The 56,677-nt window shown below is 54.4% G+C and carries 53 protein-coding genes and 1 riboswitch (2 of these 54 running past the window's edge); of the genes, 25 read left to right on the plus strand and 28 right to left on the minus strand.

Annotated features, from left to right (window positions below; translation table 11 throughout):
• Both LQK91_RS13825 and LQK91_RS13830 read right to left on the minus strand, forming a co-directional pair.
• Window positions 1-161, minus strand: partial view of a carbohydrate ABC transporter permease gene (locus tag LQK91_RS13825; protein ID WP_105099741.1) — the beginning only. The gene continues 748 nt to the left of window position 1, outside the view; 161 of the gene's 909 nt are visible here — the first part of the coding sequence; the start codon lies at window positions 159-161; the stop codon falls past the left edge of the window.
• Between the two features lie 9 nt (window positions 162-170).
• The gene (locus tag LQK91_RS13830) at window positions 171-1,418 is read right to left on the minus strand and encodes an extracellular solute-binding protein (protein ID WP_105099740.1); all 1,248 of its coding nucleotides are present in this window, start codon (window positions 1,416-1,418) and stop codon (window positions 171-173) included.
• Window positions 1,419-1,714: 296 nt separating this feature from the next.
• On the opposite strand from LQK91_RS13830, the gene LQK91_RS13835 reads away from it, so the two are divergent.
• On the plus strand, window positions 1,715-2,884 hold the full coding sequence (locus tag LQK91_RS13835) for an ROK family transcriptional regulator (protein ID WP_033763325.1): 1,170 nt from the start codon (window positions 1,715-1,717) through the stop codon (window positions 2,882-2,884).
• A 42-nt stretch (window positions 2,885-2,926) separates the two neighbouring features.
• Here LQK91_RS13835 and LQK91_RS13840 read toward each other — a convergent pair whose 3' ends face one another.
• From LQK91_RS13840 to LQK91_RS13850, 3 genes are all read right to left on the minus strand, one after another.
• Complete coding sequence (locus LQK91_RS13840; protein ID WP_003855119.1) at window positions 2,927-4,201, minus strand: Glu/Leu/Phe/Val family dehydrogenase; 1,275 nt, start codon at window positions 4,199-4,201, stop codon at window positions 2,927-2,929.
• Window positions 4,202-4,667: 466 nt separating this feature from the next.
• A complete protein-coding gene (locus LQK91_RS13845; protein WP_105099739.1) occupies window positions 4,668-5,057 on the minus strand; it encodes a DUF1090 domain-containing protein in 390 nt (129 codons plus the stop codon).
• A 121-nt stretch (window positions 5,058-5,178) separates the two neighbouring features.
• Entirely contained in the window at window positions 5,179-5,949 is a 771-nt protein-coding gene (locus LQK91_RS13850; RefSeq protein WP_105099738.1) for a transcriptional regulator, read from the minus strand.
• A 44-nt stretch (window positions 5,950-5,993) separates the two neighbouring features.
• Between LQK91_RS13850 and LQK91_RS13855 the strand changes: the two genes are divergently transcribed.
• Both LQK91_RS13855 and LQK91_RS13860 read left to right on the plus strand, forming a co-directional pair.
• A complete protein-coding gene (locus LQK91_RS13855; RefSeq protein ID WP_146257622.1) occupies window positions 5,994-6,221 on the plus strand; it encodes a hypothetical protein in 228 nt (75 codons plus the stop codon).
• Between the two features lie 85 nt (window positions 6,222-6,306).
• Window positions 6,307-6,702: a hypothetical protein gene (locus tag LQK91_RS13860; protein WP_105099737.1), complete on the plus strand. Its 396-nt coding sequence runs from the start codon at window positions 6,307-6,309 to the stop codon at window positions 6,700-6,702.
• A 44-nt stretch (window positions 6,703-6,746) separates the two neighbouring features.
• Here the strand turns inward: LQK91_RS13860 and LQK91_RS13865 are convergent, their stop codons facing one another.
• Both LQK91_RS13865 and LQK91_RS13870 read right to left on the minus strand, forming a co-directional pair.
• Window positions 6,747-7,220, minus strand: a complete 474-nt coding sequence (locus LQK91_RS13865; protein WP_105099736.1) for a DUF1348 family protein — start codon at window positions 7,218-7,220, stop codon at window positions 6,747-6,749.
• A 51-nt stretch (window positions 7,221-7,271) separates the two neighbouring features.
• The gene (locus LQK91_RS13870) at window positions 7,272-7,706 is read right to left on the minus strand and encodes a 6,7-dimethyl-8-ribityllumazine synthase (RefSeq protein WP_008924667.1); all 435 of its coding nucleotides are present in this window, start codon (window positions 7,704-7,706) and stop codon (window positions 7,272-7,274) included.
• Between the two features lie 388 nt (window positions 7,707-8,094).
• Here LQK91_RS13870 and LQK91_RS13875 point away from each other — a divergent pair, with 388 nt between their 5' ends.
• Window positions 8,095-8,802 carry a phage antirepressor KilAC domain-containing protein gene (locus LQK91_RS13875; RefSeq protein WP_008924668.1) on the plus strand — a complete coding sequence of 236 codons (708 nt, stop codon included), beginning with the start codon at window positions 8,095-8,097 and terminating at the stop codon, window positions 8,800-8,802.
• A gap of 140 nt (window positions 8,803-8,942) precedes the next feature.
• Here the strand turns inward: LQK91_RS13875 and LQK91_RS13880 are convergent, their stop codons facing one another.
• Window positions 8,943-9,740: a MetQ/NlpA family ABC transporter substrate-binding protein gene (locus LQK91_RS13880; RefSeq protein ID WP_003855132.1), complete on the minus strand. Its 798-nt coding sequence runs from the start codon at window positions 9,738-9,740 to the stop codon at window positions 8,943-8,945.
• A 271-nt stretch (window positions 9,741-10,011) separates the two neighbouring features.
• Here LQK91_RS13880 and LQK91_RS13885 point away from each other — a divergent pair, with 271 nt between their 5' ends.
• On the plus strand, window positions 10,012-10,395 hold the full coding sequence (locus tag LQK91_RS13885; RefSeq protein ID WP_003855134.1) for a cupin domain-containing protein: 384 nt from the start codon (window positions 10,012-10,014) through the stop codon (window positions 10,393-10,395).
• A 134-nt stretch (window positions 10,396-10,529) separates the two neighbouring features.
• On the opposite strand, the gene LQK91_RS13890 is transcribed toward LQK91_RS13885, so the two are convergent.
• Window positions 10,530-11,216 (minus strand): molybdate ABC transporter substrate-binding protein, encoded by a 687-nt coding sequence (locus LQK91_RS13890; RefSeq protein ID WP_105099735.1) that lies wholly within the window; start codon window positions 11,214-11,216, stop codon window positions 10,530-10,532.
• A complete protein-coding gene (locus LQK91_RS13895) occupies window positions 11,216-12,265 on the minus strand; it encodes an ABC transporter substrate-binding protein (protein ID WP_105099734.1) in 1,050 nt (349 codons plus the stop codon). Before LQK91_RS13895 ends, LQK91_RS13890 begins: the two co-directional genes overlap by 1 nt.
• Window positions 12,266-12,551: 286 nt before the next feature.
• Window positions 12,552-12,650: riboswitch (guanidine-I (ykkC/yxkD leader) on the plus strand.
• Window positions 12,651-12,710: 60 nt separating this feature from the next.
• Here LQK91_RS13895 and LQK91_RS13900 point away from each other — a divergent pair.
• The 6 genes from LQK91_RS13900 to uca all read left to right on the plus strand — a co-directional run bounded on the left by LQK91_RS13900 (window position 12,711) and on the right by uca (window position 20,477).
• The gene (locus tag LQK91_RS13900) at window positions 12,711-13,766 is read left to right on the plus strand and encodes a putative urea ABC transporter substrate-binding protein (protein WP_105099733.1); all 1,056 of its coding nucleotides are present in this window, start codon (window positions 12,711-12,713) and stop codon (window positions 13,764-13,766) included.
• Window positions 13,767-13,790: 24 nt separating this feature from the next.
• Window positions 13,791-14,606, plus strand: a complete 816-nt coding sequence (locus tag LQK91_RS13905) for an ABC transporter permease (RefSeq protein WP_003855145.1) — start codon at window positions 13,791-13,793, stop codon at window positions 14,604-14,606.
• On the plus strand, window positions 14,603-15,388 hold the full coding sequence (locus LQK91_RS13910) for an ABC transporter ATP-binding protein (RefSeq protein WP_105099732.1): 786 nt from the start codon (window positions 14,603-14,605) through the stop codon (window positions 15,386-15,388). Before LQK91_RS13905 ends, LQK91_RS13910 begins: the two co-directional genes overlap by 4 nt.
• Complete coding sequence (locus LQK91_RS13915) at window positions 15,385-16,113, plus strand: urea amidolyase associated protein UAAP1 (RefSeq protein WP_105099731.1); 729 nt, start codon at window positions 15,385-15,387, stop codon at window positions 16,111-16,113. The genes LQK91_RS13910 and LQK91_RS13915 overlap by 4 nt, the downstream gene beginning before the upstream one ends.
• A gap of 10 nt (window positions 16,114-16,123) precedes the next feature.
• Window positions 16,124-16,759, plus strand: coding sequence for an urea amidolyase associated protein UAAP2 (locus LQK91_RS13920; RefSeq protein WP_105099730.1), 636 nt, complete (start codon window positions 16,124-16,126; stop codon window positions 16,757-16,759).
• 112 nt (window positions 16,760-16,871) lie between these two features.
• Window positions 16,872-20,477 (plus strand): urea carboxylase, encoded by a 3,606-nt coding sequence (gene uca / locus LQK91_RS13925; RefSeq protein ID WP_105099729.1) that lies wholly within the window; start codon window positions 16,872-16,874, stop codon window positions 20,475-20,477.
• A gap of 98 nt (window positions 20,478-20,575) precedes the next feature.
• On the opposite strand, the gene LQK91_RS13930 is transcribed toward uca, so the two are convergent.
• A complete protein-coding gene (locus LQK91_RS13930; RefSeq protein ID WP_105099728.1) occupies window positions 20,576-21,481 on the minus strand; it encodes a LysR substrate-binding domain-containing protein in 906 nt (301 codons plus the stop codon).
• Window positions 21,482-21,580: 99 nt separating this feature from the next.
• Between LQK91_RS13930 and LQK91_RS13935 the strand changes: the two genes are divergently transcribed.
• Window positions 21,581-22,354: a HalD/BesD family halogenase gene (locus LQK91_RS13935; RefSeq protein ID WP_105099727.1), complete on the plus strand. Its 774-nt coding sequence runs from the start codon at window positions 21,581-21,583 to the stop codon at window positions 22,352-22,354.
• Here the strand turns inward: LQK91_RS13935 and LQK91_RS13940 are convergent.
• A complete protein-coding gene (locus LQK91_RS13940; RefSeq protein ID WP_105099726.1) occupies window positions 22,339-23,424 on the minus strand; it encodes a DUF2817 domain-containing protein in 1,086 nt (361 codons plus the stop codon). The two genes, LQK91_RS13935 and LQK91_RS13940, sit on opposite strands and share 16 nt — an antisense overlap.
• Before the next feature lie 36 nt (window positions 23,425-23,460).
• On the minus strand, window positions 23,461-24,231 hold the full coding sequence (locus tag LQK91_RS13945; RefSeq protein WP_003855153.1) for an ABC transporter substrate-binding protein: 771 nt from the start codon (window positions 24,229-24,231) through the stop codon (window positions 23,461-23,463).
• A 604-nt stretch (window positions 24,232-24,835) separates the two neighbouring features.
• Here LQK91_RS13945 and LQK91_RS13950 point away from each other — a divergent pair.
• Window positions 24,836-25,909 (plus strand): helix-turn-helix domain-containing protein, encoded by a 1,074-nt coding sequence (locus LQK91_RS13950; RefSeq protein ID WP_080601082.1) that lies wholly within the window; start codon window positions 24,836-24,838, stop codon window positions 25,907-25,909.
• Here the strand turns inward: LQK91_RS13950 and LQK91_RS13955 are convergent.
• Both LQK91_RS13955 and LQK91_RS13960 read right to left on the minus strand, forming a co-directional pair.
• Entirely contained in the window at window positions 25,815-26,909 is a 1,095-nt protein-coding gene (locus LQK91_RS13955) for an alpha/beta hydrolase family protein (RefSeq protein WP_105099725.1), read from the minus strand. The two genes, LQK91_RS13950 and LQK91_RS13955, sit on opposite strands and share 95 nt — an antisense overlap.
• Window positions 26,910-27,160: 251 nt before the next feature.
• Window positions 27,161-28,369 (minus strand): aldose 1-epimerase family protein, encoded by a 1,209-nt coding sequence (locus LQK91_RS13960; RefSeq protein WP_039661422.1) that lies wholly within the window; start codon window positions 28,367-28,369, stop codon window positions 27,161-27,163.
• Between the two features lie 360 nt (window positions 28,370-28,729).
• On the opposite strand from LQK91_RS13960, the gene LQK91_RS13965 reads away from it, so the two are divergent.
• The 5 genes from LQK91_RS13965 (at window position 28,730) to LQK91_RS13985 (ending at window position 32,026) form a co-directional block, all read left to right on the plus strand.
• On the plus strand, window positions 28,730-29,293 hold the full coding sequence (locus LQK91_RS13965; RefSeq protein ID WP_003855159.1) for a peroxiredoxin: 564 nt from the start codon (window positions 28,730-28,732) through the stop codon (window positions 29,291-29,293).
• A gap of 24 nt (window positions 29,294-29,317) precedes the next feature.
• Entirely contained in the window at window positions 29,318-30,559 is a 1,242-nt protein-coding gene (locus tag LQK91_RS13970) for a protein-disulfide reductase DsbD family protein (RefSeq protein ID WP_008924683.1), read from the plus strand.
• Window positions 30,560-30,630: 71 nt separating this feature from the next.
• Window positions 30,631-31,185, plus strand: a complete 555-nt coding sequence (locus LQK91_RS13975; RefSeq protein WP_008924684.1) for a sigma-70 family RNA polymerase sigma factor — start codon at window positions 30,631-30,633, stop codon at window positions 31,183-31,185.
• The gene (locus tag LQK91_RS13980; RefSeq protein WP_003855164.1) at window positions 31,172-31,813 is read left to right on the plus strand and encodes a DUF1109 domain-containing protein; all 642 of its coding nucleotides are present in this window, start codon (window positions 31,172-31,174) and stop codon (window positions 31,811-31,813) included. The genes LQK91_RS13975 and LQK91_RS13980 overlap by 14 nt, the downstream gene beginning before the upstream one ends.
• Before the next feature lie 87 nt (window positions 31,814-31,900).
• On the plus strand, window positions 31,901-32,026 hold the full coding sequence (locus LQK91_RS13985) for a DeoR family transcriptional regulator (RefSeq protein WP_223296432.1): 126 nt from the start codon (window positions 31,901-31,903) through the stop codon (window positions 32,024-32,026).
• Between the two features lie 177 nt (window positions 32,027-32,203).
• Here LQK91_RS13985 and uilS read toward each other — a convergent pair whose 3' ends face one another.
• Entirely contained in the window at window positions 32,204-33,064 is an 861-nt protein-coding gene (uilS, locus tag LQK91_RS13990; RefSeq protein ID WP_105099724.1) for a UilS family quorum-quenching N-acyl-homoserine lactonase, read from the minus strand.
• 201 nt (window positions 33,065-33,265) lie between these two features.
• On the opposite strand from uilS, the gene LQK91_RS13995 reads away from it, so the two are divergent.
• Entirely contained in the window at window positions 33,266-33,676 is a 411-nt protein-coding gene (locus LQK91_RS13995) for a GFA family protein (RefSeq protein ID WP_039661420.1), read from the plus strand.
• Between the two features lie 16 nt (window positions 33,677-33,692).
• Here the strand turns inward: LQK91_RS13995 and LQK91_RS14000 are convergent, their stop codons facing one another.
• Window positions 33,693-34,178, minus strand: a complete 486-nt coding sequence (locus tag LQK91_RS14000; RefSeq protein WP_003855172.1) for a DUF1641 domain-containing protein — start codon at window positions 34,176-34,178, stop codon at window positions 33,693-33,695.
• A complete protein-coding gene (fdhF, locus tag LQK91_RS14005) occupies window positions 34,178-37,150 on the minus strand; it encodes a formate dehydrogenase subunit alpha (RefSeq protein ID WP_039661418.1) in 2,973 nt (990 codons plus the stop codon). The genes LQK91_RS14000 and fdhF overlap by 1 nt, the downstream gene beginning before the upstream one ends.
• Window positions 37,151-37,983: 833 nt before the next feature.
• On the opposite strand from fdhF, the gene LQK91_RS14010 reads away from it, so the two are divergent.
• A complete protein-coding gene (locus LQK91_RS14010) occupies window positions 37,984-38,604 on the plus strand; it encodes a response regulator transcription factor (RefSeq protein WP_003855175.1) in 621 nt (206 codons plus the stop codon).
• A gap of 28 nt (window positions 38,605-38,632) precedes the next feature.
• On the opposite strand, the gene LQK91_RS14015 is transcribed toward LQK91_RS14010, so the two are convergent.
• Genes LQK91_RS14015 through LQK91_RS14035 form a run of 5 tightly spaced genes read right to left on the minus strand, consistent with a single transcriptional unit; the run spans window position 38,633 to window position 45,834 of the window.
• Entirely contained in the window at window positions 38,633-44,173 is a 5,541-nt protein-coding gene (locus LQK91_RS14015) for a trifunctional serine/threonine-protein kinase/ATP-binding protein/sensor histidine kinase (protein WP_105099723.1), read from the minus strand.
• Window positions 44,173-44,556, minus strand: a complete 384-nt coding sequence (locus tag LQK91_RS14020; RefSeq protein ID WP_003855179.1) for a response regulator transcription factor — start codon at window positions 44,554-44,556, stop codon at window positions 44,173-44,175. The genes LQK91_RS14015 and LQK91_RS14020 overlap by 1 nt, the downstream gene beginning before the upstream one ends.
• 43 nt (window positions 44,557-44,599) lie before the next feature.
• Complete coding sequence (locus LQK91_RS14025) at window positions 44,600-44,854, minus strand: XapX domain-containing protein (protein WP_105099722.1); 255 nt, start codon at window positions 44,852-44,854, stop codon at window positions 44,600-44,602.
• Between the two features lie 2 nt (window positions 44,855-44,856).
• On the minus strand, window positions 44,857-45,081 hold the full coding sequence (locus LQK91_RS14030; RefSeq protein ID WP_105099721.1) for a XapX domain-containing protein: 225 nt from the start codon (window positions 45,079-45,081) through the stop codon (window positions 44,857-44,859).
• A gap of 60 nt (window positions 45,082-45,141) precedes the next feature.
• Window positions 45,142-45,834 (minus strand): hydrolase, encoded by a 693-nt coding sequence (locus LQK91_RS14035; RefSeq protein ID WP_033742913.1) that lies wholly within the window; start codon window positions 45,832-45,834, stop codon window positions 45,142-45,144.
• 286 nt (window positions 45,835-46,120) lie between these two features.
• Between LQK91_RS14035 and LQK91_RS14040 the strand changes: the two genes are divergently transcribed.
• Genes LQK91_RS14040 through LQK91_RS14055 form a run of 4 tightly spaced genes read left to right on the plus strand, consistent with a single transcriptional unit; the run spans window position 46,121 to window position 50,908 of the window.
• On the plus strand, window positions 46,121-47,998 hold the full coding sequence (locus LQK91_RS14040; protein ID WP_105099720.1) for an amidohydrolase: 1,878 nt from the start codon (window positions 46,121-46,123) through the stop codon (window positions 47,996-47,998).
• Between the two features lie 2 nt (window positions 47,999-48,000).
• Window positions 48,001-48,423: a DoxX family protein gene (locus tag LQK91_RS14045; protein WP_105099719.1), complete on the plus strand. Its 423-nt coding sequence runs from the start codon at window positions 48,001-48,003 to the stop codon at window positions 48,421-48,423.
• The gene (locus LQK91_RS14050) at window positions 48,410-50,038 is read left to right on the plus strand and encodes an MFS transporter (RefSeq protein ID WP_105099718.1); all 1,629 of its coding nucleotides are present in this window, start codon (window positions 48,410-48,412) and stop codon (window positions 50,036-50,038) included. The genes LQK91_RS14045 and LQK91_RS14050 overlap by 14 nt, the downstream gene beginning before the upstream one ends.
• A gap of 48 nt (window positions 50,039-50,086) precedes the next feature.
• Window positions 50,087-50,908 carry an alpha/beta fold hydrolase gene (locus tag LQK91_RS14055; RefSeq protein WP_003855192.1) on the plus strand — a complete coding sequence of 274 codons (822 nt, stop codon included), beginning with the start codon at window positions 50,087-50,089 and terminating at the stop codon, window positions 50,906-50,908.
• 39 nt (window positions 50,909-50,947) lie between these two features.
• Here the strand turns inward: LQK91_RS14055 and LQK91_RS14060 are convergent, their stop codons facing one another.
• The 5 genes from LQK91_RS14060 to LQK91_RS14080 form a co-directional block, all read right to left on the minus strand.
• Window positions 50,948-51,673 (minus strand): pirin family protein, encoded by a 726-nt coding sequence (locus LQK91_RS14060; RefSeq protein WP_003855194.1) that lies wholly within the window; start codon window positions 51,671-51,673, stop codon window positions 50,948-50,950.
• Between the two features lie 163 nt (window positions 51,674-51,836).
• Entirely contained in the window at window positions 51,837-52,817 is a 981-nt protein-coding gene (locus tag LQK91_RS14065) for a LacI family DNA-binding transcriptional regulator (RefSeq protein ID WP_105099717.1), read from the minus strand.
• A gap of 68 nt (window positions 52,818-52,885) precedes the next feature.
• Window positions 52,886-53,947 carry a sugar phosphate isomerase/epimerase family protein gene (locus LQK91_RS14070; RefSeq protein ID WP_003855197.1) on the minus strand — a complete coding sequence of 354 codons (1,062 nt, stop codon included), beginning with the start codon at window positions 53,945-53,947 and terminating at the stop codon, window positions 52,886-52,888.
• A 26-nt stretch (window positions 53,948-53,973) separates the two neighbouring features.
• Window positions 53,974-55,203 (minus strand): MFS transporter, encoded by a 1,230-nt coding sequence (locus LQK91_RS14075; protein WP_105099716.1) that lies wholly within the window; start codon window positions 55,201-55,203, stop codon window positions 53,974-53,976.
• 146 nt (window positions 55,204-55,349) lie between these two features.
• Window positions 55,350-56,261 carry a DMT family transporter gene (locus LQK91_RS14080; RefSeq protein ID WP_105099830.1) on the minus strand — a complete coding sequence of 304 codons (912 nt, stop codon included), beginning with the start codon at window positions 56,259-56,261 and terminating at the stop codon, window positions 55,350-55,352.
• Between the two features lie 231 nt (window positions 56,262-56,492).
• On the opposite strand from LQK91_RS14080, the gene LQK91_RS14085 reads away from it, so the two are divergent.
• Window positions 56,493-56,677: the beginning of a lipoate--protein ligase A gene (locus LQK91_RS14085; protein ID WP_003855204.1), read on the plus strand. It continues 832 nt past the right edge of the window; only the first 185 of its 1,017 coding nucleotides appear in the window; it begins with the start codon at window positions 56,493-56,495; its stop codon lies off the right edge, out of view.

A 56,677-nucleotide genomic window follows, 5' to 3' on the forward strand; every position in this document is an offset into this window, starting at 1 on the left:
ATCCAGGCGGGTGACTCACCGCTGCCAATCAGCGCAGCATCAGTAAAGCTCAGCCAGATAGTGCGCAGCAGAGGCCAGGCGGTTAACAACAGCATCACCAGCAGCATGGGTGCAAGCAGCACCCATGCCTGACGCTGTTCGCGTTGACGCAAACTCAGCATCATGACTCCTTAACGCAGCCGGGCAGCGCTTTTATCAATCGTTGCCATCGCGTCCTGCGCCGGGGTTTTTCCCAGCAAGACCTGTTGTAACTGCTGCTGCAGCTGATTGGACAGACGAGAATAATCAGCAGTCTCAGGACGTGACAGCATCACGTTTAATGATTTATCCGCTGCGGCAATCAGGCTCTCCTGATCCTTTTTCACCGCCTCATCCTGATAAGAAGATTTCCAGATCGGCAGGCTGAGCTTGGCATACTGATTCTGGACAGGCTGTGAGGTCATGTACTGAATGTACTGCCACGCCTCATTGGCATGCGTACTGCCTTTGGTGATACCCAGTCCCATTGAGCCGTTCACTGCGCCCACTTTTCCAGGCGCATCGCCCGGCGCTGGCATAATGCCAACATCGCCCGCCACTTTGCTCTGCTTAGGATCGTTCGCCATGTTGTACATGTAGGTCCAGTTCAGCGCGAAAGCCGCATCGCCATTAGAGAACGATTTACGCACATCTTCTTCCAGATATTCACGGGATGCTGGATTACTCAGCCCATCATCGAGCGAACTTTTCATCAGGTTCAGCGCCTTAAGCGAGGCAGGACTGGAGAAGTCGAGCTTGCCGTTCTGATAGAACTTTCCACCAAAGCCTGACACCAGCGTGGTGTAGTCACACACCAGTGCTTCAGCCTGAGACCAGCTCCAGACCAGCGGATAGTTGACGATCTTCTTATCTTTGATGATCTTCGCGTCATCCAGCACCTGCTGCCAGGTCTGCGGCGGGGTGGTGATGCCCGCTTTAGCCAGCATCGCTTTGTTGTAGTAAAGGTATTTGGTATCCAGAATCCACGGCATACCCAGCGTCTTACCCTTGTAAACCACCGTGTTCATCGCGCCCGGAAAGACCTTCTCTTTTTCCTCTGTCGTAATGCGTGCGCTGACATCCTGCAGCAGGTCAAATCGGGCGAACTCTGCTGGCCAGATGGCATCAAAGAGCACCACATCATAGCCATTACCGCCTGCACCGCGCGCTGCCACGATTTTATCGTGCAGCGCTTCGTAAGGAACAAACTCCAGATTGACAGTGACATCCGGATGCTGCTTCTGAAAATTTTGCGTCATGGCACGGATATCGTTTTCGCTGTAAGCCGCCTGAGTCATAAACAGGGCATTGATCTGGCTGGCCGCCGCCGCGCTGCCTGCGCTTAACATCAGTAAGGCAGCAAAACCGGCTTTCAGTTTGGGGGTATAATGCTGTGACATGGTCTTCTCCACTATGCAGCAACAGGCTGTTGGTTAATTAAATCAATTTGATTGATTTAATCGGGGGCGTAATTTGGTCAGCATATAAACTGACCTGTCAGGAGTTAAGCAAACGGCATGCCACAGTGGTGAAGATCTGTGCAACAAAGCCGTAACAACGCTAACACTCAGACTGCGCTTTTATGGCAAAATTGCCTATTCTGATGTGCAGAAATTGCGTGCAGCATCAAAGATATTGTTTGCCCGAATGACACTGGGGACCAATACTGTCAGGCCCCGCTGTAATGGAAAACAACATGAAAACCTCGGGTACCAACCTTGAACATGCGCGGGCGCACAACCGACGTGTGGTGATTGAAGCCATTCGACTTCACGGTGAGCTGACCCGCGCAGAACTGGCTCGCATGACAGCGCTGACGCCGCAGACTGTCTCGAATATCGTAGCGGAGCTTGAGCAGGCCGAGCTGCTGACCAGCCGACAGCCGCGCCGCAGCGGCCGTGGTCAGCCTTCGATTCCGGTCACGCTCAATCCCACCAGTGCGTGGTCGATCGGTATTCATCTTGATCATCAGACACTATTACTGGTGCTGGTCGATCTTAGCGGCGAAGTGCATTTCCGCCGCCTCCTTATGGTGCAAAAGCCACAGCCTGCTGCCACTCTGGCGTGCATTGCCAGCGTGCTGGAAGAGATGCGCGCTTTCCTTGGCACACAATGGCAAAAAGTGCTGGGTATTGGCGTGGTGATGCCGGGGCCTTTTGGCGTGGAGGGGATTTCATCAACAGGCCCCACGACACTGAACGGCTGGGAGCAGGTCGATATCGAGGCGGAGCTCGCCACTATCAGCGGATTACCGGTCACGCTGGAAAATGACGCCACGGTGGCCGCTATCGGCGAGCGCTTTCACGGCACGGCGCGGCATCTTAATTCCTTTATCTATCTCTACATCGGCACCGGTCTGGGTGCAGGCATCTTCACCGATGGCCATATCTATACCGGCCACGCTCAAAATGCGGGCGAGATCGGACACATCGTGGTGGAGCCGGGCGGTCGGGACTGTTACTGCGGCAATCAGGGCTGTCTGGAGCGGTATGTCTCATTGCAGGCAGCGTATGAATTCTGCGGCCTCGATCCGATGCGAGCGTTACCAGAAGATTTGTTGCAGATTGAACCCGCGCGCTTTACTGCCTGGATTGAGAGTGTAATGACGCCGTTGCGTCAGGCGATCAATATTCTGGAGTCGGTGTTTGATGCTGAAGCGGTAATAATTGGTGGGATGATGCCTGCGCCCTTGCTGGAGCAGATGATAAAACGATTGCCACCGCTTTATCAGTCGGTGCGAGGTCGTTATCTGTTTGATATGCGGCTAAAGATTGGTATGACCGGCAGCGATACCGCTGCGCTGGGTGCTGCAGCCTTGCCGATTTTCGATGAATTTAACCCGCAGTTTCAGGTGCTGATGAAGTAGGCAAGGAAAAAGGCGCTGTTGCTGGCAACAGCGCCTTTCGTATCAACCTGGATAGATACCGCGATCTTTACGCGCCATCAGAATGCGCTCACACGCCACGATATAGGCTGCGGTGCGGAGCGAGCAATCTTTCTCCTTCGACTTCTCCCAGACGTGAACCATCGCTTCCGTCATGATTTTATCTGAGCGACGATTGATCTCATCTTCGCTCCAGAAGAAGCTCGCCATGTCCTGCACCCATTCAAAGTAGCTGACCGTTACGCCACCCGCGTTACAGACCACATCCGGTACCACGATAATGCCGCGCGTTGCCAGCATGTCATCGGCATCCGGATAAGTTGGTCCGTTTGCCCCTTCCAGCACGATTTTGCAACTCAGGACTTCAGCACGCTCGCGGGTAATCTGTCCTTCCAGTGCGGCCGGAATCAGGATATCCATCCCGGTGGTCCAGAACGCCTCTTTATCAATGTTCTGAGCGCCAGGGAAGCCGGCAATCTGCTTATTGGCGATCTGCCATTCAGTCAGTGCGGCCATATTGATACCATCGGCGTTAAACAGCGTGGCGGTATGATCCTGAATCACGACCACGCGTGCGCCGGCCTCTTCAAACAGGCGTGCTGCTTCGCTACCCACGTTACCAAAGCCCTGAACCGCAACGCGCGCGCCTTCAATTTCGATACCGGCACGACGCGCCACTTCGCGTCCGGTAATGAATACGCCGCGACCGGTAGCTTTTTCACGTCCCAGTGAACCGCCCAGATGAATAGGTTTACCCGTGACGACGCCGGTGATCGTTGTGCCATGGTTCATGGAGTAGGTATCCATCATCCATGCCATCACTTTGCTGTTGGTGCCAACATCTGGTGCCGGAATATCTTTCTGCGGGCCGATGATAATGCCGATCTCGCTGGTATAACGGCGGGTCAGTCGTTCAAGTTCGCCATCGGACAGTTTGAAAGGATCAACGCGAATACCCCCTTTGGCACCACCATAGGGCAGGTTAACTGCCGCACACTTGATGGTCATCCAGGCGGAAAGGGCCATGACTTCATTAAGGTCGACGTCCGGATGGTAGCGAATACCGCCTTTACCTGGCCCGCGCGACAGGTTGTGCTGAACGCGATAGCCTTCGAAGTGGCGAATTGAGCCATCATCCATCTGGAGAGGAATATCAACAATCAACGCACGTTTTGGATGACGCAAAGTATCTATCCAACGTGAAAGATCGCCCAGATAAGGCGCAACCCGGTCGATTTGTTGCAGATAGGTGGACCAGGCAGATGTGCTACTTTCAGACGCATAAGATAACTTATCCATAAAAAACCTTTCTTAATGAAGTTATTTATTGTGTGGAGCCGTGGACGTTAAACGCAGTGTATTGCGCGGACATAATCTAACACTCCTGAAACAAATAAGATGCGGTGCCAGGCATGCTGACGTGCAGCGACGCCCTGTTTTGGGGCAACCCGAGTGCATAGATTAGTTATAGTTAATGGCTTAATGCGAATAATGATGCGGCTTAAGTGCGTATTCAATGCATAGGGCGGGAAATATCGCTATCTTTCAATTCTTTGAGGGTGCTCAAAAAGTTAAATAATTGATCGCATCTGTGTTGACTTTGTTGCACCAATTAAGTGCATGAGAATAAGTAATCAAAGGATTACATAAAGTAATGAGTCATGCGCTAATAGCGCTGGCTAATCAGTGATTTAGAAAAGAGGGAGGGAGTCGTGCAGAAAAGACAAAAATAGCGGGCCAGTAAAAGGCCTGACCCAAAAGATGGTTAACGGCTCAGGGCCTGTTCAGCTTCATTCAGTTCCTGACGCGCTTCGGCCAGTTTATCTTCACGCTTCTGGATCTTGCTGGCGCTGCGTCCTTCTGCTTTTGCTTTTGCCAGTTCCTGTTCCCGTTCCAGTACTTCGCGCTTTTTCTCTATCACTTTTTCGTGGCGTTCCTTTGACAGGCTGCTTTCGCTACAGTGCTGATCGACTTCGCGCAGGGCTTTTTCAAGGCCAGCAACCTGATGAGTATTATTGTGCTGGCGTGCAATCGAGAGCTGAGTTTCGATCGTCTGCTTTTTGGCGGCACACCCTGTCAGGGCCGTGGCCGCATGAGCCACAGTCAAACTAAGTGGTAACAGATAGAGGCAGAAGGTCAGTAAGGTCTTTTTCATTATCGTCTCGTCAATGAGTCAGAATCGTGGCACCAGTATACAGAGCCAGCTTATGAGATTCTTAACGAAAAAAAATTTACCGGCGGTGGAAGAAAAAAAGGGAAATGGAGGGCTGCCTGCTTCAGGCAGCTGATGATGCAGAAGAGTGGAAGTAATGCAGATTACGATCCGGGCCGCTGAGCATTACCGGGTGACCATTCTGATGTTGCTGTTCAAAGTAATCCTGCATTTCCTGAGAAATCCCGGCACCACACCACATGACATGATGCTGGTAAAGCTCGGACTTAAGTGCAGGTTCTCCACTTGCATGTGAATCCACCTCGACATTAAAGCCCATGGCAGTAAGACGAATCGCTTCGAGCCAGATTTCAGTCTTATCCAGAACACTCACCGCTTCAAGAAATAAAGGGACTGATGATTTATTTCGCGATGAGAGGCGCATCACTTTATCCGCCTGCTGCTGCACAGATTGCTCAAAACGCGCCAGGCGTCGCGATGCACCCTGACGCTGATCGGCATGAAGCCAGACGCTCAGAGGTCGCAAAAGATTGATGATAAAATCATCACCACTGTAGTTGCTGGACATGTTGTGCATCTGACGGGCAAGCGACAAGGGTGTGCCAAATTCAAGCTGCCAGAGCATGTCGCCTTTACGCGCTGCCCAGCCATAGGTCGTGACCGTTGATGCGGCCAGCTGTCCCTCTCTGATCTCTTCAGGCGTCGCGCCAGTAGCGGTTAATCCCACTAAGGCATAGATTTCGCTGAGATGATCATCGTTCCAGATGTCGGGATTCTGCTGCGCCGTCAGTAAACCCTGTTTAATCCAGCGCTTAAGATTAGCCGGATGCGTACCCGTTAATGCGCAAATAGTATCGGTCGTAAAAGAATGCATATCGTGCCCTCTGTTGAGGGAAAGGCCGCCGTATTGAACCGGGGATGAGTAGCTACTATGAACCTTATAACAGCGAATTAACAGGGAAAAGCCGTGTAAAATCGGCGAGAAAGCCGCGTGACGCTTCGCTTATTCGTAATTATTCTGACGGTAAATTCATGATGATCAGAGAGTTAAAAGTGTCCATGACCGGTAAAAAAGAACTGTGTATTTATTCAGTAAAGATTCTTTACGCAAATATACCGGGAACGGATCTCCTGTTACCTTTTTAAGAGCATGCTGACTGCTTAACCCCTTACATCCACCCGGCAAATCGTTAAAATAGCGGGTTCTGATGATCAGGAGAAAGAGTGTCCCATGCGTTATCGTTTTACTCTCGCCGTGGTAACGGTTGCGGCTGTACTGACTGGTTGTGCGAAACATGCCGCCAGCGATGCGCCAGATGAATTTGCGGCTGGTCCGACGCAGATTGATGTCTCACACATCAAGACCCGTGCAGATGATGGCTCCAGTGTGTTCCTGACCGTAGATGGCAAAGACGCCGGCAGATTACCTAATGGCGAAAGCATGCTGCTGCACGTTCCTGCCGGAAAACACCAGATTGGCGGCTATGTGCCAACCCTGTTTGGTATGGGTCGAGTGACAATCGCACCTGTAGAAGTGACCACGTCACCTGAGGATGTCAAAAAAGTGGCCTACACGGTCACAAACAGCAAAGCCACCTTTGTCGAAAATAAGGGTGAGCAGGGCTGATTTGATGACGGCGGAGAGCCGCGCTCTCCGCTGGTACGTTCACCCTATAAACCGAGCTCACTCAACGAAGGGTGAGCGTCCGGACGCCGCCCCTGTGGCCAGTGAAACAGCCGCTGTTTTTCATCGATTTTAAGATCGTTGATGCTCGCAAAGCGCTGCATCATTAATCCCTGCTCGTTAAAGGCCCAGTTCTCGTTGCCATAGGAGCGATACCACTGACGCTGCTCGTCATGCCATTCATAAGCAAACCGAACCGCAATCCGGTTCTGGTCAAAACTCCACAGCTCCTTAATCAGCCGATATTCCTGCTCCCGCTGCCATTTTTGCTGAAGGAAAGCGACGATTTCTGCCCGGCCGGTCAGGAAGGTATCGCGATTACGCCATTGGCTATCCGCTGAATAGGCCAGAGAGACCCGCTCAGCATCACGGCTGTTCCAGCCATCCTCGGCCAGACGGACTTTTTCAATTGCCTGTTCAGGCCGGGTAAAGGGCGGTAGAGGCGGACGTGAATTTTCCAATGTCGTTTCCTTTTATCGCGCAGGCAGCAGCCCCATCATTATTCGGGATGATCAGAGTTCGAGAGCGTGAATCTGGCAGACAGCACGTGCCGCTTCCTGACCTTTTTTCACGAAGTGCTGTGTATAGAAGTCGATAAACTCGGCAGAAGGCTGGAAATTGTGTGGCGTCAGGGAAACGGAGAAAACCGGCACATTGGTGGCCAGCTGCGCCTGCATCAGACCACTGACCACCGCCTGGGCGACAAAATCATGACGATAGATGCCACCATCTACCACCAGTGCTGCACAGACAATGGCATCAAAATTGCCGGTCTGCGCAAGGCGTTGCGCCAGTAACGGCATTTCAAAAGCCCCTGGCACATCCCAGGTTTTCATTTCGTATGAGGTCCCACGGCTCTCCAGTTCCTGTTCAAATCCTGTCAGAACCTGCGAAACGATTTCGCTGTGCCAGTTGGCTTTAATAAAGGCGACTTTCAACGGCTGCATGACTTTCTCCATTTATAGGTAACATCCAGTGGTAACGAGCCAGCTTGCGCCCCTGCACCCCGAATCAAAATAGTGAGTCTGGCAGGCAACTAACCTGCTGACAATCATCACTATACTGTAATGTAAAGATTCTGTGTCCACCATTGTGATTATATGTAAATAACCAAAGGGAAAATTACCCTCATATGCTGCAGCAAAGGCGGATAACGCGCTGACAATCTCAACGCCATCGCACTTATTCGTTCAACACCCGCCTCTTATTGCCTGATCTGCGTAACCGCTTCCAGTTACGGAATTGCTTAAATAAAATACTGGATATCCGAACAGGTATTTGTATAATAAATGGACTGCCCGCCGGGTATTGGAAGCGATAGTGAGGGGTGAATCCATGATGATATCGACTGAAAGCCTCAGGTCTCTGGAACAATCGGTCACAATGAGCAGTCGTGAGCTGGCTCAGATGACCGGTATCACACATGGAGAAGTGAAGCGTTTAATCAAAAGTCTGGAGACGGCCGCGCGTCTCTCCCAGCCACTTAGCGTGAATGAATATGAGCGGGAAGGGGAAGTGCGTCAGGAGTACCGTCTCAACAAGCGAGACTCGCTGCTGGCCGTGGCACGCCTGTCGCCAGGCTTCACAGCTGAGGTGCTGGATCGCTGGCAGGATCGCGAAAAAACCTCACATCTGCCTGACTTCACTAACCCGGCTGAAGCGGCTCGCGCCTGGGCCGAGCAATTCGAACAGCGTCAGGCGGCTGAGCAGCAACTGGCTCTCTCAGCACCCAAGGCAGCGTTCTTCGATAATTTCGTTGAGGTTGATGAGAGTCTTGGCTTTCGTCAGCTCTGCAAAATGTTAAAAGTGAAAGAACCCGCGTTCCGCCAGTTCCTGCTGGAGCGAAACATCATGTATCGTGCCAGGGGAACACTTACCCCGCAGCACTACCATCTTCAGGCGGGCTATTTTACGCTGCACTCCGGCACGGGCGAAAACCAGCACGCGTTCTCTCAGGCTCGCTTTACGTCGAAAGGGGTGAAATGGGTCGCCAGCCTTTGGGCAGGTCATCTTTCTGCTCAACTTAAAGGCGCAGCCGCATAACCGCGCCTTTGATTTAGCAGGCGGAGCAGAGGGACAAATATATAAAATGTACCGATAACTGAAGCCTGGCTTGAAATACAGAGACAAAAAAGGCCGCGACAGAGTGCGGCCTTTTTCGACGTTATGGATTGCAGGATGAATTACCAGCCTTTAATCGCATCACCTTTATAAACTTCTTCTGCTTTTGCCGCGACTTCAGGTGACTGCAGCGCAGCCTTTAACTTCTGAATTTTATCGCTGTCTTTATTATCTTCACGAGATACCAGTGCATTCACGTAAGGCGATGAGGCACTCTCCATGAATAAGCCATCGCGGTGTGCTGATAATCCAGCCTGAGCCGAGAAGTTAGTATTGATAATCGACAGGCTTACATTGGGATCATCTAACGTGCGGGTCAGCTGGGGCGTGTCCACCTCAACCAGCTTCAGATTTTTTGGGTTTTCGACGATATCCAGCGAAGTCGGTAAATATCCCACTCCGTCTTTCAGTTTAATCAGGCCCTGCGCCTGCAGAAGCAGCAGGCTGCGTCCCAGCGTAGTGGCTTCATTAGAAATGGTGATCGTGGCGCCATTCTGTAGTTCACTGATGTTTTTGATTTTGTGCGAATAAGCCGCAATCGGGAAAACGAATGTCTTGCCGACTACAGCAAATTTATAGCCGCGCTCTTTAGACTGAGACTCAAGATACGGCAGGCTCTGGAACGCATTGGCATCGACTTCTTTGTTATTCAGCGCTTCATTTGGCAGCACATAATCATTGAAGTTAAGCACTTCAACATCAAGTTTGTATTTATCTTTAGCAACCTGCTGTACCACCTGCCAGATCGCTTCGTCCGGGCCGGTATTGATCGCGACTTTAACTTTGTTATCGTCATCTTTTGAGCAGGCGGACAATAATAAAACAGAACTGGCAAGTAATGCCGTAAACAGACCTTTCATTATCAGAAATCCCTCAGGTAGTAGATGGAATCAAAGATAATACAGAAATCACAGGTTGCGTACTGACGCCGGAATATATCTTATAACCACAACGCGTAATTCGAACATAAATTAACCAGCTTCTTGCCTTTCAATAATGGGTTGCCAGGATTACTGATTTTGCTGGATGAAATCTTCTGTGTACCCGCGTATTACGCAGCCATGTGATTTTCTTCTACGCTTAGGCATGGGTCGTAACTGGCATTTTATTGATTATTAACAGGGATTAACCATGTCAAAGCAAGATAGCGGGATTAACGCAGTTGAAGTGATGCGCAGCAGTCAGGCGTGGAACGGTGAAGTTATCGAAGCCTATCCTGCTGGCGAACCAGAACTGACCGTCATGCGGCTGTCACTGCCTGCCCACACGTCATTGCCCTGGCACACCCATCCCATGCCAAATGCGGCGTTTATTCTTTCCGGCACACTGATCGTGGAAGATAAAGAGAGCGGTGAGCAACGGACTTTCCATGCAGGTGAAGCCCTCAATGAGACGGTTAATAGTGCGCATCGGGGCTATACCCTGAATGAGCCAGCTGAACTGGTGATTACCTATGCGGGTGTAAAAGGGCAGGAGTTAACCGAGCCATTGCCGGGTGAGCCAGCGGAATTTTAAATCCTGAAGCAGCACGGCAACGTAAAACACTGCCGTGCTGCCACTCTGCAGACCGAATCCATTTCGCCTTCGCGATTGCTTACACGTCTGAAGTGAAAGTGACAAGGCTCCAGGTTGCGAACAATAGGGGTCTTTCAATCACAACCAAACCCCGCTTCCCGAAGTACTGCTTTTGCCGGTTCCGATCTTAAAAATGCAGCCAGTTGTCCTGCCTCAGACGTGATTACGGCACAGGCATAACGCGCAACAGGATTAAAAGCCTCGGGGATATCAATTACCCGCAGGCCGGCAATCTGGCTCAGGGCTTTTCGATAGCTGGCGTAGCCGATAAACAGATCCGCCTGATCACTCTGGATAATCCACTCCGCCGGCAGCTTGCCTGCGGGAATGGCTGCTGAGTCACGTCCGCCCACCACCGTTTGTGCGCGCTGGCGCACGGCCTCTCCAACCGGGCCCATCCGGGCAAAAAGAACCTGAGCATAATCGCCTGAAGGATCGGCTAATGGCGTAGAGGTTGCGATTCGCAGCGAGTCACGGGTGAGCAGCTGATACCAGTCATCCCCCGCCTGAATGCAATCACTGCGCACAGTGAGGCAGAGCTTATTGGTCGCAAACGACATCAGCGCCAGTGCTCGTCCGGCAGCCAGAAGTCTCTGTGGATGCTCCTCACTGGCTGAAGCAAAGAGGTCACAGCGCTCACCCGCCTCGATCCGTTCGCGGAGCAAGCCGGCGGGACCAAAGTGGGTTTCGACAGGATGAGGGAAGTACGCCATCATTGCAGGCCAGACCGTTTTCAGGCTACCCGCCGCCAGTACGCGCATCACTCTGGTCCCTGATAAGTGGTGCGATAGAAGCGTTGATACCACCTGTTAGCCAGCTTATTCATGTTTACATCTGTAAACTTCTGCGGATAGAGTTTTTTTGCCATCCACAATTCGCCGAGCCCCATCGCTTCAGGCATTGGATAGCCCCAGGCTTTGGCGTAATCCGGCATTAAATAAACGCGATGATGTTTGACTGCGTCAATCGCCTGCCATTGCGGTGAACTGTTGATTTCATTAACGACGGAAGGATAACGATCCTGCACAAAAATCACCTGTGGATTCCAGGCGATCACCTGCTCCATAGACACGGTTTTAAAACCTTTTACGGTCGCCGCAGCGACGTTGACCGCACCAGCATGCAGCATCATCAGCCCGGTATACTTGCCGGAGCCGTAGGTGGTGAGATCCGGATTAGCCATATAAGCGCGAATACGTTTATCCACCGGAATATCCCGGAGGCGATCGCTGACGATTTTGCGGCCCTGATCGGTAGCCTCAATCAGTGCTTTCGCTTCTTCAGGTTTATTGATGATCTCGCCGATCAGCGTAATACCTTCCCGCAGCCCTTTGTCATAGGCTATTTCCTCATCGCTGAGGGTCGGATTCATTTTGGCCTTTTCACCAGGCTGGTCATGACGCAGCGAGATAGCAACCACCGGAATGCCCAGTGCAGTAATGCTGTCGATCATCTCATGTGGCGCATAGTTGGTGACAAAAACCACCTGCGGATGCAGCGCCACCAGTTTTTCGGGATCGACATGCGTCAGATCGCCCAGCGTGGTTTTCTGGTTTAACCCGGGTGCCAGACGGGCATAGCTATCGCCAAGCTGCTGCTTCCAGTTCGCCATTACACCCACAATTTTATCCGTGGCGTTCATCTGCACCAGCAGATTCAGCGTCTGATGCTGAAGCACCACGACGCGATCAACATGGTCTGGAATCGTGACCTGACGGCCAGTCTGATCGATTATCTGGCGTGACGCATGGGAAGAGAGTGGAAGGAGTATAAGTAAACTCAGTGTGCATGCCTGCCAGAAGCGCTTCATTAACTATCCTCGAAAATCGTTATACAGAGAATTATATAGCGATACGTAGCAGACGTCACCGTCTGTGTTACACCTCATCTTTTGCAGGAATAATCAAAAGGGCGTACGTCAAAATTTTATTGTGCCTTTCACCTCAGCACTGATTATGTGCAACGCCCGTTACTGGCTCACCATCCCGGTGCCTCATGGATTTTTTCTCGTCTATTTTGCTGATATTTCAGTATTTAATTTCTGGCACGCCATTTGCCTGACTCTTAGCAGTAAGCAGCGTCAGACACAATTGATTGAAATAGCTGGCTAGGGTTCCGGTTCACGCAGGTGAATGGCTGGTCCGAGAGCTGGCGACCTCTGCGAGGTTACACGGCGGGACAAAAGCCCGGGAGACAGCGGCACCATCTGGTGTCTTGCGCTGCTCCCGTTTTTTTGTGCCAACCAGAGGTCAACCATGAAGAAATCACCACTCCTGACGCTTGTTATGTCTGTGGCGCTGCTGGTCAGCGCGCCGTCTTCCGCCGCAGTCAAAAAAGAGTTCAACATCTGCTGGACCATTTACGCAGGCTGGATGCCGTGGGGCACCATCAGCAATGAGAAGATCATTGATAAATGGGCCAGCAAATATGGCATTAAAATTCATATCACCCAGCTCAACGATTATATCGAGTCAATTAACCAGTACACCGCAGGACAGTTTGATGGTTGCACCATGACGAACATGGATGCGCTGACCATTCCTGCGGCAGGTGGCGTTGACTCGACGGCGCTGATCACCGGCAGCTATTCCGATGGCAACGACGGTGTGGTGCTGAAAGGGGAAAATAAGAAACTCAGCGATCTGAAAGGAATGTCAGTCTATCTTCCTGCGCTGTCGGTGTCGCATTACCTGCTGGTTCGCGGGCTGGAAAAAGCCGGACTGCAGGAGAAAGATGTCAAAGTTGTGAACACCTCTGATGCGGATATCGTCTCAGCTTTCGGCACCAGCAACGTCAAAGCCGCCGTGGCCTGGAACCCGCAGCTCTCGGTGATTAAGAAAACCCCGCAAACCACTGAAGTGTTCAGCTCCTCGGCCGTAGCAGGCGAACTGATTGACATGATGGTGGTCAATACCGACACCCTGAAAGACAACCCCGCGCTAGGCAAGGCGCTGACCGGCGCCTGGTTTGAGATGATGGCGAAAATGCAGTCTGGAGATACGCAGGCGCTGAGTGCAATGGCCGCCGATTCCGGTACTGACCTCGCCGGATACAAGGCGCAGCTGAAAACCACCCATCTGTTCTGGACGCCTGCCGAAACCGAGACATTTGTCTCATCTCCCGATCTGGCGAAAACCATGCAGCGCGTCGCCGCATTCTCCTTTGATAAGGGATTACTGGGCGAGGGCGCACAAAGTGCCGACTTCATCGGCATGAGCTTCCCCGGCAGCATCACCGTCGGTGATACAGCAAACATCAAACTGCGCTTCGACGACAGCTATCTGAAGATGGCCGCCGCAGGCAAGCTGTAATCATCGATATCAGGAGTTTTTGCCATGCGCCACATCAACCGCTATCCCCGGCAGGGAATGCGCCTGACGCTGATGCTGTTACCTTTTGTATTGCTAATCGCCGTCTGGTTTATCAGTTCGGCGGTGCGTCTGGAAGCGAATCCTCAGGACAAACTGCTGCCCGGCCTGTCGCAGATGATTGCGGCCATAGACCGGATGGCGTTTACCCCGGACAAGCGCAGCGGGGAGTATCTGCTGTGGGTGGATACATGGATTAGTTTAAGTCGTTTACTGACAGGCCTGGCGATCTCGTCGCTCATTGGTCTCTGCATCGGGATTGCGGCGGGCGTTTTCCCGATGACCCGCGCGGCGCTGTCACCGTTCATGACCGTCGTGTCGATGATCCCGCCGCTGGCGCTGCTGCCGATGTTGTTTATCGTCTTCGGGCTGGATGAGCTGTCAAAAGTAATGCTGATCGTTATCGGCATTACACCCATGCTGGCGCGCGATCTGGAACACCGGGCCAGGGAAATCCCCGCGGAGCTGTTTATTAAAGCACAAACCCTGGGGGCGAACAGCTGGACGGTGGTGCTGCGGGTCGTGCTGCCGCAACTCTTATCACGACTGATCACCTCACTGCGTCTGCTGCTGGGATCCGCGTGGCTCTTTTTGATCTCCGCTGAGGCCATTTCCGCGACCGCCGGGCTGGGATACCGCATTTTCCTGGTCCGCCGTTATATGGCGATGGATGTCATTATTCCGTATGTCATCTGGATCACGCTGCTGGCGTGGTTAATGGATCTCGCGCTGCGTCAGCTGCACAAAGCCTGTTTCCCCTGGGCGGAAGGAGGCCGGGAATGAGTTTTATCGATATCAAAAATATCTGGCAGGAGTATGGCGATCACGTGGTGCTGGAACGCATCAATCTGCAGGTGAAAGAGGGTGAGTTCTGCTCGCTGGTGGGCGCGTCCGGCTGCGGTAAGTCGACATTTTTACGCCTGCTGCTTGGTCAGGAAAAACCAACGCGAGGGTCGATCACGCTGGATGGCGAGCAGCTTTCCGCGGAGCCCGATCGCAGCCGTGGCGTGGTGTTTCAACGCTATTCGGTTTTCCCCCATCTCAACGTGCTGGATAACGTCGCCATTGGCCTCGAACTTCCGGCTTCACCTTTTACCGGGCGGCTTTTTGGCGCACGGAAACGTCAGGCCCGTGAACAGGCAAAACAGATGCTGGAGAAAGTCGGTCTGGGCCATTCACTGGATAAATATCCGGCTCAGCTTTCCGGCGGAATGCAGCAGCGACTGGCGATTGCTCAGGCATTTGTGATGCAGCCGCGCGTGCTGCTGCTGGATGAGCCGTTTGGCGCACTGGATCCCGGCATTCGCAAAGATATGCATGCACTGCTGCTGCAGCTCTGGAGCGAAACCCGGATGACGGTGTTTATGGTCACGCACGATCTGGCCGAAGGCTTCAATCTGGGTACCAGGCTGCTGGTGTTCGACAAAGTGCGAATCGATCCACAGGCCCCCAATGCATGGGGCGCGCGTATCACTTATGACATCCCGCTCAATGAAACGCGCCTCTCTCAGTTGGCCACCGGCAGCAAAAACAACATTTATCCCCTTAAGGAGATCGCTCAATGACAGAACTTTTTCATTCAGCCCCGAGCCTGCGCGAAGAGCTGCTGCCAGGCGGAGCGCATACCTCGCTGATTCTGCGTAAAGGGCAGATTCTGCGCCTGACCGACATCGAGGGCGGCGCGAACGTCAGCATGATGATGCTCAATCCGCACGAGAAAAGTGAACGGCTGAATCTGCCCGATACCCTGAAAGGTCAGCACACCGCGCACCTGACCACCGGTCACTGTTTCTATTCAGACATGGGACGTGTGATGGCTGCGATCGTCGCGGATAGCTGCGGCTGGCACGACCCGTTTGGCGGCGTACTCAACGCGGCGGAAACACAGAATAAGTATGGAGCAGGCCGCTACCAGGAATTGCGCAACGGCTTCTATCGCAACGGTACAGATAATCTGCTGGTGGAAATGGGCAAATGGGATCTGGGCCTGGAAGACCTGCTGATGGTCGTTAACTTTTTCAGCAAGGTCACAGTGGATGAAGAGGGCCGCTTTCGGTTCAGCGCACGCAACAGCCAGGCAGGCGACTTCGTCGAACTCTATGCGCCGATGGACGTGCTGATGGTGCTGACTGCGCTGCCACATCCGCAGGATCCCGCCACTGACTATCTTCCGCGCCCGGTCCAGCTGAGCTGGTATCAGGCGGACGATATACAGACTGTGAGCAAAGCAATGGTCACTCGCGGTGAAAACCAGCGCGCATTTCAAAATACCCATTTTTTTGCCCTGTAAGGAGGCTGCGATGACACAAATCCACTCTGATCGTCGTCCTGAAGATGCTGTCTATCGCCACGAGATCCCGTCAGGCGAGCCGTGGTTGTTTGAAGTGAAAAAAGGGCAAACGCTGCGCCTGCTCGATCTCGAAGGCAATCAGGCGATTGATACTCTTTTCTATAACACTGATAACCCGCGGGAACGCTACGATCCTCAGCGCACTCTGCGTCGTCAGGGAAAAGTCTATCTGACTACCGGCAGCGTACTCTATTCAAATCTGGGTAATCCGCTGCTGACGATCGTTGCTGATACCTGTGGTCGCCACGATACCCTCGGCGGTGCCTGCTCGCAGGAGAGCAACACTGTGCGCTATGCCCAGGATAAGCGCTATATGCACAGCTGTCGGGATAATTTCCTTTGCGCCTGCCTGCACGATGGTCGTCTGCATAAGCGCGATATCGGCGCCAACATCAACTTTTTTATGAACGTTCCGGTGACACCCGAAGGCGGCCTGACGTTTGAGGATGGGTTATCTGCGCCCGGCAAATACGTTGAACTGGTGGCGGCGTGTAACGTGATGGTGCTGATCTCTAACTGTCCGCAGCTGAACAACCCCTGCAACGGCTGGAACCCGACACCCGCAGAAGTGCTGGTCTGGAACTAAGCCAGCCTGCTGAGCATGTTGCCGGCCGCACGTTTTGAGCCGGTCAGCCCCGGGGACGGCCCCAGGGAATATCGAATGTTGCGGGACGACCCGCATCCCTGAGAGTTCGCTTATGTTTGATACCTTACTGATTGCCAATCGCGGTGCTATCGCCTGTCGTATTCTGCGCACGCTGCGTGCCATGCAGGTGAAAGGCGTTGCTGTTTACTCCGAAGCTGACCTGAGCAGTTTACATATACGCGAAGCCGATGTGGCGCTGAGCCTGGGCGAGGGGCCTGCCGCACAAACTTATCTGATGACGGATAAAATTATCGCCGCCGCGCAGCAGAGCGGGGCCAAAGCGATTCATCCTGGCTACGGTTTCCTGTCAGAAAACGCCGCCTTTGCCGAAGCGTGTGAAGCTGCGGGACTGATTTTTGTCGGTCCTGCGCCTCAGCAGCTGCGGACGTTTGGCCTGAAGCACACCGCCCGCGCACTGGCGAAAGCAGAAGGCGTGCCGCTGCTGGAAGGCAGTGAATTACTGGCAGATGTCAGCGAAGCGCATCATGCCGCAGAGAGTGTCGGCTATCCGGTGATGCTCAAAAGCACAGCGGGCGGCGGCGGTATTGGTATGCGTGTCTGTCGTGATGCGCAGGCGCTGTCAGATGCGTTTGAAACGGTGCAGCGGCTGGGCCAGAACAACTTCAGCGATGCCGGGGTGTTTCTCGAAAAATATATCGAACGTGCCCGGCATCTTGAAGTGCAGATTTTCGGTGACGGCAAGGGCGAGGTCATCGCGCTGGGCGTCCGCGACTGCTCGATTCAGCGACGTAATCAGAAAATGATTGAAGAGACGCCAGCCCCGAATCTGCCCGCAGGCATGGCTGAGGCCTTGTGTTCAGCGGCCATCGCCCTGGGAAAAGCGGTGAATTACCGCAGCGCCGGCACGGTGGAGTTTGTTTATGACAGCGCGGCGCAGCAGTTCTATTTCCTCGAAGTGAATACGCGCCTGCAGGTTGAACATGGCGTGACAGAGCAGGTCTGGGGCGTTGATCTGGTGAAGTGGATGATTGAACTGGCCGCGGGCGATCTCCCCTCACTGACTGCTTTAGCCGCCACGCTGAATCCACAGGGCCATGCCGTTCAGGCACGAATCTATGCGGAAGATCCGGGCCGCCAGTTCCAGCCATCGCCTGGCCTGTTAACCGAGGTCGCCTTTCCGGCGGCAGACGGTAAAACCCTGCGCATTGACCGCTGGGTGGAGGCGGGGTGCGAAGTTCCGCCATTCTTCGACCCGATGCTGGCAAAAGCCATCGCCTGGCGACCGACACGCGATGAAGCCATCGCGACCCTGGCACAGGCACTCTCGGAAACCCGTCTCTATGGCGTTGAAACCAACCGCCTCTATCTGTTACAGATTTTAGCTTTTTCTCCCTTCACAGCGGGGGAACCCTGGACCCGCTGCCTGGAGCAACTCAGCTATCAGGCGGCAACGGTTGAAGTGCTGAGTGCCGGAACCCAGACCAGTGTTCAGGATTATCCCGGACGTCTGGGATACTGGGCGGTCGGTGTGCCGCCGTCTGGACCGATGGATGATCGTGCTCTGCGTCTCGGCAACCGACTACTGGGCAATGCCGAGGGGGACGCCGCGCTGGAGATCACCCTCAACGGACCCACACTGAAATTTAATACAGAGATTCAGGCGGTGATTTGTGGCGCATCGCTGAGTGTTACGCTGGATGGTGTTGAACAGGCGATGGACTCTGTATTTACTATCCCGGCTGGCTCAACCCTGAAGCTGGGCGCGATGAGAGCCGCGGGCGTCAGAAGCTATCTCTGCCTGCGTGGTGGCATTCAGGTGCCTGACTATCTGGGCAGCAAAAGCACCTTTACTCTGGGCCAGTTTGGCGGACACGCAGGACGTGCGCTGCGTAGCGGCGACGTGCTGCATCTGGCTCCGCAAGCCGCAATCCCAGACGGCGCAGAACTGCCCGCTGCACTGCGCACAGATCTCGCCAAAGTACGCACACTGCGTGTCATTTATGGCCCTCACGGTGCACCGGAGTTCTATGCACCGGATTATATCGCGACCTTCTTTGCCACAGAATGGGAAGTGCACTTTAACTCAAGCCGCACCGGCGTACGTCTGATTGGGCCAAAGCCGATCTGGACCCGCGACAGCGGCGGCGAGGCAGGGCTGCATCCCTCGAATATTCATGACAACCCTTACGCCATCGGCGCAGTCGATTTTACCGGCGATATGCCGGTAATCCTGGGGCCGGATGGCCCGAGTCTCGGCGGGTTTGTCTGTCCGGTGACGGTCATCGAAGCGGATCTGTGGCAACTGGGACAGCTCAAAGCCGGTGACAAAGTGCAGTTTGTAGCCGTGGATATCCCGACAGCACGTCGATTGGCCCAGAGCCGTCTCAGCGAGCTCGCAACGCTTAAGCCACACGAGACAGCGTGGCAGCCTGCGCCGCTGACGTCGCCCATCGTAATGACCTGCGGCGAAGCGGATAAACGTCTGGTGGCGCGTCTCTCTGGCGATACGCATCTGCTGCTGGAGGCCGGCGAGCCTGAGCTGGATCTGGTGCTGCGTTTTCGCATTCATGCATTAATGCAGGCGCTGGAAGCGCAATCCCGTACGGGCATTATTGATATCACGCCAGGGATCCGCTCGTTGCAAATCCACTTCCAGCCGGAAACGCTCACGCTTGACGTACTGCTGACGTGGGTGCGGGGTGAGTGGGAGACGGTCTGCATGAGTGATGACCTGCAGGTGCCCACACGCGTGGTGCATCTGCCGCTCTCCTGGGACGACCCGGCCTGTCAGAAAGCCATCGAAAAATATATGACTACCGTGCGCCCGGACGCGCCATGGTGCCCGAGTAATCTTGAGTTTATCCGCCGGATAAACGATCTGCCGGATGAGCAGGCTGTCTGGAACACGGTGTTTGACGCCAGCTATCTGGTGATGGGACTGGGGGATGTCTATCTGGGTGCGCCAGTCGCCACACCACTGGATCCTCGCCATCGTCTGGTGACGACGAAATATAATCCGGCCCGCACCTGGACGGCGGAAAACTCGGTTGGCATCGGCGGCGCGTACCTGTGTGTGTATGGCATGGAGGGGCCGGGCGGTTATCAGTTTGTGGGGCGCACACTGCAGATGTGGAATCGCTATCATGAAGTCGCCGATTTCGGTGGCAAACCCTGGCTATTGCGCTTCTTTGATCAGATCCATTTTTATCCGGTCTCTGCGGAGGAACTGTTGCAGATTCGCCGCGATTTTCCACTTGGTCGTTATCCGCTGCGTATTGAGCACAGCACGCTGCGGCTGGCGGAGTATCAGGACTTCCTCATGCGTGAAGCGGAGAGTATCGGCGAGTTTCGCGATCATCAGCAAAACGCATTCAATGCTGAACGGGATCGCTGGATAGCCAGCGGCCAGGCGCATTTCGACAGTCAGGAAACGGTGGCGGATGAAGGCGGCGATGCACCGCTGCAGCCGGGTGAGCAGGGGGTTGAAAGCCCGGTATCCGGCAATTTATGGCAGGTACAGGCGACGGCGGGCAGCAGGGTTCGGGAAGGGGATATCCTGGTCGTGCTGGAGTCGATGAAGATGGAGATCCCGCTTCTGGCCCCGTGCGACGGTATTGTTCAGCAGGTCAGCGTACAGCCAGGCAGCGCAGTCCGTGCAGGGCAGCGCGTGGCAGTCATCACTGAGGACAATGCGTAACAATGCTTATAGCGTAGTGACATAAAGGTGTGACAATCCTATCCTGCGCCCGCCGGCGGTTACCTCTGGCGGGCGCAGGCATTTACGTTCACCGGCTATCAGTGACCTGCAGCCTGTTCGCTTAACCAGCCGATCAGTGCTTCACTGCCAGGCTGGCTCATCGTGCGTTGTGGCCAGGCGAGGAAATAGGGTTTGCTCAGTGGCAGGCAAAGATCATCCACTACCACCAAATCGCCACGCGCCAGTTCGGGCGCGATAAGGCGTCGTTGTCCCAGCAGCAATCCCATACCCGCAACAGCCGCATCAATCGCCAGTGAAGTCAGATTAAAACTAAAGGCGGGCTGCGGCAGCGGTTCGTCCATGCCTTTGGTCTGAAACCAACCCGGCCAGTCCGGCAGAAAACGGCCTTCATTTCCCCAGTCGAGATGGATCAGCGGTGCCTGACTCAGAACCGTTTCCGGCGCAAAGCGTTGCAGCAGCGCCGGACTTGCCACCGGCAGCACCTCATCATGAAACAGTTTCAGCTTATCCAGTTGCGGGTAACGATCTTCACCGAAACAGATCACGAAATCAGCGGGCATGGCGGTGAATTCGACCTGAGAATGCGTGCCATGTAATGAGAGATCAATATTCGGGCAATGATCGCGCCAGCTCGCCAGTTGAGGCAAAAGCCATTTGGATGCCAGCGCCGGTAATGCGTAAACCGTGAGTTTTGGTGCACTGGCCGCATGGCGAATATTTTGCTGGCCAAGATGCAGGATATCAAAGGCCTCGGTGACATAGCGCAGATACTCTTTTCCGGTTTCGGTCAGCATGACACCGCTCTGCGTGCGTAAAAACAGGGCGCTGCCGAGTTGCTCCTCCAGCTGGCGAATCTGCTGACTGACCGCCGCCGGCGTTAAGGCCAGCTGGGCGGCGGCTTTTGCCAGGCTTCCCAGCTCGGCGGCCACCTTGAATGACTGTATGACGCTGATTTTTGGCAACCTTGGCATTTGGGCAGGCATTAACGCTTCCTTATCAGGGCAGTAAATTTTTATCGTTACGCAGTGTGGCAGGCGACAGGTAGAGTAACATTACACCTGCCCATCGTGAGAAATGTTGCTATGTCTGGTTCCCTTGTTCGTCTCAATCTTCATCCGCTGGCCGACCACGGCTGGCGTCAACGCTGTCGTGAGCAATTAAACCAGTCTGGCGCGCTGGTACTGCGTCAGTTTTTAAAACCACAGGCTTTAGAGGCGATCATCGAAGAGGGCAATGCGCAACGTCATCTGGCCTATCATACCCGCAGCAAACACAATGTGTATCTGATGAAGCCTGATGAGGCTTTCTCAGCCAATCACCCGCGTAATCGGGATGTGCTCAGCACCAAAGGCTGTATTACTGATGATCTGATCGCTGCCGATTCGCCGTTGCGTCAGCTTTATAATGATGACCTGTTCCAGCGTTTTCTGTGCGATGTGCTGGGTGAGGACGCGCTCTATCCCTACGCTGACCCGCTTTCCTCGATCAACCTGCACTATGCGCCTCACGGACAGGAGCTGGGCTGGCACTTCGACAACTCCTCCTTTGCTATCACCTTGCTGGTCCAGAAACCGCTGGCGGGCGGCATATTTCAATACGTGAAAGATTTGCGGGATGCCGATGCCGGTGAGATGAACTTTGCAGGGGTTGAAGCCGTTCTGGATGAACGCCAGCCGGTTAATGAGCTGGAGATTGATGCCGGGGATTTGGTGCTGTTTCGTGGCCGTAATTCACTGCACCGGGTGACCCCAACTGAAGGCGAGGTCACCCGGATGCTGGCGGTACTGGCCTACAATACCCAGCCCGACATTGCTTTATCCGAAACTGCGCGTATGACTTTCTACGGCAAATTATAACCTCGGGGCGTGTCTGTAAGGGCACGCCAGCCACGCTGGAAAATCTGCTGCGTACGAAACGCCACTAACGCACGCCAGTCCTCATCGGCGGGCCAGAATCCCTCTACCAGTTGTTGCTTCACTGCCTGACCTGCCGCACTGGCGGGTTCGCCATAGAGATGCAACCAGTGATCTTCACGCACCCGCTGATGCATATCCTGGCCCTCGTAAGTTCCACACTCCACGACCAGCGGCAATATTTGCGTCTCCGCCAGCGACGTCAGCAGATATTGCGACAGATATCCGGTCGCCGTTGCCGTCACGCCCGTTACGCTGTCACGTCCGGCACCGGTGAATAACAACGTCAGCCACTCCCCGTAAATGACTTTGCCCCAGTCGTGAGCAGCATAACGCTGCTCTGCAATTGAGAGCAGCATCGGATGGCCCCATGCGCCAGCGCCGGTATGAAGATCGAAGCTGACAATGATTTTCGCAACCGAGAGATGCTGTTCGATGATCGCCTTCATCGTAAGATGAGACCAGCCGGGCTGATGCCCGCCGAAGAAAAATCCATCTGCAAACGTATATTGTCCCGCTTCCACCACGCGTTTAACTGACTGCCAGCCCACGTTGTCCATCGCCTCAGCCAGTTGCCGGTCTGCGCTGACACGGTCGCCATGATAAATACCGTGCCACTGCGCATATTCCGGGTTATCAGGAACCGGTTGACTGAAGTTGATAAAGTTACGGTTGAGGTCGATGTTGTCTTCGTTCACGCGCCGTAAATGCGCCGCACCCCATGGATTGAGCAGATGAACAAGCAGCAATGCGGTGTCAGCAGGTATTTTATCCAGCGAATCGAGCCACGCTATCTGACAATCCGAACCATAATAGCCTTCAACGCCATGTGTGCCAGAGACGACCAGCATCAGACGCGATGCGCTGGCGGGTCCCAGTCGTGCCACATCCGTATATAGCGCTTCGCCCTGCGGACCCGGAAGAGGATGCCGATATGAGGTTATCGCAGCACCTTTGCGCTCCACTGCGGCCAGAAAGCGTTCACGCTGAACGCGGTAGTCGGGCAATGCCATAGTCTCTACCTTCCCGAATTCGTCACACAACAGTAATCAGGGATAAACCTTGAATTTAAAGTACTTTTTAGTGAGCTGATCATAAGTTCCGTTTTTATGAAGCTCGGCCAGTGCCGTGTTGATCATCTTCAGATTCGCTTCATCGCCTTTGCGTAACGCAATACCTACGCCATCACCAAAAATGACTTTATCCACCAGTGTTCCTTTAATGGCGTACGTCTTGCCTTCCGGTGAGGTAAGGAATCCCTGTTCAGCGGAGACCGCATTCGCCAGGCTGCCATCAAGACGTCCGGCGACCAAATCGGGATAGACTTCCATCTGATTAGGATACGAGACGATTTTGACGCCTTGTGACTCCCATTTAGTTTTGGCGTACGTTTCCTGGATGGTGCCCTGAGCCACACCGATGGTCTTACCGCGCAGAGAAGCAACGTCGGTCGTCAGCTTGCTGTCAGCCGGCGCCAGCAGGGCACTTGGCGTGTTATACAACATGTCGCTAAACGCCACCTGCTGACGGCGCTTATCGGTCATCGACATCGCCGACAGGATGGCATCAAATTTCTTCGCCTGAAGAGCAGGGATGCTGCTATCAAAACCCATTTGCACCCATTGGCACTTCACCTTTGCCTGAGCACAGATGGCATTACCAATATCGATATCAAAACCCTGTAATGACCCATCAGCCGCTTTAGATTCAAACGGCGGGAATGTAGGGTCCACACCAAAGCGCAGCGTTTGCTGTGCCCATGCACCCTGGGTGAATGCGGTAAGCGAAAACAGTAATGCGAGAGATAAGCTCTTTTTCATGTTTTATTTTCCGAAGGCTGATGAATTTAAGCACGACACCTTAATCAAATAACATGCAGGTTCATTTCCCACCAGAGATAAGCAGCATTCATCCAGAGTAAAATCTTATAATATTAAGTGAGTTAGCGAATCTTTGTGCGGCGTTAAATTTTGCTTAATGCTGATGGTAATTTCAGATATAAATCGGGATGAGGGTCTGGGCCTGCTCAGGTCAGGCGACAGCAAAAATCAAAGCTCTGATTCAGAATTCTGGTTTTAGAAGAGGTTTGTTTTGTCAGGCAGCAGCGGATTTACCAAAGCAGATAGATTACGCAGAAAGTAGGATTTAAAAACGAATCTTTTTCAGAGGGCATTCAGAGCTCATGTTCGGGGGTTATCAGCAGGTTGCCCAGGATGGCCAGGATGGCCAGGTCAGCTTTGCCTCTATACCATTGATGCGCACAATCTATCTTATGTTAAATTACAGATGCCAGCGTGACTCCTGTTACCCTTCCATACCTGAATAGCTCAATGACGTTCAAAACTGACTAAGGCCGGTTTCTTCTTAGTCAGGACCTTACTTAACATCCAAGGCCAGACAAGACAACTTGTGGTCGATTATGTAATGATTCAGGAAATTTACAGCTCTGGTTCTGTACCTATGCTCTCAGTGCCTTTTCCTGTCATTACCCTGCTTGCTTTATTTTTGCTGATGGCAACAGTCTTTTCTGGCAAACCATGCAATAACGGCGCACTGCGTTTCCTTTCGGCCTGCATCATCTTGGTTTCACTGAATACCATTCGCTGGGAATACGATTCTCACTTTCTGAGGGATTTGCAGTCTGTTATGGCCATGCTATTACCTGCGATTGCATGGCACACTTTTGTCCCACTTAACGACAACAAACGCAAACATGACTTATTCGTCATGATTGTGCCAGTCCTCGTATCGCTGGCGATCAGATTGGTTTGGGCTCCTGTGACTGACTTCATTCTCAGCCTGCTTTTTTTCAGCTACGGCGTTGGACTGCTCAAAAAAGCTTTTGTGAATGAGCAAAAACTAAAATTCAATCGCCTGAAAGAGATCCCTCAGCAAGCTAGCCTGACGTTCTTCGCAGGAAGCTTTCTCTGCCTGTCGGCACTGACAGATCTTCTCATCGCAATTGATTTTGATATCAGTGGCGGAAAGCATGCCGCTTTAATAATTCTCATCACTCAACTTTTGCTCTTACCGATTGTTGGTGTGATTATTTACAACTTCATAAATTCGCATCAACAATTTGAGCCAGATATCAGGCAGGAAAAAGATACCACCGATGAAAAAGCGCCAGCAGCTGATATGACTGAGTTATATATTGTGCTGGAAAAAAAGATCCATGAATCTGAGCTCTATCTTGATCCCAATCTGACCCTGGCTCTTCTGGCAAGAAAAACCGGCGTACCCGCCCGCAATTTTTCTGCAGCGGTTAACTCTGTCAAACAATGCAACGTTTCTCAGTGGATCAATGGGTTCAGGGTTGAACGGGCAAAAGAACTCCTGCTTAGCACATCATTACCCGTTACCCATATCATGCTGGAGTCCGGATTTATGACTAAATCGAATTTTAATCGTGAGTTTCAGCGGCTTTCAGGACTTTCCCCGCGTTTATTTCGCCAGCAGGCGCTTGATAATTCAGTACAGAATTCAGAAAAACTGTAATTTCAGTCGTTATCGTCTGATGCAGCGCGGTTCTGTCCGCGTCCTTATCGTCATGGCAAACAATGCCATCGCCCGGAGATTCATCATCAATAATTTTCTCTGCCCCGGGTTTACATATCTGCATAAAACTGAAGTGTGTTGCGCCTTTAATGAGGATGTATTTCCGCAATGATACACGCATTTGATTAGCAAGATATTCAGATTCCTCAGGCGCTGGAAGTTCGCCCACCATATCGTTGCCTGCCGCCAGAATAAGTACGGGTATGTTAATTTTGCTAAGGCTTACGGGCGTAAAACCTGGTGCTAACCCCGCATCAAGTGACACGACGGCTTTAATTCTTTTATCTTGCCAGTCAGATAAAAAAACGTTGCGGGCTGAAGCGTCATCTATTCCAAGCCTGGTTGTCAGTTTACAGTCTCCGCGAAGTACGTGTCGCTGACAGTCATGCAGGAGGCGTAAAGGATCAAAACGTGCACCAGCCAGCGACATGACTGTCCATCCGCCAAGTGAATGACCTGCTGCAGCTATGCGCGCCGGGTCTGCTGTGCCAGTTAATTCTGAAGATTGACTGACGAAATCAATTACCCGTGAAATTTCACCAGGGCGCCGCCATAGTTTTCTGGCATATTCGGGATTGTGGTTAAAAGTCGTCGTGCCGGGATGATCAGGTGCAGCCACAATATATCCCTGCGCGGCCATTGCTGAAGCAAGCCAGGAGAGATTCCTCCATCTGCCATTAAACCCATGTGAAATGAGTAAAAGTGGATGTTTTCCAGATGCGGGTACAGCATCTCGGATAATGTCCGTGCCGACAAAGGCGGCGTTCCCTCCAACCGTTTCACTGACTCCTTTTTGCACCGCCGCCGGATACCAAACGGCTACGTTCAGGGGCACTCCCTGATCCCCTTTTAATGTCACCTGGCGGAAGCCTGGCGTTGCATGAGCCTGCAAAGAGATGATTAAAACCGATAATGCGATAAACGCTGCTCTGAACAACATGATGAATGCCCTGCTGTGATGAATGAGCCCTATTAATAACGGGCAGCAAGGCACCGGTGCGTCCTTTTACACGATCCAGGTCTTTAAAAGTGCAAAAATGGCGGTTAATTATGCAGCCATCCAAACTTGATGGCGGCGACAATACACCATGGCGGGTCAGAATCTTCCAGCAGTAGTAATTATGAAGTTACAGAAATCATTGACCCTCTCCTGAAAAAAGCCCCGACACAATATGCCGGGGCGTTCTGCTATTACTCTTTCGCTATCGGCGTCTCACTCACATCAATCTTTGTCTCACCCTGAATAGTTTTAATGCGTTTCTCAACGTCATTCACCTGCTGGCTGTTATGCAGCAAGGTATAGGTCAGATCAAACGAGGTGCTGGCACCGGGCTGCAATTGCTTAACGCGTTTCTGTTCGCGCTCAATCGTGACCGGATAAGCATAACTGGTGCCCGGCTCAATACCGGTCACGTAGCCCTGTTTTAAGGTGTCGGTATTTTTCCACAGCGTAAGCATTGGAAGCTGGCGGGTATCAAACTGAATGGATGCGCCGCTGTTTCCGGCTTTATTTATCACTGCAGCCACGGTCTGATGATTACTGTCAGAAAGGGGTTTGATGTTGAATACCATCTCATCGAAGTCTTTGGTCGGCCCTTTGTAAGTCTGCCAGTCTTTTAATCCGGCTTTTGCGTAATCATTAAACGGGCTGATGCCGGACATCGGTGCCAGGAAACGTGCACCCTCTTCAAGAATAGGCTTACCGAAGTTGCTGTGATAGATGATCTGGTAATCGTGCGGATAGTCAGCGTGATTAGTTAACACATCATGCAGGCTGAAGCTGTTACTGCCCGGCACGTAACGCAGTTCGGTCATCGTCTGCAAATCGGTTTTCTTGAAGGTGCTCTCTTTAATCAGGCCACGAATACGGATTTCATGGGGCGCTGCATCTGCCACTTCAACTTCCAGTTGTGAAACCGGCGTGTTACCTGCTTTACCGTGCAGGGTATAGATGCGGCCCTGGTCAGTCACCGGATGACCGGTCCATTCGTAGCCGCAGCGCACCATCATCTCATTGAAACCGTCCAGCCAGCCCAGGCCGTTGCGGCTTTCCAGATTGATGTAAGCAGGATTGACCACCTCTTTGACCGGTGAATCCCAGCCCATACGCGTACCAAAGCCTTCGACGCGCAGCAGGTTCATGCCACGGGTGGGACTGAGCGTGATAGTCAGGCCATCCTGACTGCGAATCGTCAGCGTTTTACTGCCTTCCTGTTTGCCGCCGTGCAGAACTTTTTGCTCGATGCTGAACGGCTTGCCCTGAAACTTCAGCTCACTACTGGAAATCTGCCAGTTTCCCTGATCTGTGCCCTGTTCAGCACTCGTCAGCACCCATGTTTTTGCGGCTGCAGAACCTGAAACCAGAACCGCTACTACCGTTAACGCCAGTTTAATTTTCATTATTTACCTCATTTGCTGAATCGTTTTTTCATACGTTAAGCGGAATTTACTGGTTGAGGCTCACCAGAAACGTGACGACGCTCACCTGCCGGTAAATCGGCAGCGTCCAGAGGAATAAATGCGGGTTAAATCACATAAATAAGCAGCCAAAAAGGAATAACCGCGACCAATTTAATGTTAAATCCGGACTTAGCTGTATTCGATTCAGCTTTTAGAGCATTTCCCTGACCCTTTCAGCCAGACCACTCAAATCGAATAAATCGTAAAAAAATTTCAAAACCCCGCAACTTTTTCCATTTTTGAACGAACCTTTTATCAGAGACGTCAGGCAACCCCGTCTGTTCGTCAATGGAGAGAGAAATGCCAATGAAAAACACCCTGAAAACCCTGGCCGTCGCTACACTGCTGGCACTGAGTGTTCCGGCAACATCTGCCTTTGCGGCGTTACAGGTCGGTGAAAAAGCGCCAGACTTCAAACTTGACGCCGCACTGGCGGGTAAATCGACCACCTTCTCTTTGCAGCAGGCCCTGAAGAAAGGCCCGGTTGTACTCTACTTCTTCCCGGCGGCGTTCAGCGCTGGCTGCACGCTTGAAGCGCATGATTTTGCCGAAGCGTCCGATGAATTTAAAAAACAGGGGGCGACCGTGATTGGTGTCACCGCCGGCAATACCGATCAGATTGCTAAATTCTCTCAGCTGGAATGCCGTGACAAGTTCACCGTGGCAGCCGATCCTGGCGCTAAAGTGGCGGCTGAATACAAAAGCACCATGGAGATGAAAGGTCAGAAACTGTCCGACCGCACCTCTTATGTGATCGCGCCGGATGGCAAGATTCTGCTGAGCTTCACCGACAAAAATCCTGATACGCATATTCAGAAAGCGATGGATGCTGTTAAAAAATATCGTCAGGCCAATCCGGCATAACTTCATCTTCTGAGCAGGTATATCATGCTGACTGCGATTGCAGCTGCCTTTCTGGGTGGCATTATTCTGAACCTCATGCCCTGCGTGTTTCCGGTAATCTCGCTGAAAGCACTGAGCCTGATCCGCCATCACGAATCGCCCTCTCACGCCCGCGCAGAGGGCCTGGCATTTCTGCTGGGCGTGGTCCTGACGATGGTCGCCCTGGCAGCACTATTACTGCTGGCCAGAGCAGGTGGTGCGTCCGTTGGGTGGGGATTTCAGCTGCAATCGCCGCTGGTCATCGCCGCGTTAATTCTGGTGATGCTCGGTTCAGCACTGAATCTGCTCGGTCTGTTTGAAGTCGGCTTGTCGGTTCAACGCGTGGGCGAAGTGGGCGGCAATCGTGCAGGGTTAATGGGTTCAGCCCTGACCGGTGCACTGGCCATCATCGTCGCGACGCCCTGCAGTGCGCCATTCATGGCCAGCGCGGTGGGTTATGCCCTCACCCAGCCTCCGCTGATTAGTCTCATTATCTTTATTTCGCTGGCGCTGGGCTTTGCTGCGCCTTTTACCCTGATATCGTTCTTCCCGGTGCTGGCGCGCATATTGCCTAAACCGGGGGCCTGGATGATCACGCTGAAACAGGGCCTGGCGTTTCCTATGCTGGGCGCGGTGGGCTGGCTGATTTGGGTTCTGGAACGTCAGGCTGGCTCGGCAGCGCTGGCGGCGATTCTGGTCTGTTGTTTGCTGTTTAGTTTTGCCGCCTGGCTGTATGGCATGGCACAGAAACGCCGTATGATGGGACAGCGCCATGTTGTACTGCATGTTGCAACTGTGTTCTTCCTGGCTCTCGTCGTCGTGCCATTGCTGAACCTGAACCGTTTTGCCAGCGCGCCTGCTGAAACGGAAACCGCTTCACAGGCTGCAGCGACTGTCTCCTGGTCGCCGCAGAATGTCGACGCTATTAAAGGTCAGGGCAAGCCTATCCTGGTGAATTTTACGGCGTCATGGTGTATTACCTGCCAGGTAAACGATCGCACTTCACTTTCGACGCAGGCGGTCAAGGCCGCAATGGCGCGGACGAATACCATTTACATGGTTGCAGACTCCACCAAATATAATCCTGATGTTGAACAGGCGCTGAGTGATTTCGGACGCGGCGGATTGCCGCTCTACGTGGTCTACCCGGCTGACGGCGGAAAACCGGTAGTACTACCGCAGGTCCTGACGCCGGGCATTGTCATTTCAGCGCTCGATCAGGCAACGGAAAAAGGAAAGAAAACCTGAGACGATTGACTAAGCGATTTCCTGGGACGTTTCCAGGCCACTGTCACTGTGTGCTGAACTGCTGATGACGAATGTCAGAGACTGATCCACGCGCACAGCAGTGGCCTGCCCTGATGGCACGGGCGCAGGCGGGCGACAGAGCAGCCTATAACCAGTTACTGAAAGCGATGGTTCCGGCCATCCGTGCATTAGTGTGCAAAAAAATCCGTGACGAGGTGCTGGTCGAAGATGTGATTCAGGAGACGCTGCTGGCGATCCATCGGGTTCGCCACACCTACGATCCGCAGCGCCCGATACTGCCCTGGGTCGCAGCAATTGCTTCTGCACGGACCATTGATACGTTGCGTCAGCATGGTCGACGTCAGGAAGTACAGGATGAGGAAGCGCTGCAAAAACGCCCGGCTGAAAGCAGTGAACTCCAGTCTGATAACGATATCCTCTCCGGTTATCTGGATATCCTTCCGCTACGCCAGCGGGAGATTGTCGAATCCGTACATCTGCGTGAGCAGAGTCTGGCGCAGGCAGCTGCTGAAACCCATCAGTCTCTCTCAGCGGTTAAATCCCTGTTGCATCGCGCAATGGTCAATCTTAGAAAATATGGACGGGGTGTGCATGAGAAATCATGACCAGTTAATTGATCAGCTCAGCGCCTCTGCGCAGCCGGTGCAGCGCGTCTGGCCTGTGGCCTGGCGCGTCGCGGGCTGGATCGCGCTTGCCCTCCCTTGTGGCGCGTTGACCAGTTGGGCGTTTCACAGCCGGTTTACTGACTGGTCGCAGCCCGGCGCGTTTTTCGCGCTGGTTGCCGTACTGCTGTCTCTCATCATCGCGGGAAGCACACTTGCGGCAGCCTTTACGTTGAGCATTGCAGGCAGGAAACCGATCAGTCCGCGCTGGCCGCTACTGCTGGCTGTTTTGTGGCTGGGGCTAAATCTGATCAATATGTCACCTGAAGCCCCGCCAGCAGGTGCTGGTCGGTTTGGTGAGGGGATACACTGCTATCTGTTTATGCTGTCGGCCAGCGTGCCGATGATGTTGATGTCGGTGATCGCCCTGAAACGCACCCGTTCACTTTATCCCGCGCGCAGTCTCGCGCTGAGCGGCTGCGGCTGCGCGTTTACCTCATCAATGCTGCTGTCGCTGTGTCATGACACTCATCTGCATATTATTGATTTCTCTATGCATCTGGCCGCAGGCATTACTATTGTGGCGCTGACGGTGCTGGCCGGACGCCGCTGGATTCAGTTGGGAAAGTAATGACTTTGTTTATTACTCTGCAACCAACTCAATCAGGTTTCCGTCAGGATTATGCCGGGCGGGCAGAGACAGAAGATCACGGACGGCGTGGCCGGACAAACCGCGATCGACCAGATCCCGGGAATTCTGTCTGATCAGGCATTTATTAGCGGCTGTGCCATGAATCCGGAGGCCGGGCTGACCGGTTTTAACGGCGCGATTTATCGTGGCTAAATGGCATGAAATCGCAACGCGGGTCGTGGAATAAAAGCGTGATAAAGAACGGCATGAGGTGTTTGAGGCTGAAGAGAGGGGTGTGAACCTGCGCAATGTTCAGCACGGAATCAACTCGCTCCTGCCGGCGCGCGACAGAGGTCTGCGAACACCACGCAAAAGCGAGCCTGCTTCAGGTTACAAATGCGCCGCGAACCACGACGTCTGCACCTTAATCACTGACGCGAAGTGCTGACCGCTGTAAATATCGTAGTGACGGGCCTCTTCGGCTACAAAGAGCTGCTTATTGGTTGCGGCTACCGCATCAAACAGCGCACGCCCTTGTTCCGGCGGATTCACGCTATCCTGACCGGCGACCACGACCAGTGTCGGACAGGTGACCTTCGCGGCATTGATCGCGGGTTTGTAGTGCAGCGTTTCCCGTACGGTTAAAAACGGGATTTTGATGTCCATTTTCGGATGCTTATGCCGGTTCTCCTCAAAGAACGCTTTTGACTCTTCATCGTTCAGCACGCGAGTAATGGCCACAAACATCTCTTTGCCGCTGTTCTGCCGCTTTTGATCCATCTTCTCCAGCGTAGCAATAAAGCCCGCCTTCTCCGTCGCGTCCAGTTGCCCGGTGACAATCTCTTCCCCATCCGCGAAGGCGAGCTGGCTGACAATACATTTCACATCCGGGTTATTCGCTGCCGCGCCAAAGATGTGACATCCGCCAAAAGACGTGCCCCATAAACCTATTCTGCTCGGGTCCAGCGCCGGTTGCTGTTTTGCCCATGTGATGACCGAGAGAATATCAGCGATCTGCATAGCAGGCACCAGACGACCCCGCTCGCCTTCGCTGTCACCAAATCCACGGTAGTCAAATGTCAGTGTCGCGAAACCTGCCTGGGTAAACGCCTCTGCGAACGCAGGCAGTAAAATCTCACGGATTCCGCAAAAGCCGTGACACAGAATAATCACCGGGGATTTAGTGGTCGCTGTGGGCTGTCGCAGCGTCAGCACAATGCCTTCCGGAAGAGTGTGGGTAGATAATTCCATCGTGAGTCATGCTCCTTGCTGAGGTTAAAGGTCAGAAAATTCAGCTAGCACCCTTTCACATCCCCACCGTTTTTACTTAGATCCAGATCAGACTGCTGACACCTTTTGTCTGAAATGCGGACAAATCCGCCTCCGATGCTGCTAAAACCCGGGCTTTGGCGTAGGCTGAAAGCTGGGTGTTTCACTACACAGGAGATCATGATGCAGAATGAAATGACAGCGCAATGCCACTGTGGTGCCGTTGCCTATAAGGTGACGCTAAAGGATGGCTTTAACACGGTGCGCCGATGCAACTGCTCGTTTTGCCGGATGCGCGGTGCGGTTGTGGTGTTTGCTACCAACGTCGAGCTGACGAAGGGTGAAGCGGACCTCACTGAATATCGCTTCAACAGCAAAGAGGTGGGCCACTACTTCTGCTCCATCTGCGGCATTTATACTTTTCATCAGAGCCGCTCACAGCCCGATCAGTTTGGGGTTAATGTCGCCTGTCTTGAGGGCGTTTCACCGTTTGATTTCACGGATGTGCCGGTCTCTGATGGTATCAACCACCCTAAAGATGGCGGCGCGGGCGGTGTAGCCGGTCATCTGGTCTATACCCCCACGCAATCCTGAACCACCGCTGCCTTTACTACTCCCGGCTGGGCTTGCCGCTATAGCGTGTGATTGGCTTCTCCTCTTCACGGTCAATCTGCTGAGAGAAAACCTCGAGTGCCGCGAAGAGTGGCCGCAGTCCACGCCACAGATCCTCGTCATTAAGTAAGCGGATGATGCCACGGATGCCCGGCGCGGCTTTTTCCTGCCGCGCCTCATCCCGAGCCGGCTTAACGGCCATTGCAGCATCACGCACCGCCAGCAGTAAGTGATTAAAACGCTCTGGCGGCACGCTGCCCAGCGTCATCATCAACAGTGACAGGTTTTGCAGCGCATTTTGGGTGCCGGGCTGATTGAGACCTGAGACCAGAATTTTCCCTACGTCGTTATTTGATTTAACGAGATCGTTCGCCAGCCGCAGAAAACCGTGCTGGTGGAGATTTTCAAGCAACTCGTCCATTGCCTCCCGGGCAGTGGGCTCGGTGCGTGTGGGCGGGACCTGATACTTCATCCGTTCTGCCATTAAAATTTCTCCGGTTTTTCGACATGTTCAGGCGGTTCACGATAGCCTGCCTGCTGCCATTTCTGCTCAATCGGCAGGTGATCCAGGGGTGTTCGGCTACCATGACGGAAATTGTGTAGCGGCACCGGATTAGGCTGCGGGCGTCGATCGACGCGCGTCATGTTGACAGCGATCTCTTTGTAAGCGGGCGTGTTGACGTCAGGATCGTGATGTTCACCAGTCAGTGCATTAACGCCATCAGTACCATGATGAATTGGCATGAACAGCACGTTACCCGCCACACGGTCTGTAATAACCACTGGCACATCCAGCGATCCCCGACGCGAGGTAATCCGTACCCACTCACCTTCAATGAGCGCGCGCGAGGCTGCAAGTTCCGGTGAGATCTCAACAAAGGCATTAGGCGACAATGACATCATGCGGCCACCCTGCCCGGTCTGATTCATTGACTGGAAATGCTCCAGCATTCGGCCATTGTTCAGCAGCAGATTGTATTCGGCATCCTCCTGCTCAGCGGGCGGCTGCCAGCTCAGCGGATAGAGGCGCGCTTTACCATCCGGGAAATTGAACCGTTCTGTATAGAGACGGGGTGTGCTTTCACCTTCAGCGTTGACCGGCCAAAGTTGCGACTGCCAGCCGGCGAGTTGCTCATAACTCACACCCGCGAAAATCTCTGCAATGCCCGCCACTTCCGCCATAATCGCGCCGGGATTCGGGTAATGCCATGGATGTCCAAGACGCGCCGCGAGATCGGTAAAAATCTGCCAGTCAGGACGACAATCACCCAGTGGCTTCATGGCAGGAGTAAAATGCTGAATGCGCCGCTCGGTATTCACAAAGGTGCCCTCTTTCTCCACGCTGGGCGCACCGGGCAGCACGACATCGGCAAATTCGGCGGTACGCGACATAAAGATGTCCTGAACCACCATAAATTCCAGCTTGCTGAAGGCGGCATGCACCGATGTGGCGTCGGCATCCGCAAACGCTGTCTCTTCCCCGGTGATGTACATTGCACGGATTTTACCTTCACCGGCCTGCTGCACCATTTTGAAGTTATCGGCGCCAGCCTTATCGGAAAGCGCATCAGGAGAGACGCCCCACGCGCGCGCCCATTTTTCCCGGATCGACGCGTCGGTGACTTTTTCATAGCCCGGATAGCGATTGCTGAGGCAGCCGAAATCACTGGCGCCCTGCACATTGTTGTGACCGCGCATCGGATAGCCGCCCGTGCCAGGCCGACCATAGTTGCCGGTGACCAGCAGCAAATTCGATAGCGCGGTACTGGTGTCTGCTCCGTGGCTGTGCTGGGTAATCCCCATCGCCCACAATATGCAGGCGCTACCCGCGTGTCCGATCATCTCCGCCGACTCTTTGAGTTCGGCTTCACTCAGACCGCAAATCTCGCTGGCATAGTCGAGCGTAAAGGTATCAAGCGAGGTGCGATACTCTTCTAGCTGATTAACCCGCTGTGCCAGAAACGCATCATCGGCATAACCGTGGTCGAACATATATTTCGCCATCGCCGAGGCCCAGACCAGGTCCGTGCCAGGTCGGATGCGCAGATAGCAGTCCGCCCGTTCCGCCATTTCATGACGACGCGGATCGACAACCAGCAGTTTCTGACCGCGATGTTTGTGGCTCTGTTTGATGTGGGACGCAATCACCGGATGGTTCTCGGCCAGATTACTGCCGACCAGCACAATCAGTTCGCTCTCCTGCAGATCCTTTATCGTTCCCGCATCACCGCCGTAGCCCACGGTGCGAAACAGCCCTTCTGTCGCCGGGTTCTGACAATAGCGCGAGGAGTTGTCGACATTGTTAGTGCCGAAGATTAAGCGGGCGATTTTCTGAGTAAGATAGGCTTCTTCGTTGCTGGCTTTGCTGGAGCCAATAAAGCCAATCGCATCGCCACCATAATTCTGCGCGATGCCCTGCAATCCTTCAGCTACCCGCTGCAACGCCTCATCCCAGCTGGCGGGCCGGAACCGGCCATTTTCGCGGATCAAGGGCGTCGTCAGACGCGCCGGGCTATTAACAAAATCCCAGCCGAACTTACCCTTAACACAAGTAGAGATGCCATTAGCGGGCGCGTCCGCCACCGGCTGAATTTTCAGGATGTGACGATCGCGGGTCCAGATCTCAAAGCTGCAGCCCACGCCGCAATAGGTGCAGACCGTTTTAGTGCGTTTAATCTCCGACTGCCTCAGCGCTACATCGATGTTGGAGACGCCAGTAATCGGCCCCATGCCAATACTGTTTTCCATCGTTTTGACAAAATCAATCAGCGGGCGCTTCAACCCCTCATCCATTGCAGTGAACGGACCCGCATCAGGCTGCATGGTCTTTTCCAGTAATGCATTACACGGACACACTGTGACGCAGTGTCCACAGCTGACGCAGCTGGAACCGGCGATTTCTGTGCCGCCATCCCAGAGCACGCGGGGATGTGCCTGGGTGTAGTCAATAGAGAGTGTCTCATTGACCTCCACATTCTGGCACGCCTCGACGCAGCGACCGCATAAAATGCACTGGTCAGGATCGTAGGTATAAAACGGGTTAGAGTGATCTTTGGCGTAGGGTTTGGGCTGATGAGGATAGTACTGAATCGGAATGTGCATATCAGCCACGGTATTATGCAGCGTGCAGTCACCGGTGTTGTGTTCACAGACGGTGCAGTAAAGCTCGTGACGGTTGAGCAGTCTATCCATTCCCTCCTGTTGCGCGGCCCTCAGCGCAGTACCTTCACTCTGTACCGAGAGCCCCTCTTCAGTGCGAAGCGTGCAGCCGCGAACCCGCTCGCCATTGGCATCCACCCAACAGACATCACAGCTTTGCAGCGGCGGCAACGCCGGGTGGTAACAGACATGAGGTAGTTTTTTCCCGTGAGCATCCAGAAAGTCGATTAGCGGTTGATTAGCTAACCCTTTTAACCGTTCACCATTAAAGAGAATGGTGCAGTAATTTTCACTCATATAAGCCTCATGGCGTCATTGCGGATAGCGTCCTGCTGGAAAAATATCCCTGAATTTAGAGGGTTGCTTCACAAGCTTAGTGAGGATTAGCAGCCGCGCCATGAATACCGCTACGCTTATCAGGGTTACTTACTGACTGTTAAGGGTTTTTTAAATGTAATGACTTCTTACCACGTGAACCACGTCATGTTTTCCCTTACGGCAGGACGGCAGGAATCACCGTTATCGGCATTTTTGCATTACTAAGCGATAAGCACCCGATGGCTGATGATAAGCTTAACTATGAAATGATTTGTATGTTGTAACTATATGGTGAGCAGTTTGATATTCCTTTCTGACCCTGTACAAACATCAGCATTAACCTGGTTCTCTCTCATTAAACCTGTCGGTTAATCCACTATCGAATCCCTCTGGAATTTGTACCAGTTAATATCTGAATCCACTCAGTGCCGTTCCACTAAACCTGGGTATTAAGGCATGCTGAAAAGGTTTAACCCGTTTGATCACCTTAGGGATTAATTACGCACCTGACCTGCACAGTTCTTCTGGCCATTATCCGATCATGAATACATTGCAATGATATGGCGTTTTAATAAAAACGTATGGGTTCTCTACCCGGAAAGCCCTGAGCCACGCCACGGTAATTAGTGTATATTTTAGCCATTTCAATCAGTGAGTTATCCGAATTTTAACAAGCTGTTAATTATAAGATGATAATGATTTTCGTTATGGTAATATCCTCTTAACCCCGCCCGATGCCCTTTTATCCGGGTCTCTTTGCGCGTCATGCTTAATTCCGTGACCATTAAAACGCTGGCTGAAATGAGGTCTTTATGAATTCCATCGTATATATCGTTGATGACGACGCCGCGGTGACTTCTGCACTCACTAATCTCCTCATCGCCGACGATTACACGGTTATCTCTTTCTCTTCAGCTGATGATTTCCTGTCTCACGCGTTAACGCCCCTTCCCTGTTGCCTGATTCTGGATATTAATCTGCCTGGCGCAGATGGGTTTGATGTCGCGCAGGCGTTGATCGATCGTGGCTATGCTATTCCCACGATTTTCCTGACCGGCTTCGGGACCATTCCGGTCACCGTGCGGGCGATGAAAACTGGCGCTTATGAGTTCCTGACTAAGCCCGTCGAACCTGAGCGTATTTTGCAGGCGGTCGCGGAAGCCTTAGAGATTGCAGAGCAGAATCTGGCCTCTTCTCAGGAACGGCGGGAAATTGTGCAGCGGCATCAGACCCTGACGCCGCGTGAATCCGAGGTGATGCTGCTGGCGATTAGCGGTCTGTTGAATAAACAGATTGCTGCAGAGATGGGCGTCAGTGAAATTACGGCTAAAGTCCACAAGCGACGGGTAATGGAAAAAATGAATGCGCGTTCGCTCACCGATCTGGTGCGGGCGGCAGAGCGGCTCAATATTGAACATAGCCGACGCCGCTGAAACCCGGCAGTCGACCTGTTCCTCTCGCTCAACCCAATGGCAGAGTAAACCAGAAACGGCTGCCACCTTCCGGCCGGTTTTCTGCGCCTAACTCACCAGAATGCTTTTTGATGATCCCTTTGCTGATCGTTAATCCCATGCCCATACCGCTTTTTTTGGTGGTATAGAATGACTCAAAAAGCCGTTCCCGCACGTCATCACTTAATCCGCAGCCGCTATCCAGCACCTCAAACCGCAGCGTATCTGGGGTGGGATTCTCTGACGTCAGGCGCAATAGCGCCGCGCGCGGCAGATCGTCGGACATAGCATCGATCGCATTGATCACCAGATTCAGCAGCACCTGCTGGATCTGAACGCGGTCGCAGAAAATCTCTGCTTTAGCAGCCCTGAATTTAAGTTCCAGCGAGACACCCCGCCGTTCCAGCTCTACACGGGAAAGCGCCAGAATGTCACGGGCGATCAGATGGAGGTTTTCCAAAGCAAAGCACGATTCATGATTACGGGTCAGCGCCTGCAGGCCGCGAATAATCTCCCCGGCACGTTTGCCCTCTTTAATAATCTCATCTAAACCGCTGCTGGCGTTTTCCAGCATCAGCGGCTCACGCTTCAACCAGCGCAGGCTGGCACCCGCATTGGCCACGATAGACATCAGCGGCTGGCTGATTTCGTGAGCGATGGAGGCTGTCAATTGCCCGACAGTCGTGGCGCGCGTAACACGCGCCAGGTCCGCCTGCGCCATGCGCGCACTGTCTTCCGCCATACGCTGCGAGGTGATATCTGAAATGGTGCCAAAGTACTCTTTCACCTCAGGGAAATTGTTTACCGGCTCCCCAATACCTTTGATATAGCGACATTCACCGTCTGACCTGATTACCCGAAACTCTGCCTGCATGCTGCGTCCCTGACTGACGCTGTGCGTCACCAGTTCGCTGATAGATTCATAATCATCAGGATGAACGCGGGTCAGGAAGTCTGCCATCGACAGTCCATGTTGTTCGGCTGGCAGTCCCAGTATCCGGGCATATTCTTCAGAGACTATCATCATGTCCTCGGCTACTTCCCAGCGCCAGGTGCCGGTATGACTGATTTTCTCGCCCAGCATCAGCGAAGTCTTGCTGGCACGCAGCTGTTTCTCAACCCGACGCCGATGGTTGTTCTCCTCCAGCAGTTCCGCATAGAGTCGCGCCGTCTCCAGGGAAACAGCCGCCTGCGCGCTCAGGGTTTTAACAATGTGGGAATGCTCAGCGGTGAACGCATCGGGCATCAGGCGATTTTCCAGATAGAGCACCCCGACCATGTTGGCCTGCCTGAACATCGGCACACAAAGCACCGCCGCGCCTGAAGCCACCAGATAGGGGTCCTGACTGAACGGACTGAATACCTCCGGTTTACTGGTGCGAATCTCCTGACCCGTGCGGATCACTGCTGACAGCACCGATAGCGGCAGGTCATTTGCGTCAGGCCGCTCTTTGACAATCTGAACCCGCACGCCATCAGCCGTGCTTTCTGCCCAGGCCTGTGTCTCTGGCAGGTTGCCATCCAGAATCCGGATGAGGCGACAGCGCTGGGCACCTGCCCGCTCCAGCAGCATCCGCATCAGGGTGTGAATCAACCGATCAAGATTGATCTCTTCCGTCAGGGCGCGCACGGCGGTCAGCACGCTTTCCAGATCGTAGAAAGCGGCATCCTGCGTAAACGGAATCGTCGCCAGCGCACTGTTTTGCACCGGTGCGGCCAGGTGCGGATAGTGCTGCTCCATCTGGCGCACCATCGCCTGCGCTCCCCAGTTGTCCCAGCCTGTTATTGCTACTTTGATGTAGGCATCTGCCGCGGTATCGAGTTGCAAGGCTTTGCAGTAGCGACCCGCCAGCTGATTGGCCAGCGCATGGATGTGCAGATATCCAGACTGCCGGGAAAGACGGATTGCATTTTCATACTGCTTCAGCGCCTCACCCGTGTCGCCCTCAAGCCGGGCGCACTCTGCCCTCAGCAAGGCATATTTGTCTGCAAACAAACCGGGGTTAAGCTCCGTCCAGCCAGCAAACTTGTCGAGATGAATGCGCAGCGCGCTGCTATCAGTGATTTCAGACAGCTGACTCAGGGAGAGTGCAGTATAAAAATGCATATCCATCATATAGATATAAGCAGGCACCGCACTGATCAATAGCTGGATTTCTTCCAGACAGCGCAGCGCATCACGATATTCACCGGCATAGTAATGGGCCATTCCGCGATACAGGCCCGCCCAGAACTGCACCATCGCCTTATGGCCGGAGATCGGACCTGGCTCACTGCCGGCCACCAGCGGCAAAGCCTGGTCGCGCTCGCCTGCTCTGAACCCACTGCTGTTACGCAGTTGCATCACCAGCTGCTTTTGCATCAGCAGCACGTTCTCAACGTCGGGATAACCCGTTTTACGCGTAAAGGCGAGTCCGCGCTCAAGTGAGGTCATCACGGACTCCAGGTGATCGCCGCGTGTCAGCGTGTTCATGATTTGATGACGCAACGAAAGACAGGCAAAAGAGCGATCGCCATACTTCACCGCGACGCGAAAACTTTCACGGGCACATTCAATGGCGACGTCCAGCGGCTGTGTCCAGATCCCCACCTGATCCAGCGGCAGCAGAGTACGGGCTTTATAACGGGTAAAGTCATACCGCTCCACCAGCTCGCGGGCCACCCGACCGCAGGCATAACTAAAATGCCAGGTCTGATACCGTTCTCCTGTCAGCACGCTGAACCAGGCCAGACCAAACGCAGAGGCACCGGTTATGCCGTGGTCCAGCGTCATCTGCAGCATCTGACAGACCAGGATTAAATGGAGCTTTGGGCAGTCATAGGCGGAGACAAATATGGTGCTGGCCATCAGGTTTAGCACCGACTCAACATCAGGATCGCTGTTAAGCGGCAGCCGGTTCAACGTATCCTGCGGTGAATCGCCGATTCGCGCCCGAATCGCCAGGCAGGCGGCGTCGATCTCCACGTCATCCGGATCCCTTTTGAGATGCACACCAAACACTGCCAGCCAGGCAAGCGCGGTTTCCAGCGCCAGATGGTTGTCAGACTGGCGCATATGGATTTCAGCAGAAAGACAGGCTGCCTTTGATTTTTCACTGAGCGTGCCTGGCTCACGTAGCAGCCGGGTACAGAGCGTTTGCGCTGACGTGAGATTACCGTTAAGAAACTCGCACTCCGCTTCATCAAAGCCCAGCATAAAGTCATTACCGGTCACCATTCGCAGGCTGAGTCGCTGGGCGGTGCGCAGATAGCGCAGCGCTGAGAGGTAATCTCCGGCGCGTTTCGACGCCTGCGCGGCTCGCAGACAAAGAGGATAATAACGTTCACGATCTGTCACAGTCAGTGGCAGCTCAGCAATCATCCCAATGTGATAAACCGCGCGGAACAGCGTCTCACTGTTATCCCCGCTTGCGACCGCTGCGGATAGCCAGAGCGCTGCCTGCTGGTGAAGATGCTGTTGCTGCCGCAGGTCGGGCAATAATAACGCCGCGTTGTGCACGCGATCGTGCGTAAACGCGTAGTGCCCACCGGTCAGGGTGACAAAACGACCGCTGACAGCCGGTTCAAGTTGCTGCTGAATCAGCGTCACAGGCATCGCACTCAGCTGACCTAACAGCGAGAGCTCGCCACTGGCCCCCAAACAGGCCAGCGAACCCATGAGCTGCCGCGTGGTCTCTGGCATCCGTGCCAGCTGGCTTAACACCAGCGTGGCCACATTGTCGGTGTAACGACGCGCCATGAGCGCCTGACTGTCGTAATGCCATTTCGGCGGATTTTGACGAAAGTTAATCACCCCATCCTCTACCGCCTGCCGGAAGAACTCCTGCATCGAAAGGGGATTGCCGCCGGTTTTCTCGAAAAGGATCTGCGCCAGCTCGCGATTACCGCCAGGACGGGTATGCAGCATTTGCGCCAGCCAGCGGCCGATGCGTTTCACACTCAACGGCTGCGGCGTCAGCGCCACTACCCGCGGTGCGGCGGCCCTGATGCGCAGCAGAAATCCGGCAATCATCGGACAGGGCATTGATTCACCCTCCCGAAAGGCGAGCACCAGCATAAAGGGCGAATGCTCATTTCGGGTTATCAGGTTTTCCAGCAGTTGCAGCGTGGCAGGGTCTGCCCAATGTACGTCATCAATCAGCATAACCAGCGGACGGCCCGGCGTGGCGAAAGCCTGAACAAGCGCAGAGGCCATCTGCGTGAACTGCTCGCGGGCGTCCAGTGCATGGCGCACCACTGGCTGTAAATTCCCAATATTGAGCAGCTGTTTTAATTCAGGCACCAGCTCAATGGCTAAATCGACATAGCCGCCCAGCAGACGCAGCAACCGGCCCCGCCATTTTCTGACCTCTGGCGCTGACAACCCCAGCAGATAAAGCGTGACCGTGCGAAACGCGGAGGCCACAGCGGCAAAGGGTGCGGTCGGCGAATGTTGATCGGCCTTGCTGGCGGCCAGTAAAATCTGTCGGTGCTGCAGGGTTTTCAGGGCGCTCGCGATAATCGCGGACTTACCCGAACCAGGCACACCGTTGAGCATCACCAGGCTCTGTGTTCCAGTGCGGATGACCGTATCCAGCGTCGTCAGCAATACGCGAGCCTGCGAATGCTGACTGAACAGAGTCTCAGGCCGGAAACTGGTGTTAAAACGCTCCTGCAGTCCGGGCGTAAACGGCGCAATGGTGTTTTCACCTGTCAATGTGGCCTGACAGCGGCGAAGGTCGGCCATCAGCCCCTGCACGCTCTGATAACCGTCAGCGGGTGACTTTGCCAGCAGGCGCAGCAGAATCACCGAGAGCATCGGCGGCACATCGTCTCTGACCTGTTCAGCTGGCCGGGGCGCGCTGGCGATGTGATGATGAATCCACTCTGCTTCACCTGCGTCAGGTGAGCCAAAGGGTAGCTTGCCGGTCAGATACTCATATAACACCACGCCCAGACTGTAGAGATCGCTGAGGCTACTGACCGGATGTGGCGTGCGACCGGTGTGCTCAGGGGACATATAGGCCAGCGTGCCGCCTGAGGCACGCAGGCTGTTTTTCTCAGCCGACTGCGCCGCCAGGGAGGCGAGTCCAAACCCGCCCAGCCGGAACCGTCCATCGTCAGTAATAAAAAAATGGCCTGGCTTGATATCCCCATGCACGATGCCCTGATGATGTGCCTGACCCAGCGTGTAGCAAAGCTGCAATGCCACCTGCAGGAAATCGGCGATTTTTTCGGGAGGCGTAGCAAGATTGTTAGCCAGGGTGCGAAATGGGAAGGTGGGATAAATCAGCGCATAACGATCAAGATAACGGGTCGTGCCGGTGGCGGTGATGGCCCAGCGTGGAGACAGATACGCAGCCAGAGCACGCTCATTTTTGAGCCGCTGGGTGGCCTGAAAAGTGACGTCGTCACTTTTACCCGTGGCGATGATCAGTGACTCACCCGACTGGCGGCGCGCCAGCATCCAGAGAAGACATCCCTCCTGTGCCAGCGGCATCAGGATGTCAAAATTTTCAATCGCGATCCCTGCGTCATCACTCTCCAGGGAAGTAACTGAAAGAAGGCTCATCAGCGCACATCTCCCTGAGATAACTCGCATCGGATCAGTGTCAGCAGCGTATCAACATCAATGGGCTTTCGCAAAAAAGTCATGGCCCCGAGCCCAATGGCATACCACAGCGTGGTTTCTTCCACATCTGCCGAGATAAAAATTACCGGCGGCAGATCAGCCCGCGCCTTGAGAAGGGTAAAAAGCTCAAACCCGGACATGCCCTTAAGGCCAACATCAATAATAAGCATACCCGCCTCTACCAGCGCATCGTCATCGGCCAGTAATGCCTCACCGGATTCAAATGATCGGGTTACGTAGCCGTCCGAATGCAACAGATTGCTCAGTCCACTGCGGACCGCGCGTTCATCATCGACGATGACAATACGCTGGGGAAACGTCATGCAGGTATCCTCTGGAACGCCTCACCGCGTGGCATGCGAGGACTTAAGGCGTGTTATCACCCTCGGGTGGCGGTGTCCCACTGATTTTTGGCATGCATTCATGGCGGAACCACTTCAGCGTCACCGGCTGTCGCCTGAACAGACGTTTACCCAGCGGTATTAACTGTTCACCCACCAGCATGCCAAACAGCCCTGCCAAAGCAATGACGGGCGGCGCCGGAGAGTTGACGTTGATCAGGGCATAGATTACCCCGGCGAGCAGGCCCACCGCGAGAGAAATAACGCAGGATTTCAACATGTTCAGCTTATCCGCGATAAGGATGAAACGGGATGAACATCAGGCTGAAGCAAGGCAATTGCAGGCTTTTGTGCGGGAGATACCGCATGCACCAGCGCCCCACCCAACAGCATCCCCAGCAGACCCAGCAGCGCAATCGCGGGCGGTGCCGGTGACCGCACCTTTAGCAGGCCATATAGCAGGCCAATAAGCACCCCGGCAGCCAGGGAAACAAGTAGAGGATTCATGACCAGCTCCTTTTATGCCACTCAGCTGATCGGCGATTTTCCGCCGATCAGCTGGATGCCTTAGCGTATCGGTGCGTGAACCGGCGCCAGGGTACGGTGTTCACTTTTCTGACGTGATGGTGCTTTATGCACCATGGTGTAGGCGTAATCGACACCAATGCCGTAAGCACCTGAATGTTCTTTGGCGATGTTCATCACCGCATCATAAGTGTCACGATTGGCCCAGTCACGCTGCCATTCCAGCATCACCTGCTGCCAGGTTACCGGCACCACACCCGCCTGAATCATGCGCTGCATCGCGTAGTCGTGTGCCTCTTTAGTCGTGCCGCCAGACGCGTCTGCCACCATGTAGATTTCGTAGCCGCCTTCCAGCATCGCGCAGAGCGCAAAACTGTTGTTGCACACTTCGGTCCAGAGGCCAGAAACCACGACTTTTTTCTTCCCGTTGGCGGCCAGCGCATCACGCACTTTCTGATCATCCCAGGAGTTCATTGAGCTGCGTTCCAGAATATCCAGCCCTGGAAACACATCCAGTAACTCCGGATAGGTGTGACCCGAGAAGCTTTCGGTTTCTACCGTGGTGATGATGGTGGGGATACTGAAGACTTTCGCCGCCTTCGCCAGCGCAACGGTGTTGTTTTTCAGCACCTGGCGATCGATGGATTGCACCCCAAAGGCCATCTGCGGCTGCTGGTCAATGAAGATGATCTGGCTGTTATGTGGCGTGAGGACTTCAAGCTTAGCGTTGGACATGCGTTCACCCATAGAGGTTATGTAACGAAATTTCCGCCAACCGGCGTGTGCAAAATGACGGTCAGTGCAGGTTTATCGCCCTGCTGCTGGCTGTCTGGTCGCAGTGTAGAGCGACCTGCAACAGCAAACTATTATCTCTGCGTATAACTATACGAAGGTATAGGTATCCCTCTGTATAACTAGACGCCCCGTTAGCCTGCTCACCATAATCCGGCTTATTCGTGCCCTGTTATCTGCGGCACTTCCTGTCCCGCACTAAGCCGGACACCCCCGATGAGGAGCATCTATGGTTACGCTCGGTAAAGCAGAACTGATACTGACCCATGGCAAATTTCATACCGTTGACCGCAGTAATCCAGTGGCAGAAGCGGTTGCGATTCGCGATGGCAAGTTCGTGGCGGTCGGCACGCTGGCAGAGGCGATGGAATTTCACTGCGACGGCACCAAAGTGGTCGATCTTAAGGGCCACACGGCCGTGCCCGGCCTGAACGATTCACACCTGCATCTGATTCGCGGGGGGCTGAATTACAACCTTGAACTGCGCTGGGAAGGCGTGCCATCGGTTGCGGATGCCTTGCGGATGCTGAAAGAGCAGGCGCTGCGTACCCCTTCGCCGCAGTGGGTTCGCGTAGTAGGAGGCTGGACTGAATTCCAGTTTGCCGAGCGCCGGATGCCGACGCTGGATGAGATCAACGAAGCAGCACCGGACACGCCGGTTTTCGTGCTGCACCTCTATGACCGCGCCCTGCTCAATCGCGCCGCTCTGAAAGTGGTGGGCTACACCAAAGAGACGCCAAACCCGCCGGGTGGCGAAATCCAGCGCGACAGCAACGGCAATCCCACCGGTCTGCTGATCGCCCGCCCTAATGCAATGATCCTCTACGCCACGCTGGCGAAAGGACCGAAACTGCCGCTGGAACAGCAGGTCAACTCCACCCGCCAGTTTATGCGTGAGCTGAACCGTCTGGGTCTGACCAGCGCCATTGATGCGGGCGGCGGCTTCCAGAACTATCCCGAAGATTACGAAGTGATTGCTGAGCTGCATCAGAAAAAGCAGATGACGCTGCGTATCGCCTACAACCTTTTCACGCAGCGTCCGGGCCATGAGCTGGAAGATTTTGAAAAGTGGACGGACATGCTGACGCCAGGTCAGGGCAGCGACTATTTCCGTCACAACGGCGCAGGGGAAATGCTGGTCTTCTCGGCAGCTGACTTCGAAGATTTCCTGGAGCCTCGTCCGGATTTAGCCCCAGGCATGGAAGACGAGCTGGAGCGCGTGGTGCGTCATCTGGTTGAGCATCGCTGGCCTTTCCGTCTGCATGCGACCTATGACGAGTCGATCAGCCGGATGCTGGATGTGTTCGAAAAAGTGAATCGTGATATTCCGTTCAATGGCCTGCACTGGTTCTTTGACCATGCGGAAACCATTACTCAGCGTAATATCGATCGCATTAAAGAGTTGGGCGGTGGCATTGCCGTGCAGCATCGCATGGCGTTCCAGGGTGAATACTTTGCTGAGCGCTACGGCATAGAAGCCACCCGCCATACCCCGCCGGTTCAGAAAATGCTGGAGACCGGCGTGCCGGTCGGGCTGGGCACCGATGCGACCCGCGTTGCCAGCTACAACCCCTGGACCGCGCTCTACTGGCTGGTTTCTGGCCGCACCGTGGGCGGCATGCAGATGTATGATGTCAGTGCCCGCCTTGATCGTGAAACGGCGCTGATGCTCTGGACGCAGGGCAGCGCCTGGTTCTCCAGCGAGCAAGGCAAAAAAGGCCAGCTTAAGATTGGACAACTGGCGGACCTGGCGGTGCTGAGTAAAGACTTTTTCAGCGTCCCGGAAGAGGAGATCAAAGGCATTGAGTCAGTGCTGACCGTGGTGGATGGCAATATCGTCTATGCCGCAGGATCGTTCAGCGCAGATGCGCCGCCTGCGATTCCGATCCTGCCGGAGTGGTCACCGGTGGTAAATGTGCCGGGTCACTATCGCAGTGCTCCGCCGGTTGCGCAGAGCCGTGCAGGCATGATGCCCGCCGTCCACCACTGCAGCGGCCCGTGCGGTGTTCATCGCCACTCGCATGAGATCGCCCGTGGATCCAGCGTACCCGTTGCCGAAAATAACGCCTTCTGGGGCGCGCTCGGCTGCAGCTGCTTTGCGTTTTAATCATGAACTATGCTATCGCTCTTTCGCCCCGCATCAACGCGGGGCTGTTCTTCCTGCGCCTGACCGGCAGCCTGCTGTTGTTACAGGTACATGGGCTGCCGAAAATTCTGCATTTCAGCGAAGAACTGACGCGCATCGAAGATCCCTTCGGGCTGGGACCGATGATGAGCCTGCTGCCCGCTATCGTGGCGGAAGTCATCTGCCCGATTTTCATTATTATCGGCTGGGGAAGCCGTATTGCCTGCCTGCCGATCATCGCGGTGCTGCTGGTTGCGATGCTGGTAGTCCACCCTGGCTGGTCACTGGCGGAAGGCCAGTTCGGCTGGCTGCTGCTGATTATCTTTACCACGCTGGCGCTGACCGGGCCAGGCGGCTGGCGCATCGGCGCAGCGAAACCTAAGGGGAGGCGTTATGGCACAGGTTAATGATATTCATCAGGTTGAGCAGGAACAGCCTGATGTGCGGCCCACTAATGAGGTTTCGCCGTTACAGCCACTGCGTCAGCCGGTGTTCCGTATGTTATGGATCGCCACTGTGGTTTCAAATATCGGATCATGGATGAATGATGTCGGCGTGAACTGGACCATGCTGACGCTGAGTGCCGATCCTCTGGCCGTGGCGCTGGTGCAGGCAGCCAGCAGCCTGCCGATGTTTCTATTCGCGCTGCCTTCCGGCGTCATGGCGGATATCGTTGACCGCCGTAAATATTTGCTGTTTTCCCAACTGTGGACGTTTACCGCCGCCGCCGGGCTGACTGTACTGGCGTGGACAGGCCATGTGACACCCGAAGTGCTGCTGGCCGCTGCCTTTTTGCTGAGCGCGGGTGCCGCCATGAGTTCGCCGCCGTTCCAGGCGATCGTGCCGTATCTGGTGACCAAACCGGAGCTCGGACCTGCCATTGCTCTTAACTCCCTGGGCATTAATATCAGTCGCGCTATCGGACCGGCACTGGGTGGCCTGATCCTGTCGTTCGCCGGCCCCTGGATGGTCTTCCTGCTTAATGCACTATCGGTGCTGGGTGTCACCTGGGTGCTCTGGCGCTGGAAAGCGGAGCCGAGCGTGCAGCGCCTTCCGCCCGAACACTTCTTCCCGGCGGTACGGGCCGGTCTTCGCTACGTTCATGCGGCACCGGTCTTACGTAACGTGCTGGTGCGAACCTTCTCGTTTTTCCTGTTTGGCAGCGCGGGCTGGGCATTGCTGCCGCTGGTGGCACGTCGTGAACTGGGCCTCGGCCCTGGCGGCTACGGCATCATGCTGGCCTGCATCGGGGTCGGCGCGATTACCGGCGCGGTGCTGCTGCCGCGTTTGCGTCGTCACTTAAGCTCCGATCGCCTGATGGTGCTCGCCAGTCTTCTCTTCGCCCTGACCATGCTGGCGCTGGCCTTTGTGCGGCACTTCTGGCTACTCAATGCCTTTGAGTTCTTCACCGGCTTTGCCTGGATCGCGGTGCTGTCGACGCTGAATCTTGGCGCACAGCGGAGCGCCGCGAAATGGGTGAAAGCGCGTGCGCTGGCGGTCTATCTGACAGTGTTCTTTGGATCGATGACCGCAGGCAGCGCCCTCTGGGGACAGCTCGCCTCGCACTTCGGCATTCCGCTGTCGCTCTGCGTCGCCGCGCTGGGGATGGTGCTCGCCAGCAGCACCGTCTGGCGCTGGCGTCTCGATCAGGATCCCGATCTCAATCTCGATATGGTTGGCGATGGCGTTAATGCGCCTGCACTGGATATCCGTCATGAACGAGGGCCAGTGATGGTAAATTACGAATACCGGATTACTATTGATGATGCACATGCCTTTACCGTCTGCATGCAGGATATGCGGCGGGTCAGACGTCGTGGTGGCGCCATCAACTGGTCACTTTATGAAGATATCCTGCAGCCCGGTATTTTCGTCGAGACGTTTGTGGTCGGCTCCTGGGTCGAGCATCTGCGTCAGAAAGAGCGCTACACCATCAACGACAAAAAGATAGAGCGGCGGGTTTTCGCTTTTCATCAGGGTGAAAATCTCCCCGAGGTTCGCTATCTGGTGGCGCCAGTGTGACTGGCTACACCTTCTCATCATTCATCACGTCATACAGAGGGCAATACCATGAGCACCTTTAAAACGACCGACGGTACACAGATCTACTTTAAAGACTGGGGAACCGGTAAGCCTGTTTTGTTCAGCCACGGCTGGCCGCTGGATGCCGACATGTGGGACAGCCAGATGAACTTTCTGGCCGACCATGGCTATCGGGTGATTGCATTTGACCGCCGTGGCTTTGGCCGCTCAGATCAGCCCTGGAACGGCAATAACTACGATACCTTTGCGTCGGACATCAACGACCTGATCACCCATCTTGACCTGCAGAACGTGACGCTGGTGGGCTTCTCTATGGGTGGCGGTGACGTCACGCGTTATATCGGCAGCTATGGCAGCGATCGCGTCGGGGCACTGGTGCTGCTCGGTGCCGTTACACCTATCTTTGGCAAAACGGCAGACTATCCGCAGGGTGTCGATATGTCGGTGTTCGAAGGCATTCGTGATGGCCTGCTCAAGGATCGCGCGCAGTTTATCAAAGAGTTCGCGACGCCGTTCTACGGCACTAATGCCGGACAGACCGTCTCCGATGGCGTCATGACGCAGACGCTGAACATCGCGCTGCTGGCCTCACTCAAAAGTACCGTGGATTGCGTGACCGCCTTCGCGGAGACCGATTTCCGTGCCGACGTGGCGAAAGTGAATGTGCCGACACTGGTCATTCATGGCAGCAACGACCAGGTCGTGCCGTTTGAAACCACCGGCAAGGTTGCGGCGGAGATGATTGAGGGTGCTGAACTCAGGATTTACGACAACGCGCCACATGGTTTCGCCGTGACGCATCAGGATCAGCTGAATCAGGATCTGCTGGCGTTCCTTAACGCGCAGTGATGCAAAAAACTGCGCGGCTTTCACCGCGCAGTTTTCGTTTTATCGGGTTGGATGATTCACTTCATTCGGACGCAGGTCGAATAACAGCACCTCTGCGCCTTCACCATGACTGAACGACAGCGTTTTCTCGTCGCGAACCCGCGCACCATCTCCGGCATTAAACTGCAGCCCATTGACTCTGACACTGCCACGCGCCACATGAATATAGGCGTAGCGATCGTCCGGGAGTGTAATAGTCTGCTGCTCATCGCCCTGGAACAGTCCTGCATAGATGCGAATATCCTGGCGTACCCGTAATGCCCCATTTTCACCGTCCGGCGAAATAATCAGCCGCAGATTACCGCGCTTATCTGCTTCGCTGACGGAGATCTGCTGATAACCTGGCGGAGTGTTTTTCTCTGCGGGTACCACCCAGATTTGCAGGAAATGCACACCCTCGGTGCCGGAGTGGTTGAACTCGCTGTGGGTCACACCGCTACCGGCACTCATCAGTTGCACATCGCCAGGGACAATCACCGAACCGGTTCCCATTGAGTCTTTGTGCTCAAGCGCCCCTTCCAGCACATAAGAGATAATCTCCATGTTGCTGTGCGGATGGGCGCCAAAACCCCGTCCTTTGGCAACCCGGTCATCATTAATCACCAGCAGATCGGAGAAGCCCGCCTGTTTCGGATCCCAGTAGTTTGCAAAAGAGAAGGTGTGACGTGAATTCAGCCAGCCGTGATCGCCCACACCGCGTTGCTCTGACAATCTTTGCTCAATCATATTCTGCCCCTTCGTTGATTCGGGAAGTGCGAATGCCCTTCGATGGAAACAGCATATAAGTAAACCTGAGTGCCACACAATGACCTGATCTGGCAATCACTGTCTCATTTAGGTGGACAATATGAGCGACAATATCCCGATGAAGGGTATGCGGGTGAGGCGTTCAGCTGCTGGCTCGCACCACCAGCTCACCCTGCATAATCACAGATTGCGGCGGCGCGTCGGGCCAGGCAATTTTCTGCAACACCAGCTCACAGGCGCGACGACCAATCTCCTTTGAGGGCTGAGCCAGTGTGGTCAGCGGGGGTGAGACCATGCTGGCCAGTTCGCTGCCGTCAAACCCCACCACGGCGATATCCTGAGGGATCCGCAGTCCCGCCTGCTGAATCGCCGCCATCGCACCGGCGGCCAGCGTATCGCAAACCGCAAACACCGCGTCAGGCCGGCTTTCAGCAGCAAGCAGTTGATTCATTGCTGCTTTACCGGCACTGAAACTCAGTGCACTGGCATACGCGATGGCCTGCCAGCTCAGTTGCTGTTCATCAAGCTCTGTGGTGTAGCCCTGCTGACGCAGGCGGGCATAACGGTAGCTCAGGTCGTGATTGATCAGCGCGATGCGCTTTCGTCCCTGCCTGGCAAGATAGTGCACCACGGACTGCGCAGCGGCTTCATCATCAATGCCGACGCAGGAGATCTGGCCGTTATCATCATGTTCGGCGCACTGAACCCAGGGTGCCGAACCTATCAGCTGACTCAGTTCCGGGAGTTTGCTGAAGGCATCCATGGTGATGATGCCATCCACCATCTTGCCGGAGAGCAGTTGCAGACTGGACCGTGAACGGGCGATGTCCGCGCCGGAGTTACATAACAGGATGCGATAGCCGTTTTTCTCCGCCTGCTCCTCAATGCCTTTGACAACCTCAGCGCAAAACGGGTTGGAGATATCTGAAACCAGCACAAGGATCATTGAACTGCGCGCTGTACGCAGCTGACGTGCCAGCAGATTGGGCTGGTAGTTGCTCTCTTCAATTGCCGCGAGGACTTTCTGGCGATTAGCCGGTTTCACGCTGTCGCTGTTATTCAGCACTCTGGAAACGGTAGCGACCGAGACGCCCGCCATCCGGGCGATTCTCTGTATAGACATAGCGCTCCTTCTGTTTGAATCCGTGCAGATCGCCCACATAACACAGCCGCTGAATCTGCAAAATGGCCTCAGGTGTCACGATCCAGGCCCAACTGATGGCGAACTGATGGGCCGTTCTCTGCCAGAGCAAAATCATCAAAAGCGCGATCAGACACCGGAATGATATGCCGGCGGATAAACTCCGCGCCTTCACGCGCACCCGTCTCGCTATCCTTCAGGCAACACTCCCACTCCAGTACTGCCCATCCGTCATAGCCATACTGCGCCAGCTTGCTGAAGATACGGCTGAAGTCGATCTGACCATCGCCAGGCGATCGAAACCGTCCGGCGCGGGCCAGCCAGGGCTGATAGCCGCCGTAAACGCCGCTGCGCCCGTTAAGCTGATACTCAGCATCCTTAACGTGAAAGGCTTTGATGCGCGAATGATAAAGGTCGATGAATTGCAGATAATCGATGTGTTGCAGCAGGAGATGGCTGGGATCGAACAGGATATTGCAGCGCGGGTGGTGATTAACCTCCGCCAGAAAACGCTCAAACGTGACACCGTCATGCAGGTCTTCGCCGGGATGAATTTCATAACAGAGGTCAATGCCGTGATGGTCAAACAGATCCAGCACCGGCAGCCAGCGGCGCGCCAGCTCAGCAAACGCCTCATCAAACAGCGCGTCATGCTGCGGTGGCCACGGGTAAAACCAGGGCCAGGCGAGCGAACCAGAAAATGTGGCATGCGCACGCAGGCCGAGCTTCTCTGAGGCAGCCGCAGCCCTCTTCAGTGTGGCAATAGCCCACTCAGTGCGCCGGGCCGGATCGCCACGTAATGCCGCCGGGGCAAAATTATCAAATGCCAGGTCGTAAGCCGGATTAACCGCTACCAGTTGACCTTCAAGATGGGTAGAAAGCTCGCTGATCTCCAGTCCGAAACCGGCCAGCACCCCTCGCACCTCGTCACAGTACGTCTGACTCTCCGCCGCCTTTTTAAGATCGAAAATAGCAGGCTGATGACAGGGGATCTGCAGTGCCTGATATCCCAGCCCGGCGGCCCACTTCCCCAGCCCTTCCAGCGAGTTAAACGGCGGCTGCGGGGTGATGAACTGTGCCAGGAAGATGCCCGGCCCCTTAATTGTTCTCATCATTAACTCCTGTGTCCTGCTATCGCCTAATCACGGTATTTGAACGAGAAGAAGAAGATAATCGCAATCAGCGCTGCAGCAATCGCGGGGATCCACCAGAATAACGCCCAGCTCTGGGCTGTGGCATTGCCCGCCACCAGATGGTTGTACAGAGAACCGGAGATTTGGGATCCCAGCAGCATGCCAATGCCGTAGGTGAACATCACCACCATGCTCTGCGCCTGACCTTTCACCTTTTCACCGGCAATCCGATCGGTGTAGATAAATCCCACCACGAAGAAAAAGTCGTAACAGACACCATGCAACAGGATGCCGAGGTAGATCAGCGTGCGCGTCTCATCGCTCATGCCCAGCGCGAACAGGGCGTAGCGAACAAACCACGCCATCATCCCAATCAGCAGCATGGTTTTGACGCCGAGGCGACGAAACAGCAGCGGGATGATCAGCATGAACAGAATTTCAGACATCTGTCCCAGTGACATCAGCGTGCTGACGTCCCGGATACCGGCATCCGCCAGCCACGAGGCGGTGAAGGCGTAATAGGTGCCCAGCGGAATGGAAATCAGCGTGGCGCACAGAGCAAAGACCATGAAATGACGCTGTCGCAGCAGTGCGAAGGCGTCCGCACAGAAGAGATCGCGGACTTTCAACGGCAAACCTTTGGCTGGTGCCGGCGTATGCGGCAGCGTCAGGCTGTAAATCGCCAGCAGTATCGAGCAGAGCGCCGCCAGCTGAAACACCGCCACGCTGTCAGCAATGCCGGTCACGCCGATAAAGATCCCCGCCACGATCCAGCCGATGGTGCCGAAGACTCTGACGATGGGGAAACTCCGCTCACTGCTGGCGAGGCTGTGAAAGGCGATGTTATTTGAGAGTGCCAGCGTCGGCATAAAGCAGAGCGTATAGCCAAATAACAGTGCGATTAGCAGCGCGCCGTTCTCCGCAATCAGCGCCTGTGGCACAAACCAGAGGATGGCTGCGCCCGCCAGGTTCATCACGGCCATGACTTTTTGCGAAGGGAAAAAGCGATCCACCAGCATGCCGAGCACAAACGGCGAGAGAATTGAGGCGATAGGTCCAGCTGAAAACGCATCACCAATCAGCAACGGCATATTGTGTCGGGTCATCACCAGCCCCAGCGTGACCGACCAGCTGCCCCAGATAAAAAACTGCATAAACATCATGAGAGAGAGTCGCGGCACCAGCAGCTTATGCTGCACCCGCTGGCCTGCGCGCGCCTGCACCGTTGTAATCATGGGAACCTCGTGAATAAGTAATCGATTACTTTTTGATGGTGTAAAAGTAATCGATTACCGTAACAGGTTCTCCTGCCCCGATCACAAATTATTCACCCTGCGTTATCATCCGGGTATCAACGATGCCAGACGACGGTGTCGTGAGGTCAACCGGTGGCATCAACCACCCGCGCTTTCCGGAAGCGATATCGCTCATACAACACCGAATAGAGACCGCCGATCACCACCAGAATTGCACCGATAACGGTGGTGGAAGTCGGCAGATTACCCAAAAGCAGATAGCCCACCGCCACCGACCAGATCAACGTCGTGTAATCAAACGGCGCCAGCAGTGAGGCTTCGGCGTACCGCAGGCTCAGAGTCATCAGGATCTGCGTGATACCGCCCAGCAGTCCACATCCCACCAGTAATGCCAGCTGGTTACCCTGAGGGACTTTCCAGCCGCCCGGAAGCGTAACCAGCGACGTTAGCGCCGTGGTGACAGCAAACCAGAATGCGATAGCACCGGGCTTCTCTTTCCCGTTAAGAAACCGAATCTGAACCAGCGCACAGGCAGTACATAAGGCTGCCATTAACGCCAGCAGAATGCCCACTGAGGATGAGAGCGAGAATGTGGCCTGACTCGTCAGGGTAAGATGCCCGGAGAACATCACCAGGATGCCGCTAAAACCGGTGAAAACCGCCACCCAGCGATGGTGCCGGACTTTTTCACGCAGAAACAATGCCGCCAGTAGCACGGTAAAAAGCGGCGCAGCATAGTTAATCGCAGTGGCATCGGTCAGGGAAATGTAGAGCAGCGACAGATAACTGAAATAGAGGCCGCCGGTTCCGGCCAGTCCTCGCACAAAATGTCCGCGGATATTCCGGGTGCGAATGCCATCCAGGATGCTGCCCTGAAAACCTAGCCAGATTAACAGTGGAACCAATGCCAGCACCGAACGGAAAAATATCACTTCACCGACCGGGATTGCGCCATCCAGTCCTTTTACACAAGCCAGCATCAGCGTTGAACTTAACGCAGCTGTGATCTTCATCGCTATGCCAGCGGAAGCGTTCATAGGGTTTTTGATCTCATCATGGGGAAAATTAGCAGGAGAATCAGCACTCTCAACCACCATACTGGCACAATGCGATGCTGTGATCTGCCGTGATTGCGTTACAGACGGCATTTTATATTTTTTTGCCGTCGCGTCACGGCATGAACTGGCATGTGGATCGGCGTCCCTGCTGGTACACTCTTCCTTCTGCCCTGCTCTATGGGCCGCTTCTCTAAGGAACAGGAGTCTCCGATGTCCACGCTGCGTTTACTGCTATCTGAATCTAACGACCCCTGGTTTAATCTGGCGGTAGAAGAGTGCATTTTCCGGCAGATGCCCGCCACCCAGCGCGTGCTATTTTTGTGGCGTAATGCGGAAACGGTGGTAATCGGACGGGCGCAAAATCCGTGGAAAGAGTGCAACACGCGACGTATGGA

Source organism: Pantoea sp. MHSD4, assembly GCF_021043305.1.
Taxonomy (GTDB): Bacteria; Pseudomonadota; Gammaproteobacteria; order Enterobacterales; family Enterobacteriaceae; genus Pantoea; species Pantoea eucalypti.

Excerpts from the sequence above, each read along its gene's own strand:
- LQK91_RS13830 (WP_105099740.1), bottom strand. The coding sequence starts at position 1,418 with ATGTCACAGCATTATACCCCCAAACTGAAAGCCGGTTTTGCTGCCTTA.
- LQK91_RS13835 (WP_033763325.1), top strand. The coding sequence starts at position 1,715 with ATGAAAACCTCGGGTACCAACCTTGAACATGCGCGGGCGCACAACCGA.
- LQK91_RS13840 (WP_003855119.1), bottom strand. The coding sequence starts at position 4,201 with ATGGATAAGTTATCTTATGCGTCTGAAAGTAGCACATCTGCCTGGTCC.
- LQK91_RS13845 (WP_105099739.1), bottom strand. The coding sequence starts at position 5,057 with ATGAAAAAGACCTTACTGACCTTCTGCCTCTATCTGTTACCACTTAGT.
- LQK91_RS13850 (WP_105099738.1), bottom strand. The coding sequence starts at position 5,949 with ATGCATTCTTTTACGACCGATACTATTTGCGCATTAACGGGTACGCAT.
- LQK91_RS13855 (WP_146257622.1), top strand. The coding sequence starts at position 5,994 with ATGAGTAGCTACTATGAACCTTATAACAGCGAATTAACAGGGAAAAGC.
- LQK91_RS13860 (WP_105099737.1), top strand. The coding sequence starts at position 6,307 with ATGCGTTATCGTTTTACTCTCGCCGTGGTAACGGTTGCGGCTGTACTG.
- LQK91_RS13870 (WP_008924667.1), bottom strand. The coding sequence starts at position 7,706 with ATGCAGCCGTTGAAAGTCGCCTTTATTAAAGCCAACTGGCACAGCGAA.
- LQK91_RS13875 (WP_008924668.1), top strand. The coding sequence starts at position 8,095 with ATGATGATATCGACTGAAAGCCTCAGGTCTCTGGAACAATCGGTCACA.
- LQK91_RS13880 (WP_003855132.1), bottom strand. The coding sequence starts at position 9,740 with ATGAAAGGTCTGTTTACGGCATTACTTGCCAGTTCTGTTTTATTATTG.
- LQK91_RS13885 (WP_003855134.1), top strand. The coding sequence starts at position 10,012 with ATGTCAAAGCAAGATAGCGGGATTAACGCAGTTGAAGTGATGCGCAGC.
- LQK91_RS13890 (WP_105099735.1), bottom strand. The coding sequence starts at position 11,216 with ATGCGCGTACTGGCGGCGGGTAGCCTGAAAACGGTCTGGCCTGCAATG.
- LQK91_RS13895 (WP_105099734.1), bottom strand. The coding sequence starts at position 12,265 with ATGAAGCGCTTCTGGCAGGCATGCACACTGAGTTTACTTATACTCCTT.
- LQK91_RS13900 (WP_105099733.1), top strand. The coding sequence starts at position 12,711 with ATGAAGAAATCACCACTCCTGACGCTTGTTATGTCTGTGGCGCTGCTG.
- LQK91_RS13905 (WP_003855145.1), top strand. The coding sequence starts at position 13,791 with ATGCGCCACATCAACCGCTATCCCCGGCAGGGAATGCGCCTGACGCTG.
- LQK91_RS13910 (WP_105099732.1), top strand. The coding sequence starts at position 14,603 with ATGAGTTTTATCGATATCAAAAATATCTGGCAGGAGTATGGCGATCAC.
- LQK91_RS13915 (WP_105099731.1), top strand. The coding sequence starts at position 15,385 with ATGACAGAACTTTTTCATTCAGCCCCGAGCCTGCGCGAAGAGCTGCTG.
- LQK91_RS13920 (WP_105099730.1), top strand. The coding sequence starts at position 16,124 with ATGACACAAATCCACTCTGATCGTCGTCCTGAAGATGCTGTCTATCGC.
- uca (WP_105099729.1), top strand. The coding sequence starts at position 16,872 with ATGTTTGATACCTTACTGATTGCCAATCGCGGTGCTATCGCCTGTCGT.
- LQK91_RS13930 (WP_105099728.1), bottom strand. The coding sequence starts at position 21,481 with ATGCCTGCCCAAATGCCAAGGTTGCCAAAAATCAGCGTCATACAGTCA.
- LQK91_RS13935 (WP_105099727.1), top strand. The coding sequence starts at position 21,581 with ATGTCTGGTTCCCTTGTTCGTCTCAATCTTCATCCGCTGGCCGACCAC.
- LQK91_RS13940 (WP_105099726.1), bottom strand. The coding sequence starts at position 23,424 with ATGGCATTGCCCGACTACCGCGTTCAGCGTGAACGCTTTCTGGCCGCA.
- LQK91_RS13945 (WP_003855153.1), bottom strand. The coding sequence starts at position 24,231 with ATGAAAAAGAGCTTATCTCTCGCATTACTGTTTTCGCTTACCGCATTC.
- LQK91_RS13950 (WP_080601082.1), top strand. The coding sequence starts at position 24,836 with ATGATTCAGGAAATTTACAGCTCTGGTTCTGTACCTATGCTCTCAGTG.
- LQK91_RS13955 (WP_105099725.1), bottom strand. The coding sequence starts at position 26,909 with ATGTTGTTCAGAGCAGCGTTTATCGCATTATCGGTTTTAATCATCTCT.
- LQK91_RS13960 (WP_039661422.1), bottom strand. The coding sequence starts at position 28,369 with ATGAAAATTAAACTGGCGTTAACGGTAGTAGCGGTTCTGGTTTCAGGT.
- LQK91_RS13965 (WP_003855159.1), top strand. The coding sequence starts at position 28,730 with ATGCCAATGAAAAACACCCTGAAAACCCTGGCCGTCGCTACACTGCTG.
- LQK91_RS13970 (WP_008924683.1), top strand. The coding sequence starts at position 29,318 with ATGCTGACTGCGATTGCAGCTGCCTTTCTGGGTGGCATTATTCTGAAC.
- LQK91_RS13975 (WP_008924684.1), top strand. The coding sequence starts at position 30,631 with ATGTCAGAGACTGATCCACGCGCACAGCAGTGGCCTGCCCTGATGGCA.
- LQK91_RS13980 (WP_003855164.1), top strand. The coding sequence starts at position 31,172 with ATGAGAAATCATGACCAGTTAATTGATCAGCTCAGCGCCTCTGCGCAG.
- uilS (WP_105099724.1), bottom strand. The coding sequence starts at position 33,064 with ATGGAATTATCTACCCACACTCTTCCGGAAGGCATTGTGCTGACGCTG.
- LQK91_RS13995 (WP_039661420.1), top strand. The coding sequence starts at position 33,266 with ATGCAGAATGAAATGACAGCGCAATGCCACTGTGGTGCCGTTGCCTAT.
- LQK91_RS14000 (WP_003855172.1), bottom strand. The coding sequence starts at position 34,178 with ATGGCAGAACGGATGAAGTATCAGGTCCCGCCCACACGCACCGAGCCC.
- fdhF (WP_039661418.1), bottom strand. The coding sequence starts at position 37,150 with ATGAGTGAAAATTACTGCACCATTCTCTTTAATGGTGAACGGTTAAAA.
- LQK91_RS14010 (WP_003855175.1), top strand. The coding sequence starts at position 37,984 with ATGAATTCCATCGTATATATCGTTGATGACGACGCCGCGGTGACTTCT.
- LQK91_RS14015 (WP_105099723.1), bottom strand. The coding sequence starts at position 44,173 with ATGAGCCTTCTTTCAGTTACTTCCCTGGAGAGTGATGACGCAGGGATC.
- LQK91_RS14020 (WP_003855179.1), bottom strand. The coding sequence starts at position 44,556 with ATGACGTTTCCCCAGCGTATTGTCATCGTCGATGATGAACGCGCGGTC.
- LQK91_RS14025 (WP_105099722.1), bottom strand. The coding sequence starts at position 44,854 with ATGTTGAAATCCTGCGTTATTTCTCTCGCGGTGGGCCTGCTCGCCGGG.
- LQK91_RS14030 (WP_105099721.1), bottom strand. The coding sequence starts at position 45,081 with ATGAATCCTCTACTTGTTTCCCTGGCTGCCGGGGTGCTTATTGGCCTG.
- LQK91_RS14035 (WP_033742913.1), bottom strand. The coding sequence starts at position 45,834 with ATGTCCAACGCTAAGCTTGAAGTCCTCACGCCACATAACAGCCAGATC.
- LQK91_RS14040 (WP_105099720.1), top strand. The coding sequence starts at position 46,121 with ATGGTTACGCTCGGTAAAGCAGAACTGATACTGACCCATGGCAAATTT.
- LQK91_RS14045 (WP_105099719.1), top strand. The coding sequence starts at position 48,001 with ATGAACTATGCTATCGCTCTTTCGCCCCGCATCAACGCGGGGCTGTTC.
- LQK91_RS14050 (WP_105099718.1), top strand. The coding sequence starts at position 48,410 with ATGGCACAGGTTAATGATATTCATCAGGTTGAGCAGGAACAGCCTGAT.
- LQK91_RS14055 (WP_003855192.1), top strand. The coding sequence starts at position 50,087 with ATGAGCACCTTTAAAACGACCGACGGTACACAGATCTACTTTAAAGAC.
- LQK91_RS14060 (WP_003855194.1), bottom strand. The coding sequence starts at position 51,673 with ATGATTGAGCAAAGATTGTCAGAGCAACGCGGTGTGGGCGATCACGGC.
- LQK91_RS14065 (WP_105099717.1), bottom strand. The coding sequence starts at position 52,817 with ATGTCTATACAGAGAATCGCCCGGATGGCGGGCGTCTCGGTCGCTACC.
- LQK91_RS14070 (WP_003855197.1), bottom strand. The coding sequence starts at position 53,947 with ATGAGAACAATTAAGGGGCCGGGCATCTTCCTGGCACAGTTCATCACC.
- LQK91_RS14075 (WP_105099716.1), bottom strand. The coding sequence starts at position 55,203 with ATGATTACAACGGTGCAGGCGCGCGCAGGCCAGCGGGTGCAGCATAAG.
- LQK91_RS14080 (WP_105099830.1), bottom strand. The coding sequence starts at position 56,261 with ATGAACGCTTCCGCTGGCATAGCGATGAAGATCACAGCTGCGTTAAGT.